Raw genomic sequence first — 55,354 nt, forward strand, 5'->3', positions numbered from 1 at the left:
GTGGTGTACGCGTCGGTCGGCGTGTCGCCGCTCGGCACGCGGCTCTGGCGTGCGTTCCAGTTCACGTCCATGCGCGCGCCCCACGGGCCGGCGCCGTAGACCAGCGCGCCGCCCAGCCGTAGCGGGGACAGGCGCGGCAGGGCTTCGCCGGTGTTGCGGTTCTCGCCGTGGACGTAGTCGGCGCGGGCCTCGAAGTCCAGCGTGTCGCTGGTTGTCAGCATCTTCTGCAGCAGCCGCGTCTTGCCCTCGGCCTCGAAGCCGTACAGCGTGGCCGGCACGCCGAGGTATTGCAACTCCGGCAGCGCGCCGTCGCTGCCGGCGGCCACCACGTTGCCTTCCGCGTCGCGGAAGCTGCCCGAATTCACCAGCGCCAGGTAGTTCTGGAAGCGGCTGTAGTAGCCCGAGAGCGAGCCGCTATGGGCGCCCTGCTTGAAGCGCACGCCCAGGTCCAGCGAGGTGGCGCGTTCCTTGTTCGCGTTGGGGTCGCCCACCTCGTACGAGCCGGTGGCCAGGTGGGGGCCGTTGGCGTACAGCTCATAGAACGTGGGCGCGCGTTCGGTATAGGACAGGTTCGTGGTCACCGACCACACCGGGTCCAGCTTCCACAGCAGCCCGGCCGAGGCGCTGCCCGCGTTGAAGCTGCGGTTCGCATCGCTGAAGCGGTCGTTGCCGTTGGCGCTGGCCTTGACGCTGCTGTGATCCAGCCGGCCGCCGAGGTTCAGCTTCAGGTCGCCCGAGGCCACCAGCGGCATTTCCTCGAACACGAAGATGGCGGCGTTGTCCGTGGCGGTGCTCGGCACGAACGCCTCCTCGCCCAGCGCGGAGAAGTTGGTGTGGCCGAACTGCGTGCCGATCACCCCGGTCATGTTGCCGATCTTGCCGTGCGTGGCTTCCAGGCGGGCGTCCCAGCCGTGGTTCTTGAAGATCGTGCCGGTCTCGCCGTCCTCGATCTCGCGGTGCTCGTAGTCGGTGTAGCTGAACTTGCCCTTCACCGCCTCGATAAAGCCGCCGGTGTTGTTCGACAGGTTGCGCGCCTCGCCCTCCACCGCGTAGCGGTCCTGGCGCATCTTGATGCGCGCATCGGCTTCGGCCGGGGTGCCGTAGTCGTTGCGATAGGTCGAGAAGTTGGCGCCGACGAAGCCATCGGTCCAGGTGTAGGCGCCGCCCATCGCGCCGCCTTCCTGGTGCGCGTTGGTGTTCGGAATCTTGCCGTAGGCCTCGCTCTCGCCCTCGGGCAGCGGCTGGGTGGCGCGCAGGTTGCCGCTGCGCGCGAAGCCGGGGATCTTCAGGTCGCTGGTCTGGCGCACGAAGGCATCGGCGTGCACGGCGAACTGGCCGTTGCCGGCCTCGATCAGGCCGCTGGCGTTGCGGCCCTTGTCGCCGCCGATGGTGCCGCTCACGTCCGCCGCGCCGCTCACGCCGGTAATCGGGTCGCGCGGGATGCGGTTATCGATCACATTCACCACGCCGCCGATGGCGCTGCCGCCGTACATCAGCGCCGCCGGGCCGCGTACCACCTCGATCTTCTCGGCCACCAGCGGGTCGATGGGCACCGCGTGGTCATAGGACAGCGTGGAGGCGTCCAGCGTGGAGCCGCCGTTCTGGAGCACCTTGATGCGGTCGCCATCGAGCCCGCGGATGATCGGCCGGCTCGCGTTCGGGCCGAAATAGGTCGATGTCACGCCGGGCAGGCTGTTCAGTGTCTCGCCGAGTGTGCTGGCCTGGCGCACGGCCAGTGCGTCGCCGCCGAGCGTGGAGACCGGCGCGACCATGTCGTTGAGGTCGCTGCCGAGCGGATTGGCGGTGACCACCACTTCCTTGAGGGTTTGCGGGGCGGCCTGAGGGGCAACCGGAGTCGCGGCTTCCTGAGCCGAGGCGCCAGCGGTGAAGCCGGCGGTGACGAGAAAGGCGGCAACGGCCGCCAGCGGGGTGCGGCGCACCGCCGAGGAGAAATGAATGGGGGAGGACATGGCTCGCGATTCGAATTCGATGACGAAGCGCGGGTGGCGGTGGTCACACCGCAGCCGCGCGATCAGGCGAAGACGGGCGAGGCAGGTGGGGCGCGGGAGTGGAAGGGCCGGGCGGCGGGCAGGTCGGGCCAGCGCCAGGCCAGGCTGGCCGGCTTGACCGGCTTGCCGAAAGCCAGCACCGGCAGGTCGAAGCTGCCGTGGTGGCTGTCAGCCAGCGTCGCGCCATCGAACAGCACGCACGAGTGCAGGCCGAGCTTGAGCGCGAAGGAATCGGTATGGGTGTCGGTACTATCGGCGGCGGCTTCGACCGTCACAGGCACCGTCGCGCCCGGCAGGCCGCCGTGCACCACACGGTGGACCAGACCGGCGTGCTGGGCCAGCAGCAGGCACAGCACGAGGCACAGCGCGGTCCAGAGGCCGGGGCCGCGCGCGCGCCAGCGGGCCATGTGGCCGCTGATACGGTCGGCGAGAAAGGTGGCGTCAGTGCGCATGGCCGCAATCGCACGCGTCATCGCCATGATCGTGGTCATGGTCGTGCGCGTGGTCATGATCGTGATCGTGATCGTCGGCGAATGCATCGCCCCAGTCGGGGAACGGGTCGGGGTAGGCCGCCCACGCTTCGGGGCCCGCCGCGAGTTCGGCGTCGGTCAGCAGGCAGGCGTCCAGCCGGGCTTCGAGCCCCGGGGCGTCGAGGTTCTCGCCGATCAGCACGAGTTCCTGGCGGCGGTCGCCGTATTCGGCGGGCAGGCCGTCATCGACCATGTCGGCCTCGATGCCGGCACGCGAGGCGGCGTCAGCCGGCCATTCCTCGGCGTCGATCGCGGCCCACCAGGCGCCGGCGGCACCGGGACGGCACACGCCGCCCGCCTGATGCCAGTCGCCGGCAATGTCCATGCGGCTGGCCAGCCAGAAGATGCCCCGGGAGCGCAGCACGTCGCCATGCTCGCGCATCCATTCGGTATGAATCAGGTCCGCGAAACGCTGTGGATGGAACGGGCGGCGCCGGCGGTACAGCAGGGCCCCCATGCCAGCGGCGGCCGGCACCGGTTCGCCCTGCAGTGCCACCTGCCAGCCGGCGGCGTTCGGCGTGGCATCCGGGTCGAAGCGGCCCGTGCCGAGCACGCGCCCGGCCGGCACCTTGCCGTGGCTCGCATCGACCAGGTCGGCGCGCGGGTTCAGCGCGTGCAGCACCGCGTGCAGGCGGCCCAGCTGGCCGGCATCGACCAGGTCGATCTTGTTGATGACGATGACGTCCGCCACTTCGATCTGGTCGATCAGCACGTCCACGACGGTACGGTCGTCGCCGTCATGGGCGGCGAGGCCCCGCTCGGACAGGAAATGGGCGTCGTGATAGTCGCGCAGGAAGCGCTCGGCATCGACTACCGTCACCAGCGTGTCCAGGTGCGCCACGCCTGCCGGCGCGTCGCCGTGGGCGTCTTCGAAGGCGAAGCCCTCGGCAATGCCGAGCGGCTCTTCGGTGGCCTGGGCCTCCACCACCACGTAGTCGTGCTGGCCGGCCTGCGCCAGACGGTCCACCTCGGCCAGCAGGTCGCCCTGGCTCGCGGCCACGGCCACGCGCGCGCCGCCCTGCGCGAGCAGGTGTTGCAGCACGGTGGTCTTGCCGGCGCCGGAGAAGCCGGACAGCACGGTGACGGGCAGACGAGGAGCCATGGAACGGGTGATTTTGGCGATGGGCGCCAAAGCGGCGCGCAAGGTGTTATTGCAACAAGGTTGCGACTGTAGCAGAAAGCCGCCCCGGACGACAGCCCGGCCATGGCACCACAACGGGCGGGCGTCCTGCCATGGTAGTGCCGTGGCCGGCGTGAGACAAACCTCGTCGCCAAACTCGCCCGAAACGGGTCAGCAAACGGGTCGCAAACGGGTCACCAAACGCGTCACCCAAACAAAACGGCCCGGATGACCGGGCCGTGTTTGTCGGAGCGGAGCGGGAGATCAGTCCCCGAACAGCTTCTGGCGCAGTTCGCGGCGCTGCTGCGCTTCCAGCGACAGCGTGGCCGTCGGGCGGGCCAGCAGGCGCGGTACGCCGATCGGCTCGCCGGTTTCCTCGCACCAGCCGTAGTCGCCGGACTCGATGCGCTGCAGCGACTGCTCTACCTTCTTCAGCAGCTTGCGCTCGCGGTCGCGGGTGCGCAGTTCGAGCGCGTGTTCTTCCTCGATGGTGGCGCGGTCGGCCGGGTCCGGCACGATCACCGTCTCGCGCAGGTGTTCCGTGGTCTGGTCCGCATTCTTGAGGATTTCGTCGCGAAGCTGCTCAAGGCGATTCTTGAAGAAGGCCAGTTGCGCCTCGTTCATGTAATCCTTGTCGCTCATCTTCAGGATTTCAGCTTCAGTCAGAAGTTTGTTGCTGCTCATGGTTGCTGCTGATTCTCTTGTTGATGCGACCGGCGGCGTCTTGGTCCGCTCGGGTGCAGTGGCCGCCCGCTTGCGCGGTGCGGTCGGTTCACTCTGGCTGGCTGCAGTCTTGCTGCTTCGCGTGCCTCCCTTGGCCTCGCCCGCATCGGCGTGCGCCGTACTGCCGCGGGGAGCTGGCGCTGCCTTCACTGCTGGCTGCGCGTCTGGCGTCTCCGCCGCAGCGGTGCCTGTCTTGCTGCGGCTTTCTTTGGTCTTGGTTGCGGCTGTCATGGGGACACCTCTCTCTACGCGTCGACGAGTGACGGCGCTGTTGCCAAGGTACCCCAAGCGGAGGGCGGTCTCCGCATGAAGCACTGCGACCGCGCCTGCCGGCGGCCCGCCTCATGCTGACGACGACCGCCGCCCTGCCAATACCGGCGCCGCCAAAACGTGCGCCGCCCGTATCAAATCCGGCCTATTGTACTTGAACAAATTTTTCGTAGATATGGGAGAAAGCCGGACAAGAGACAGGAGTTTTCCCGGTACCCCGCCGAAAGGAGGGGCAGGGCGGGTGGAAAGCCGGTCCGGCGGCAACCGCCACAGAATGCGGCGGTTGCTTCACATCAGAGCCAGGGGCTCAGGCCAGGCAGGCGGCCAGTCCCTTGAGGATGGCATCTCGCGGCAGGTCCACGCCGATAAAGACCATCTTGGTGCCCGGGGTCTCGTCCTCCCACTTGGCGCCGATGTCGCTGCCCATCAGCTGGTGCACGCCCTGGAACACCACCTTGCGGTCCACGCCTTCCATATAGAGCACGCCCTTGTAGCGCAGCAGCTTCTCGCCATAGACCGACAGGATGCCCGACAGGAATTCCTCGAGCTTGCCGTAGTGGAACGGCTTGTCGCTGCGGAAGACGAACGAGGCGATGTGGTCAGTATGGTGGTGATGGTGGTGGTGATCGTGCACGCCATGCCCGTGACCGTGGTCGTGGTCATCGTGGTCGTGGCCGCAGTGCTCGTCGTGCACGTGGCCATGATCGTGGTCATGGTCGTGCTCATCGTGCTCATCGTGCTCGTGGGCCTCGGCGCGCAGGAAATCGGGGTCGATCTCCAGCTTCTCGTTCAGGTTGAAACCGCGCAGGTCGAAAATCGTGTCGATCGGGGTCTCGCCGAAGTTGGCGGTGCGGATCGGCGCGCGCGGGTTCATGTGCAGCAGGCGGTGGCGCAGGTCGGCCACTTCGGCCTCGGGAACCAGGTCGGACTTGGTGATGAAGATGGCGTCGGCAAAGCCCACCTGGCGCTGCGCTTCCTCCTGCTTGTCCAGCTGGAGATTGCCGTGCTTGGCGTCCACCAGCGTGATCACGGCGTCCAGCAGGTAGCGCGCGGCGATTTCCTCGTCCATGAAGAAGGTCTGCGCCACCGGGCCCGGGTTGGCCACGCCGGTGGTCTCGATCACCACGCGGTCGAAATCGAACTTGCCTTCGTCGCGCTGGGTGATCAGGTCGGACAGCGCCTGCACCAGGTCGCCCCGGATGGTGCAGCAGATGCAGCCGTTGCTCATCTGCACGATCTGCTCGCGGCCGTCCTGCACCAGGATCTCGTTGTCGATGTTCTCCTCGCCGAACTCGTTCTCGATGACGGCGATCTTCATGCCGTGCTGCTCGGTGAGGATGCGCTTGAGCAGCGTGGTCTTGCCGCTGCCGAGGAAGCCCGTCAGGATCGTGACCGGGATCAGTTTGGACATGTCTTGGAACTCCGGGAAAGGTTTGCGGCGCCTAGTGCGCGCCGCCGGCGCCGCGCGTGCGGCCGCATTCAGCGCACACACCGTTGACGGTCAGCTCCACGTGCTCGACGGCAAAGCCGCGCGGCACCTTGGGCGCCACCGACGGTGCGGGCACGCCGGCCGCCTCGAGGCAGAACGTGCGGTCGCAGCGGGTGCAATGGAAATGGCTGTGCTGGCGATGGACCTCGGCGCGCGCGGCCTCGTGCTCCACCAGCGTGAAGCGGAACACGCGGTCATGGCCCGCGCGCTTCTGCGCCAGCCCCTGCTCGACCAGCCAGTCGAGCACGCGGTAGACCGTGACGCGGTCCACGTCGCCATCGGCCGGCAGGCGGTCGATCACGGCCTGGTGCGTGAGCGGGTCTTCGGCGTCGATCAGACAGGCGAGGATGGCCACGCGCGGCTGCGTCACGCGCGCGCCCAACTGGCGCAGGCGCGCCTGCGCGGCTTCCAGCGTGGCGTCGGGGAGCGGTCCGGCTGCCTGGGCGGCCAGATGCGGGGTGGTGCGTGTCATGCGGGCCATTTAACCATAGCGCCCGGGTCGATGCAATTCAGTTGCGTAAGCGGCCGCGCGGCGCAAGCGTGGCACAAGCGTGGCAAATCCGCCGAAAACGCCGCTTTCTCGCGGGTTAGCCCCTATACCTCGCTAATCTTTCAGGTTGCTAACATCCACCTCCGGCTCCGCCTGTCAGCGGGGTCAGTTGCTGTTCGCTTCCCATACATTGAGCCGATGGTCACCGCGTGTTTTCCGATATGGACCGCGACCGGCGGCGCCGCCTCCCAGGCGGCCCGGCCGGCGGCAAGCGTGAAGAGAGGAGGAGGCAAGGCGGACGGTGAGAACGGGAAAAGCAGGGTATCCAGGAGAGACAGTAATGAAACGAGTTGCAATGCATTTCGCGGCCGCGCTGGCAGTTGCCGGCGTGGGCGTTTTCACGGGGGCCCAGGCTCAGGAATATCCGGGCAACAAGCCCGTCCAGGCCGTGGTGCCGTTCGCGGCCGGCGGCCCGACCGACAAGGTGGCGCGCGAGCTGACCATGGTCATGTCCAAGCACCTGGGCACCACCATCGTGATCGAGAACCTGGGCGGCGCCGGCGGCACCATCGGCGCCAAGAAGGTGGCCCAGGCCAAGAATGACGGCTACACCATCCTGATCCATCACATCGGCATGTCTACGGCCCCGGCGCTGTACCGGAACCTGGGCTTCGACCCGCTCAAGGACTTCGAGATGGTCGGTGAAGTGGCCGACGTGCCGATGGTGCTGGTGGGCAACAAGCAGCTGCCGCCGGCCACCTTCAAGGACCTGGTGCCGTACATCAAGGCCAATGCCAGCAAGCTGTCGCTGGCCAACGCCGGTATCGGCTCGGCCTCGCACCTGTGCGGCCTGCTGTTCCAGAGCGCAATCCAGACCGAGCTGACCACCGTGCCGTACAAGGGCACGGCGCCGGCGCTGACGGACATCCTGGGCGGCCAGGTCAACCTGATGTGCGACCAGACCACCAACATCGCCGGCCAGCTGAAGGCGGGCGCACTGAAGCCGTACGCGGCCATGCAGTCGCGCCGCGTGGAGGCCTTCAAGGACATCCCGACCGCGGCCGAGCAGGGCCTGCCGGGCGTGGAAGTGAAGATCTGGCACGCCATGTACGCCCCGAAGGGCACGCCGAAGCCGGTGATCGACAAGCTCTCCGCCGCGCTGCAGAAGGCGGTGACCGACCCGACCTTCCGCGCCAAGATGGCCGAGCTGGGTGCCGAGGCCGTGCCGGCCCAGCGCGCCACGCCGGATTCGCTGCGCACGTTCCTGACGTCGGAAATCAACAAGTGGACGCCGGTGATCAAGAAGGCCGGGGTGTACGCAGACTAAGCGCGGACTAAGTCCCAGAGTCAGTCCGCAAGCAGAAGGCCACGCAGCGATGCGTGGCCTTTTTGCTTTGGCCCCCGGCCGGGCGCTTCTACCTTCTATATTGTGTGGATTGCCCGTGTCGGGCGCTTGTGATGCGTGCGGCTCTTGAAAGCGCGCCGCGTGTCGCCACCTACCCCCCTGACACATTCCACAGATCACAGAAGGACCACGAAGGCACCATGGAACAGTATCACGGCACTACCATCGTCAGCGTCCGGCGCGGCAACCAGGTTGCGCTCGGCGGTGACGGCCAGGTCACTCTCGGCAATATCGTGATGAAGGGTACGGCACGCAAGGTGCGCCGCATCTACAACGGCAAGGTGCTGGTCGGGTTTGCCGGCAGCACGGCCGACGCCTTCTCGCTGCTCGACCGCTTCGAGGCCAAGCTCGAGAAGTACCAGGGCAACCTGACCCGCGCCGCGGTGGACCTGGCCAAGGACTGGCGCTCGGACCGCGCGCTGCGCCGGCTCGAGGCCATGCTGATCACGGCCGACCGCGACACCACGCTGGTCATTACCGGCAACGGCGACGTGCTGGACCCCGAGGGCGGCATCGCGGCCATCGGCTCGGGCGGCGCGTACGCGCAGTCGGCGGCCAAGGCGCTGGTCGAGAACACCGAGCTGGCCCCCCAGGATGTGGTCGAGAAGGCGCTGACCATCGCCGGCGAGCTCTGCATCTACACGAACACGAACTTCGTCATCGAGACGCTGGAATAAGCGTCGCCGCGTGGCGCTGCACCGCCCTGCACTGAACCCCCGGATACCATGTCGCAAACCATGACCCCTTCGGAAATCGTTTCCGAACTCGACAAGCACATCATCGGCCAGAACAAGGCCAAGAAGGCCGTGGCCGTGGCGCTGCGCAACCGCTGGCGCCGCCAGCAGGTGGAAGACCCGCTGCGCCAGGAAATCACCCCGAAGAACATCCTGATGATCGGGCCCACCGGCGTGGGCAAGACCGAGATCGCGCGCCGGCTGGCCAAGCTGGCCGATGCGCCGTTCATCAAGATCGAGGCCACCAAGTTCACCGAAGTGGGCTACGTCGGCCGCGACGTGGACACCATCGTGCGTGACCTGGCCGAGATGGCCATCAAGCAGACGCGCGAATCGGAAATGAAGAAGGTGCGCACCAAGGCCGAGGACGCCGCCGAGGACCGCATGCTGGACGTGCTGCTGCCGCCGCCGCGCGACATCGGCTTCGCCCAGACCGAGGACAAGGACTCGAACACGCGCCAGGCCTTCCGCAAGAAGCTGCGCGAGGGCCAGCTCGATGACAAGGATATCGAGCTGGAAGTGGCCGCCGGCCTGCCGAGCATGGACATCATGGGCCCGCCGGGCATGGAAGACATGACCGAGCAGATCCGCACGATGTTCGCCGGGCTGGGCCAGGGCAAGAAGCATCGCCGCAAGATGAAGGTCAAGGAAGCGTTCAAGCTGCTGATCGACGAGGAGGCCGCCAAGCTCGTCAACGAGGAGGAGCTGAAGCACAAGGCCATCGCCAACGTCGAGCAGAACGGCATCGTGTTCCTGGACGAGATCGACAAGATTGCCAGCCGCAGCGACGTGGGCGGCGGCGAGGTGTCGCGCCAGGGCGTGCAGCGCGACCTGCTGCCGCTGGTGGAAGGCACCACGGTGAACACCAAGTACGGGATGATCAAGACCGACCACATCCTGTTCATCGCCTCGGGCGCGTTCCACCTGAGCAAGCCGAGCGACCTGATTCCCGAACTGCAGGGCCGTTTCCCGATCCGCGTGGAGCTGGAGTCGCTGTCCGTGCAGGACTTCGAGGCCATCCTCACCCAGACCGACGCCAGCCTGACCAAGCAGTACCAGGCGCTGCTGAAGACGGAAGAGGTGGACCTGCAGTTCGCGCAGGACGGCATCCGCCGGCTGGCCGAGATCGCGTTCTCGGTGAACGAGAAGGTCGAGAACATCGGCGCGCGCCGGCTGTACACGGTCATGGAGCGGCTGCTGGAAGACCTGTCGTTCCACGCCACCCGCTCCTCGGGCGAGACGGTGACCATCGACGGCAAGTATGTCGATGAGCGCCTGGCCGACCTGGCCGGCAACGAGGACCTGTCGCGCTACGTGCTGTAAGCCGCCCCGGCGGATTTGAAGGAACAACGAGCCAGACCGATGTCTGGCTCGTTTTGTTTTGGGGTCTTGACCGGCATGTGTCAGCGGCCCGCGCGGATGCCTCCCGCCAGTAACGACCGTAAGCATTGGTAAGCATGCTGGCGCCGGACCTCGTCGAAATGCGACCCTTGCGCACCTTGCTGGTCGATGGACCGGAGCGGGAGCCACCGCACTTCACTTCAAACACCTGCCGGGAGTCTGCCTATGTCGCGCCAACCTTCGCGCACGCTTTTTTTCAAACGCAACCAGGTGCGCAAGCGCCGCGTTGCCATCGCCACCGCGAGCGTGGTGGCGAGCATCACCGCCGCCACCGTCTTCCTGTGCGTCCGGCCCGCCGTGACCCCGGCCGCCGCCGCCGCGCTGCCGATCCCGGCTTCGGCCTCGGTCCACGCGGACCAGCCCGAGCGGCAGGCCGCGCACGAGGGGCAGGCTGCCGCCACGGCGCTGGCCATCGCCTCGGGCGAGCTGGTCACGCTGGCCGACCGCCACGCCAGTGACGCCGTGCGCATGGCCGGCGTGGCGCATGAGTCGTCCGCCGACGACCTGGGCTGGGACTACGTCCAGCTGCGCCTGTAAGTCGTTTCTCTTCGCCCTGGCGTGCCTAGCGCGACACCGGCCGCTTGCCGAGCTTGCGCTGCAAGGTGCGCCGATGCATGTTCAGCGCCCGCGCCGTGGCCGAGATATTGCCGCCGTGCTCGGTGAGCACGCGCTGGATGTGCTCCCATTCGAGCCGCGCCACCGATAGCGGCGTGGGCTCCTCCAGCGCCGCCTCGGCCACCTCTTCCGATATTCCCGCCATCAGCGCCGTCAGGATCGAATCGACATTGGCCGGCTTGGCCAGGTATTCGTCCGCCCCCTGCTTGACCGCCGCCACGGCTGTGGCAATGCTCGCGTAGCCGGTCAGCACGAGGATGCGCGCGTCCGGCAGCGCGGCGCGCAGCGGCGCCACCAGATGCAGGCCCGATTCCGCCTGCGCCGTGCCGCTGGCTTCGGCGGGTGGTCCCAGATGCAAGTCCAGCGTGACGTAGGCAAACGGCGTGCGCGCGGCCAGCGCCAGCGCCGCGCTGCCGTGGTGGGCCACCTGCACCGCATAGCCGCGCCGCGTCAGCGCCCGCGCGAGCGTGCCGGAGAAGACCTCGTCGTCATCGATCACCAGGAAGGGCGTTGCGTCGGTGGGCGCGGGGGTGTCTGTCATCACGGTTGGAAGTCGGGGGAAGTCAGGTTGAGCGGGGCGGCGCCGGCCAGCGGCAGGCGCAGCAGGGCCACGGTGCCGCCGGCGCGGTGGTCCTGCCAGGAGAGGCTGCCGCCAAGCTGGCGCGCGGCGCTCTGTGCGAGGTAGAGGCCGATGCCCTGGCCACCATGCGTGCTGGCCACGGGGGCCTCGCCCAGTTGCGCGCGCAGCGCCGGGGGGATGCCGCCGCCGTGGTCAGTGACGGCGAAGCGCAGCGCGTGGCCATCGCCGGTGATATCCAGCCGTAGCGGCGGCGCCTGGCGCATCGCGTGGCCCATGGCCTGCTGGCTGCGCGCGGCGTTGTCCAGCAGGATGGTCAGGATCTGGCTCACGCGGGCGGCGTCCACGGGCTGCGTGGCGGCGTCCGGTGCCAGCGTCGATTGCAGGCTGGCCTGCGGATGGCGCAACTGCCACCGCTCGACGAACGGCGCGAGCCAGGTGTCGAGCGGCTGCGGCGCCAGCGGTTCGCGGTCCGCGCGCAGCCGGGCCAGGATCGAGCGGCACAGGTCCAGCTGCTGCTCCATCGTGCGGAAATCCGGGAGGTAGTCGGCGACTGGCGTGGTCCCGCGCGCGGCGTCTGAGGCATCGCCCCGCAACTCGCCGGCGATGACCGCCAGCGTGGCCAGCGGCGTGCCGATCTCATGCGCGACAGCCGCCGCCTGGTCGTTCAGCGCCTCGGCGCGCGACTCCCGCAGCAGTTGCTCCCGGGCGAGGTTGAGTTGGGCATCGCGCTGGCGCAGCACGCCCGAGAGCCGCGCCACGAAGAAGGCGATCATCACCGCGCTGGCCACGAAGTTCAGCCACATGCCGGCCAGGTGGTAGTTCACCGCGTTGTCCGGGTTGTGCAGGTGCAGCGGCACGTAGTCGAGCAGCAGCAGCGAATAGCACGCCAGCGCGTAGAGGGCGAGCGCTGAGACAAACCGCCACGGCAGGATGGCCGACGCGATGGCAAGCCCCGGCAGGTAGAACGAGACGAAGGGATTGGTGGCGCCGCCGGTGTAGAACAGGATGGCCGACAGCGCGGTCAGGTCCACGATCATCTGGGCCATCAGTTCGGCGTCCGACGGCACGGTGTTGTGCTGCCCGTGCCAGTGCAGCCGCGCCACCGTAGTCACATTGAAGATGGCCTGCGCGGCGAACAGGTAGAGCAGCGGCTTGTAGGGCAGGTGGATGCCGGCCACCGATTCGCACGACACCAGCAGCAGCGCCTGTCCCGCCAGCAGCGCCCAGCGCAGCCAGCACAGGCGGCGCAGGCTCACCAGGCCGTGGCGCTGGGGCGCCACGCCCGGCATGGCTGGGGCGGGGGCCGGCGCGACGGCGGCAGCGGGGGGCGGCGGTGCGGTGAGGGGCGGGGTAGACGTGGAGGGCGGCATGCCGGCAGTGTAGCAATGCCGCCATGCCACGCGGCGGCGGCGACCCGGCGTGCGACACCGTGCCGCATTCAGGCCGGCCCCCGGCGCTGCCAGACTACGCGGTTGCCATGCCCGGCAGGTTCGGGAGCGCCATGGTCTAATAGCCGCCTTTCGCTGAATTCCGTTGATTTCGTGGAGATGTTACCGATGCAAGCCCGTTTTCGCGCGCCGCGCGCCGCCTCGATCGTCACCCTGGCCCTGGCCGGCCTGCTGGGCAGCGCACATGCGCTGGCACAGGTGGACGTGAGCAATGCCTGGGTGCGCGGCACGGTGCCGGCGCAGTCGGCGTCCGGCGCGTTCATGACGCTGCACGCGCATGAGTCGGCCAGGCTGGTGGGCGTGTCGTCGCCCGTGGCCGCCGCCGAGCTGCATGAGATGAAGATGGAGAACAACGTGATGCGCATGCGCCAGCTGCCGTCGCTGGACCTGCCGCAGATGCAGGATGTGGAACTCAAGCCGGGCGGCTATCACATCATGCTGATGGGGTTGAAGTCCCAGCTCAAGGCCGGGGATACCGTGCCGCTGACGCTCAAGATCGAGCAGAACGGCAAGATCGTCGAGCAGCAGGTCAAGGCGCAAGTGCGCGACCTGACCGCCGGTGCGCCGCCGGCAGGCGCCGGCGGCCATGGCGACCACAAGCATTAAGGCTTGGATCGCCCGATCCCTCCGGACGGTCAGCCGCGCAGGCTGATCGCCGCCTCCGCTTCCGATGCCGGCGTTGCCGCCGCCTGCAGCACCCGCTCGCGCAGCCAGGTGTGGCCCGGATCGGCCTCGGCCCGCTCGGGCCAGATCATGCTGTAGCTGAAGCCGGGAATCGAGAACGGCGCCTCGAAGATGGTCAGGCGCGGATCTTCCAGCGCTGCCAGCGTGCGCCGGGCCGCCGTCAGGACCATGTTGGTGCCGGCTATCAGCGCCGGCGCCACGCTCCAGTGCGGTACCGTGCACGCGATCTTGCGGCGGCCGCCCAGGCGCGCCACGGTGGCGTCGATCAACTCCCCGCGCTCGCTCGCCGCGCTCACCAGCACGTGGGAGCGCGCCAGGTAGGCCACGTGATCGAGCCGGCCGGTGTCACGCACCGTGGCGGCATCCACCGCACACGCAAAATCATCGTCGAACAGCACCGCCGTGCGCACGCCTTCCGGCTGGTAGGTGAAGGCGCCCAGCGCCATGTCGAGTTCGCCGTCGGCCACTTGCGCCGTCATCGTCTCGCGGCTGGCCTGCGTGACCACCAGGTCGATGTTCGGCGCGGCCTTGCGCACCGCGCGCAGCAGCCGGGGCAGCACCACCAGCGCGCCGTAGTCCGACATCGCCAGCCGGAAGGTGCGGCGCGCCATGGACGGCTGGAAGCCGCCGGGGCCGAGCAGGATGCGCACTTGCGCCAGCGCCTCGGCCAGCGGGGCGGTCAGTTCATGCGCGCGGGGCGTCAGCACGAGCCCGCCCTGACCGCGCACGAGCAAGGGGTCGTCGAGCAGTTGCCGCAGCCGCGCCAGCGAATGGCTGACCGCCGGCTGGCTCAGTTGCAGCCGCAGTGCGGCGCGCGAGATATGGCGCTCGGCAAACAGTGCCTCGAGCACCACGAGCAGATTGAGGTCGATTCCGCGTAGGCTATTCATGTGGTGAATATTAAACCGGAAGTCTCCGGTTATGCCATTCGTCGAGCGGAATTTTTAGAGCTTTAGGTGTCTTGCGAGGCGTCCCGCCGGGCCGTCAGGCAATCCGGACACAGGCAATGCTGGCCCGCGACGATCTGCCGTGCCGGCAGCAGCGGCTGGTTGGCGCACCAGCATTCGGGCAGGCCGGCCACGTAGCCGCACACGAAGGCCGCGCCGCAGCCGCTGCACCGCTCCACGGGGCGCAACTGGCCGGTCTGGATGGTCGATGGATCGGTCATGGCCTGGGGTCCCCATCGTCCTGCCCGAGCCGGCGCATGGCCTCCCGCATCGTCCGCATCTGTCCGCTGAAGTGAGTGCAGGCCGCGCAGATGGCCAGATGGCCGCGCACGCGCAGCCGCTCGCCCAACGTCAGGGGCTGGTCCATGCCCTTCATGGTCAGGTGATGGATTTCCTCGCAGTTCGGCAGCAGGCGGCGGCGGGGTTCGGGCATGAGACGGATTCGGCGTTTTCCTACGTTGTGCTGCCCATATGGCTGTTGATGTCCCGCTGCCTCGACGTTGCATGCGCAGCTCGAACAATTAAAGAAAGTGCGATTTTTTCAAGGAGGCCGCTGACGCAGAATAGTCCTGCGCTCTGAGACGAGCAGACAGCCCGCTCCGGTCGCTTCCTTCTCTTTCACCACAAATTTCGAGCAAATTATGACACGCAAAATTATTTCCGCCGCCCTCCTGATCGTTGCAGCCTCCGCTTCGCAGATCGCTGCCGCTTCGGACGGCACCATCACTTTCACGGGAAATGTTACGGCGCAAACCTGCACCATCAACGGCGGTGCCGCTGGCAAGAACTTCTCCGTGGCGTTGCCGAAGGTTTCGACCTCGTCGCTGGCCGCCGCCGGTGCAACCGCTGGCCGCACGCCCTTTTCCATCGCCTTGACGGGTTGCAACCCGGTCGCCGGCACGGTGCGTACCTTCTTCGAGGCCGGCCCGACGACGGACCTGACCAACGGCCGCCTGAATCTGACCGGTAGCGCTGCCGGTAACGTGCAGATTGAACTGCTGAACCCGGATCTGACGCAGGTGAAGGCCGGCTTTGCCGACGCCTCGCAGAATTCGAAGCCGGTGACGCTGGCCTCGGGTGCTGGCACGCTGAATTACTACGCCCAGTACTACGCGAAAGGCGCTTCGACGGCTGGCGCAGCCAACTCGAGCGTCACCTACACGATCGCCTATCAGTAATGCCTCCACTCCGGGGGGCCGCCTGGCAATGGCCGCTCCCCGCAGTACGGCAAGCCTTGTGGGGCCGGCCGGAGTCTGCTGACTCCGACAAGGCCTGACCCCTTCAGGGCAACTCCGGCAACCCCTCCCTCCCGGGTCGACTTTCAAAGCGTGCCTCTGGCACGCAAGGGACCCCTTTTGCCTGACAACCGGCCATCCAAAATGCGTAGAAGTCAAAGGAAGTTTGTATTAAGGCCGGTGAGCCTCGTGGTCCTGGCAATGTTCGGCTGGGGCAGCGCCTTCGCACAATCCGCGGAGGAAACGGCCGGCAGCCAGAACGCCGGGGTGCTTGCCGAAGTTGAGTTCAACGACGAATTTCTGCATCACGACAAACATCGACGCATCGATGTCAGTCGTTTCAACAAGGGCGGCACGGCGCTGCCGGGCAGCTATCGGGTCGATCTTTTCGTGAATCAGCATTCCGTGGGCAAGGCGGAGATTACGCTGCGCCAGATCGGCGCGGACGTGCGGAACGTGCAGCCGTGCATGACCAAAGCCATGCTCGAGCGCCTTGGCGTGGCGATGACCAAGTTGTCGCCCGAATCGCTCGCCCTGTTACAGGACGCCAACACTTGCGCGCTGATGCCGGATCTTATCGAAGGGGCGCGTGCCACCTTCGACCAGGCCGATCTGCGCCTGGACGTGAGCGTGCCCCAGGTGGCGATGCTCCGGTCTGCGCGCGGCTATGTGGATCCCCAATACTGGGACGACGGTGTCACGGCAGCCACCCTCCAATACAACGCCAATGCCTATCGCAGCGAGCAATTCGGCACCGCCTTCAACCAGGCCTATGTTGGACTGAACGCTGGCTTCAATGTCGGCGCCTGGCGGTTCCGCCACAACGGCAGCCTGAACCACAACGACAACGGCACGCAGTACCAGAGCGTGCAGACCAATGCGCAACGTTCGCTGGCTTCCATCAATAGCCAGATCGTGCTCGGCGACAGCTTCACCGACGGCGCACTGTTCGACAGCGTGGGCGTGCGGGGTGTGACGCTGTCCACCGATGACCGGATGTTCCCGGAATCTCAGCGCGGTTACGCGCCGGCGATCCACGGGATGGCCAACACCAACGCCCGCGTGCAGGTGCGTCAGGGCGGCAACGTCATTTATGAAACCACCGTGGCGCCCGGGCCGTTCGAGGTCAATGATCTTTATCCCACCGGCTACGGCGGCGACCTGGAAGTGGTGGTGACGGAGGCAGATGGCACCACCCGTGTGTCCCGCGTGCCGTATGCGGCCGCCGTCAACGCGCTTCGGCCGGGCCGGCTGCGCTACACGGCGACCGCGGGCAAGTATCGCGATGCCAACGTGGATCGGCATCCGATGATGACGCAGGCCACGATCCAGTACGGCTTCAGCAATATGGTGACCGGCTATGGCGGCATCATCGCGGCGGAAAACTACCTCGCAGCCATGGGTGGCGCGGCGCTGAATACCAGTTACGGTGCGTTCGGCGCGGATGTGACGCAGTCCTACTCGCGGCAACAGAATCTGCCGGATCTGAATGGGCAAAGTTTCCGGCTCTCATTCAGTAAGATGGTAGCCCCAACCAATACCAATATCGCGGTGGCCGCTTATCGCTACTCGACCCGTCATTACCTCAGCCTGGCTGACGCCGTGCGTTTGCAGGACCTGCACAGCGAATTCGAGCTGAACGGCACGCCGCGCGGCAGACTGCAGCTCACGCTGAACCAGAGCCTGCCGGCGGGGTATGGATCGTTCTACCTGTCTGGCTCGACGCAGAATTACTGGAGTCGCACAGGGTCCAGCACGCAGTTTCAGCTTGGCTACAACAACAGCTACCGGCGCCTGACTTATGGCGTCGCCGCATCGCGCCAGCTCAATCTGACGACTGGCAAATGGGATTCTAGCGTGATGCTGAATCTGGGTATTCCTCTGGGCAAGAGTGCGCATGCGCCGTATGCCAGTTCGCGCCTGCAGTACGACTCCAATGGCGCGGTCACCGCCCAGCAGGCGGTGACCGGCACACTGGGCAAGGACAACGCTTTCGCCTACGGTATGAATGTCGATGTCAACAGCGGCACCGGCAGTTCGACGCGGTTTGGCGCCAACGCATCGTACGCGTCGCCCGTGGCGGGCTTCAACGGCAGTGCCAGCGTGAGCAGCCAGTATCGGCAGGCCAGCGTGGGCATGACGGGTGGCGTAGTGGCCTACGGCGGCGGTGTCGTGCTGACCCCGACCATTGGCGAAACCATGGCGATTGTCGAGGCGGATGGCGCCAGTGGCGCCAGCGTGACCAGCGGCAGCGGCCTGCGGGTGGATCCGTGGGGCCATGCGGTGGTATCCAGCCTGGCGCCGTTCTCCTTGAACCAGGTCGAGATCGACCCGAAGGGGTTGCCGATGTCCGTGGAACTGCGATCCACCACACAGCCGACCGTACCGACGGCGGGCGCGGTGGTGCGCGTGAAGTTCGAGACGGACCATGCCGGACGCGCGGCGGTCCTGCGGGTGCGCACGGCGGACGGCAAGCCCCTGCCGTTTGGCGCACAGGTACTCGATACGGAAGGGCAGCACGTGGGCGTCGTGGCGCAGGGCGGGCGCATTGTCGTGCGTGGGCTGAAGTCCGACAGCGGGGTGCTCCACGTGGCGCCGCATGGCACCTCGGAACCGGCCTGCCAGATTCCTTACGTGCTGCCGGCGGTGGAAAGCGGCAAGCCCGGCAAGTTCGCAGTGGTCGATATCACGTGCGAGTGACGGCGCTCCCCATTCTCTTTGTCTCTATTCGGGTTCAAGCATGAAGAAAATACTAAGGCTGGTCGTCATATGGCTGATCTCCCAAATGGCCGCCACGGCCTACGCGGTGGAATGTGCTTCCGACTCCATGACGTTCGTGGATGTCCTGTCCTCGCAGTTCAACGTGCCGGCCAATTCGCAGGAAGGTACCGTGCTTTGGCAGGAACAGTGGCCTTCCGTGCGGTTCACTTGCACTAATGCCAAGATCTCGGAGGAAATCTCGTTCTGGGTCAATCCGGACCGCCTGGTGCTTGGTGCGGGTGTGGAGCCGGCGATTATCTTTAACGGCAGGACGTATACGGCGATCAGCGGCAATGTGGGCACCGGTGTTTTCATCAAACCCGGAGAAACCCGAACTTTCACGCTTAGCTATACCGTCGCCATCATCCGCAAAGGCGTCGTGCCGCCCTCCGGCGTCACAGCTGTCTCCAGCTACCCCATGTTTCAAATGGACGGGGCGGGCGGGCTGAACTATCAGCGCGGGCTGAACTTCAGGCATGTCGTGACCGGCGGCACGTTCCACTATGCCGTGGGCGGATGCAAGCTGCAAACGGGAAGTGCGACAAAGGCGGTGAGCCTGCCTGCTACGCCGATGATCAACACGGTGGGCGGAACGGCTGGCGCCACCGATTTTTCCATTCGGGCAACCTGCGACAACCTTGCCAACAAGGTCAGTTTCCAATTCTCCGGCCCCACCGATCCCGCGGATGCGCGCCAGTTCCGCAACACGGCACCGCAGGGCGCGCAGAACATCGCCATCAACCTTGTGGCGCCCTATAACGGGATCACCATCCCGGCCCAGGGGGGGGCCGCGGCCATCCGCGAAGCATCTGTTTCCGCAGGTACTGCAACGCTAAACCTGCGTGCGTCTTATATTCGTACTGCATCGCCTGCCACGGCGGGTCCGGTTTCGGCGCAAGCCGAAGTCACGGTGACGTACAACTGAACGGCCTTCACTTTCCTTATCGTGCAATGACTCAACTACTCAAAGCGATGTTGGCTGCGGGCGCGTGCGCGCTGGCCTTGGCGAGCGCGATGCCGGCGCAGGCGGCAGTTGTCCTGGCGGCCACGCGCGTGGTCTACAACGCCTCCGATGCCGAGGCGACACTCCGGCTCAGCAACGAGGGCGACAGTCCGATGCTGACGCAGTCCTGGTTGGACAAGGGCGACGCCACCGCGTCGCCGTCTACCATCGACGTGCCGTTCACGGTGATGCCGCCGGTGTCGCGCATCGATCCCGGCAAGGCGCAGACCCTGCGCATTCTCTATACCGGCGAGCCGCTGCCGCGTGACCGGGAATCTGTGTTCTGGCTCAACGTGCTGGAGGTTCCGCCCAAGCCGGACGCCAGCGGCACCGATACCAATTTCCTGCAGATGGCGTTTCGCTCGCGTATCAAGCTGTTCTTCCGCCCCGAGGGGCTGAAGGGCCAGGCCGCGGATGCCCCCTCCCAGCTCGTCTGGCGCCTGGTGCCGCAAGGCAGTGCGGGCAAGGGTCCGGCGCTCGAGGCGCGCAATCCCACCGCTTACCACGTGTCGTTGGGAACCGTGGAGCTGGTGGGCGGCGGCAAGTCGGCAAAGTTCGATGACGGCGTCATGGTGGCGCCCGGTGAAGCCCAGACGATTGCACTGACCGGTGAACTGCCCTCGACGGCACAGGCCACGGTGAAATACCAGGCCATCAACGACCACGGCGGCGTCCTGGAGGGCGAATCGTCGTTGGCCCCGGCGATGTCGGCCTCAGGCACGCCGTAAACGGCCACGGCCAGGAGTCCGCCGCGCCTGGGGCTTCCCTTACGGCGCGGCGGGGGCGATTGTTGTATTCGCACCACGGTTGCCGAACCATTTCACTTCCAGGCATTCGCGCAGCCGCATGCGGGCGCGGTACAGCATCACCCATGCGTTGGTCGCGCTGATCTGCAATGCCTGACAGATTTCTTCGGTCTCCAGTTCAAGCCATTCCCGCATCATGAAAATCCGCGCAGCCTTGGCGGGCAGGCGGTCGACGCAGGTTTGCAGCACTTCGAAGAACTCGCGCCGCTCGAAAGTGCGGTCCGGGTCGCCCCAGTCGGAGGGGGGATGCTGGTAATGGCCGTTGCGCGTGAACAGCGCGTCGAAGGCATCCTGCTCGGATTGCGGCTCGCCATCGTCGCCCGTGGCCAGCGCCAGACGCACTTCGCGCCTGCCGCTGCGCAGGAGATCGACGATCTTGTGCTTGAGAATGCCGACCAGCCACGTGCGCAGCGCCGACTGGCCCGCAAAGCGCTCCGGGTGCTCCAGCGCGGCCAGCAGGGTCTCGGAAACGGCGTCTTCGGCGAGCGCCTCGTCGCGCAACTGCAACCGGGCAAAGCGCAGCAGATAGGGCCGCACGGCCTGGAGTTCGGCGGGATCGAGGCTCATTGCGGGGGCGGCATCGGGCGTGCCGGGGCTGAGGTTCTTGTCGTCTTCGCGCGTGCCGCGCGGTTTCTTGTAAAATCGGCGCCTGCCCGTCAAAGCCAGTCCGGCGGACGGATTCGCCATGATACCTGCTGATTCCAACGGATGTCCCTTGCCATGAACGCCGACAATCCTGGGCCGGCCACCACCACGGTTGCCGCCATCGCCCCCTCCCTCAAGGCCGAGATCCTCGCTGAGGCGCTCCCCTATATCCGCAAGTTCCACGGCAAGACCATCGTGGTCAAGTACGGCGGCAATGCGATGACGGAGGAGAAGCTCAAGCACGGCTTCGCGCGCGACGTGATCCTGCTGAAGCTGGTGGGCATGAACCCGGTGGTGGTGCACGGCGGCGGGCCGCAGATCGACGAAGCCCTGAAGAAGGTGGGCAAGGTCGGCACGTTCATCCAGGGCATGCGCGTCACCGACGAGGAAACCATGGAAGTGGTGGAGTGGGTGCTGGGCGGCGAGGTGCAGCAGGACATCGTCATGCTGATCAACCAGTACGGCGGCCAGGCCGTGGGCCTGACCGGCAAGGACGGCGGCCTGATCCGCGCCAAGCGCCTGCAGATGCCGGACCGCGAAAAGCCCGGCACCTTCATCGACATCGGCTACGTGGGCGATATCGAGGCGATCAACCCGGCCGTGGTCAAGGCGCTGCAGGATGACGCGTTCATCCCGGTGATCTCCCCGATCGGCTTCTCCGACGACGGCCAGGCGTACAACATCAACGCCGATGTGGTCGCCGGCAAGATGGCCGAGATCCTCAAGGCCGAGAAGCTGGTGATGATGACCAACATCCCGGGCGTGATGGACAAGAAGGGCAACCTGCTGACCGACCTGTCCGCGCGCGAGATCGAGGAGCTGTTCGCCGATGGCACGATCTCGGGCGGCATGCTGCCGAAGATCTCGTCGGCGCTGGACGCCGCCAAGAGCGGCGTGCACTCGGTCCACATCATCGACGGCCGTATCGAGCACTCGCTGCTGCTGGAAATCCTGACCGAGCAGGCGTTCGGCACGATGATCCGCTCGCACTGAGCCGGATTTGCGGGCGATGCGGGGCGGATTGCCGCCGCGCCGCCCGCACCCCTCCCACAAGTCATCCCCCTGCAGCCCGGCGTGTTCCTCAGACAACCTCACCAGCGCCGCGGCGTGGCGCACGCGCGCCCGTCGGAGGCATCGACCCCCGCCGCGCGGCGGCGTCCCCGGCATCCGCGGGTGCGCCGGCCAGCGGGCGACCAGTCGGGCGATATCGTCTGGCTGTTCGATCTCGACAACACGCTGCACGACGCCTCCCACGCGATCTTCCCGGCCATCAACCGGCGCATGACCGCCTATGTGGCGCGCGTGCTCGGCGCCGATGAGGCCACCGCCAGCCGCGTGCGGGTGGAGTACTGGCAGCGCTACGGCGCCACCCTGCTCGGCATGATCCGCCACCATGGCGTGGATGCGGCCGATTTCCTGCACGAAGCCCACGACTTCCCGGCGCTGGCCGAGATGGTGCGCGTGCGGCGCGGGCTGGCCGCCGCGCTGCGCCGGCTGCCCGGGCGCAAGATCCTGGTCACCAACGCCCCGCGCGACTACGCCCGGGCGGTCATGGCGATTGCCGGCATCGAACGCTGCTTCGAGCGCGTGGTGGCCATCGAGGACATGTGGGTGCACGGCCATCTGCGGCCCAAGCCTGACCGCCGCATGCTGCGCCGGCTGCTGGCGCGCACCGGCGTGGCGCCCCATCGCGCGGTGCTGGTGGAAGACACGCTGTCGCATCTGAAACACTATGCGGGCACGGGTATCCGCACCGCCTGGGTAACCGGCTACCTGCGCACGCTGGCGCCATCGCGGCCCCATCCGGTGCCGGAGACCGTTCCGGTCCCGGTCGATGCCGCCGTGCCGGGCGCCGTGGCCGACGCCGCCACGCGCACCGCGCTGGCCGCCGAAGACCGCCAGCACGTGGGCCACGGCGCCCAGGAGCGCTCGGTGACGATGATGGCCGCCGAAGCGCAGCTTCCGCCACCTGGCGCGGATGGCGCACAATACGGCACGGCGCCGCAGCAGTTGCCCGACCATGCCCCGCGCGTACGGGCGCGCGTGGTGAATCGGCCCGGCTATGTGGACATAAAAGTACAATCGATGCATCAACTCCTACGACGAATACGGAGAACCGGGTCATGACGCAAACCATCGAAAGCCAGCCGGAGGCGCCGCCGCTCGTGGCCGCCACCGCCATCCAGACCGCCGAAGGGCCCGCGCGCAAGCGCCCGCGCCCCGGCGAGCGGCGCATCCAGATCCTCCAGACCCTGGCCGGCATGCTTGAGCATCCGCGCGGGGAAAAGATCACCACGGCGGCGCTGGCCGCCAGGCTGTCGGTCTCGGAAGCCGCGCTGTACCGCCATTTCGCCAGCAAGGCGCAGATGTTCGAGGGCCTGATCGGCTTTATCGAGCAGACCGTGTTCGGGCTGATCAACCAGATCACCGCGCAGGAGGAGCATGGCCTGCGCCAGGTGCAGGCCATCGTGCGGATGCTGCTGTCGTTTGCCGAGAAGAACCCCGGCATGACGCGCGTGCTGACCGGCGAGGCGCTGGTGGGCGAGCACGAACGGCTGCAGGAGCGCATCAACCAGATGGTGGACCGGATCGAGGCGTCGCTGCGCCAGTGCCTGAAGGTGGCCGTCACGCAGGCCGCCTTCCCGGCCGACGCCGACATTCCGGTGCGCGTGGCGCTGATCACGGCGGCCGTGCAGGGCCAGTGGCACCGCTACGTGAAGAGCGGCTTCCGCAAGGCGCCGGGCGAGAACATCGACGCCCAGCTGCGGATCCTGCTGGGCTGAAACCAGCGGGAGGACCGGGGGCGCGTCACACGCGGCCAGCAGCGCACCCGGGAACTGCACTATAATGGCCGCGTCGCGCCGATTTGATGACTGGCTTGCGGGCGCGCGGCAGCCAACGGGGATCTCAGGATGACCGCCGGCTGCCACTATAAATGCGGCTAAAGAGGTTGGGTCGGTGCCTCGCGGGAGCAATCCACGATATGGCGCCGACGCGCGGGACACCGCGACATGCCCGACTTGGCTGCGACACACGCAACTGCCAGTCGGGTTTTTTTATGCCCGCTCGCCGCGGGCCCCCTCCATGACAGATGTTGCTATTCCTGCCGCCGTACCGGCTGCCGACCTGCCAGCCGGCTCCGTCGGCGTCGTCACGCCCCGGCGCATGCACTTCGCCGAGCCGCTGCCGCTGCGCAACGGCAGCCAGCTGGCCGGCTATGACCTGATGGTGGAAACCTACGGCACGCTCAATGCGGCGGCATCGAACGCCGTGCTGGTGTGCCATGCGCTCAACGCCTCGCACCATGTGGCCGGCATCGCGGCGGACAATCCGCGCGACATCGGCTGGTGGGACAACATGGTTGGCCCCGGCAAGCCGCTCGATACCGACCGCTTCTTCGTCATCGGCGTGAACAACCTCGGTTCCTGCTTCGGCTCGACCGGGCCGATGAGCACCAACCCGGCCACCGGCCAGCCCTATGGCGCGCTGTTCCCGGTGGTGACGGTGGAGGATTGGGTCAACGCCCAGGCGCGCGTGGCCGACGCGTTCGGTATCACGCAGTTCGCCGCGGTGATGGGCGGCAGCCTGGGCGGCATGCAGGCGCTGGCCTGGAGCCTGATGTACCCGGACCGGCTGCGCCACTGCATCGTGGTGGCGTCCACGCCCAAGCTGTCGGCGCAGAACATCGCCTTCAACGAGGTGGCGCGCAGCGCCATCCTGTCGGACCCGGACTTCCACGGCGGCAACTACTACGCGCACAACGTCAAGCCGAAGCGCGGCCTGCGCGTGGCGCGCATGATCGGCCATATCACCTACCTGTCCGACGAAGACATGGCCGAGAAATTCGGCCGCTCGCTGAAGTCCGAGGACATCCGCTTCTCGTTCGATGTCGAGTTCCAGGTGGAAAGCTACCTGCGCTACCAGGGCGACAAGTTCGCCGAGTACTTCGACGCCAACACCTACCTGCTGATCACCCGCGCGCTCGACTACTTCGACCCGGCGCTGGCCTATGGCGGCGACCTGAAGCGCGCGATCTCCCACACCCAGGCCAGCTTCCTGGTGGCGAGCTTCACCACCGACTGGCGCTTCGCGCCGAACCGCAGCCGCGAACTGGTCAAGGCGCTGCTGGACAACAAGCGGCCGGTCTCGTACGCCGAGATCGACGCCCCGCACGGCCACGACGCCTTCCTGCTCGACGACCCGCGCTACCACAACCTGATGCGCGCCTATTACGAACGCATTGCCGAGGAGATCGGCGCATGAACGCCTCCGCCAATCCCAATATCCTCGCGCTGCGGCCGGACTTCCGCGCGATTGCGCGCTGGATCGAGCCCAATTCCACGGTGCTGGACGCCGGCTGCGGCGACGGCAGCCTGCTGCGCGTGCTCCAGGACGAACTGGATGTGCAGGCGTATGGCATCGAGATCCGCGACGAAGGCGTGCTGGCCTGCGCCCAGAAGGGCGTGCACGTGATCCAGCAGGACCTGGAGGGCGGGCTGGCGCTGTTCGAGGACCGGAGCTTCGACACGGTGATCCTGTCCCAGACGCTCCAGACCATCCACAACACGGCCCAGGTGCTGCGCGACACCCTGCGCGTGGGGCGCGAGTGCATCGTCTCGTTCCCGAACTTCGGCTACTGGCCGCACCGGCTGTCGGTGTTCCGGGGGCGCATGCCGGTGTCGGAATCGCTGCCGTACCAGTGGTACAACACGCCGAACGTGCGCGTGCTGACCATCAGCGACTTCGAGGCGCTGGCGCCCAAGGTGGGCCTGCGCGTGCTGGACCGCGTGGTGATGCACGAGGGCGTGACCGTGAACTGGGGCGAGAACTGGCGCGGCAGCCTGGCGGTGTACCGGGTTTGCGCGGTGTGAACCTGGCTTGACGCCGGGGCCGGGTCGGCATACCGTACGACGATTACCGAACGATCGTACTATTTTTTTGCCATGACCCAAGCGCCCCACACCGACTCGCAACATCCGTTCGACCTCGCCCTGGCGCTGGAGCCAGCCGGCGCGCACCGCTTCCTGGGGCACACCAGCCAGGCCTACTGGAACATGATCGGCCCGTTCGGCGGGATGACGGCGGCCACGCTGCTCCAGGCGGCGCTGCGCCACCCGGAGCGGCTGGGCGATCCGATTGCGCTCACGGTGAATTTTGCCGGGCCGATTGCGGAAGGGCCGTTCGAGATCGAGGCGCGTCCGTCGCGGACCAACCGCTCCACCCAGCACTGGCATCTGGAGCTGCGCCAGAACGGCGAGGTGACGACCACCGGCAGCGCGGTCTTCGCCGTGCGGCGCGAGACCTGGGGCAGCGGCGAGGCCGTCATGCCCGACGTGCCGCCCGCCGACACCCTGCCCGGCATGGGCGGCTTCGCGCCGGTGCGCTGGATCGGCAGCTACGACATGCGCGCGGTGCGCGGCGCCAAGCCGTCAGCGGCCGTCGGTACCGAGCATCCGGACAGCCTGACCCAGTTCTGGCTCCGTGACGAACCGGCCCGCACGCCCGACTATGCCGCCGTGGCGGCGTGGTGCGATGCCTTCTATCCGCGCATTTTCCTCAAGCGCGCCGGCTTCGTGCCGGCCGGCACGGTGTCGATCACGACCTATTTCCATGCCGATGCGGCCACGCTGGCCGAGTTGGGCGACAGCCACGTGCTCGGCAGCGCGCGGGCGCAGGTGTTCCGCCAGGGCTTCTTCGACCAGAGCGCGCAGATCTGGAGCGCCAGCGGCGTGCTGCTGGCCTCGTCGCACCAGATCGTTTACTACAAGGAATAAGGCCGATCAGGCCGGACGCGGCACGCCCGGCTCCTTGGCCGGCTCGCGCGCCTGGGCTTCGTAGCGGTGGACCGTGCCGCGCATCGCCCAGAGCAGGGCCACGCCGGGCACGGCCGCCACCACGGTGCCGAGGTAGAAGGGCGCCCAGCCCCAGGCTTCGACCATATAGCCCGAGGTGGGCCCCACGTAGACCCGGCCAATCGACGCCAGCGCGGACAGCAGCGCGTACTGCGTGGCCGAGAACGAGCGGTTGCACAGCGTCATCAGCAGCGCCACGAAGGCCGCCGTGCCCATGCCGCCGCAGATGTTCTCGATGGCGATGGTCGCGCCCATGCTCCAGATATGGGGCGGCGTGACCGAGAGCACCCAGTAGCCGAGGTTCGACACGGCCTGCAGGATGCCGAACAGCATCAGCGACCGGTACAGCCCCAACCGGACCATCAGCGACCCGCCGAACAGCGCACCGATGATCGTTGCCGCGAGGCCCAGCGTCTTGTTGACGATGCCCACCTCGCCCGGATCGAAGCCCAGGCCCCGGATCAGGAACGTGGTGGAGAGGCTGCCGGCAAAGGCGTCGCCCAGCTTGTAGAGCACGATCAGCAGCAGCAGCCACCATGCGCCCTGGCGCCCGAAAAAGTCGCGCAGCGGGCCGACCACGGCTTCCTCCAGCGTGCGTGGCTGGCGCGCCGGCACGTCCGGCTCGGGCGCCCAGAACAGCGTCAGCAGCCCCACCGACATCAGCGCCGCCATCAGCAGGTACATGCTGGACCAGCCCAGCACGCGGTCCGCCAGGTACAGCGCCAGCCCGCCGGAGACCAGCATCGCCAGCCGGTAGCCGAGCACCTTGACCGCCGCGCCGGCGCCCCGTTCGGCCGGGCGCAGCACGTCGGTGCTGTAGGCATCGAACACAATGTCCTGCGACGCCGACAGGAACGCCACCAGCGTGGCCAGCGCCGCCAGCGCCCAGAGCGCCTCGCGCGGGGGGCAGAACGCCATGGCGGCGATGCTGGCCACCAGCCCGAGTTGCGTCACCAGCAGCCAGCCGCGCCGCCGGCCCAGCAGGGGCGGGGTGTAGCGGTCCATCAGCGGCGCCCACAGAAACTTGAAGATGTACGCCTGCCCGACCAGCGAGAAGAAGCCGATGGTCTTGATGTCGAGCCCCTCCACGGTCATCCAGGCCTGGAGCGTGCCCGAGGTCAGCGCGAGCGGCAGCCCGGACGCAAAGCCCAGCGTCAGCATGGCGCCGATGCGTCGGTTGCGGAAAATGTCGAGGTAGTCTTGGAACGTCATGGATGTATTATTGCATCACCGTTTGCGTCCCCAATTACCGATTCGACGCCGTTTGTCGACCCTTATCGCGCCGAGCCCTGCCGTGACCCTGATCGCGTCGAACGAATCGCCGTTGCCACGGCGCCGCATGCCCGGGCGCCCGGGCTGGCTGGCATGGCTGGCATGGTCCTGCGCCGCGTGCGCGTGCCTGCCGGCCATCGCGCAGGAAGTGGCCGTGGTGGCCGCGCCCGACGACGGCGTGCGCGTGGAGCGCCGCTACTCCCGTGTGCGCACGATCGTGCCGATGGAAGTCATCGACCAGCAGGCCGCCCGCGAGTACGAGCAGATCAAGCAGGAAGCCATCGCCAAGCACACGCTGGCCGGCGACGACAACCCGCAGGTGAAGCGCCTGCGCGAGATCGGCATCCGGCTGCTGCCCGAGACCGTGCTGTGGAACCCGCGCGCGGGCCGCTGGGCGTGGGAGATCAACCTGATCGAATCGAAGCTGGTCAATGCGTTCTGCATGCCCGGCGGCAAGATGGCGGTCTACTCCGGCCTGCTCGACCAACTCAAGCTCACCGACGACGAAGTGGCCATGGTGATGGGCCACGAGATCGCCCACGCGCTGGAGGAGCACGCCCGGCAGCGCGCGGCGCAGTCCGAGATCTCGAATCTTGGCGCCAACGTGGTGTCCCAGCTGACCGGCTTCGGCAATCTCGGCAATTTCGATATCGGCAACAATGCCCGGCTCGTGTCGCTGCGGTTTTCGCGGCTGGAGGAAACCGAGGCGGACCTGATCGGCATGGATATCGCCGCCCGCGCCGGCTACGACCCGCGCGCTGCCGTCACGCTGTGGCGCAAGATGGGCACGGTGCTGGAGATGGGCGACGAGTTCAAGTCCACCCACCCGTCCGGCCGCAGCCGCATCGCGGTGCTGGAGGCGCACATGGCCGAGGTGATGCCGCTCTACGCCAAAGCCATGAACATGCCGATGGAGAAGCTGCCCGCCCACACCCCCAATATGGCCAACCTTGGCGGCGCCCCGGTCGATGCCGGCGATGAGGACAGCCAGCGTCCACTAAAAAAGTAACGACGGCCGACGAATCAGGTTATCGACCATTCCTGTACGATGGAAAAGTGGCGCCAGCGCCCCTGAACCCGGCGTGGGCGAGCGAGGATCTCAACCTTGATCAGGGAGAAAGACATGAGGACAGGATTGCGCTGCGGCCTGGTAGCGGCCGCGCTGGTGGCTGCGGGCGCGTCGGGCATGGCCAGCGCCGCCGACAAGTTGCTGACGATGCCGATCGACAAGGCGCTGGCCAGCGAGGCCGCCAAGGAACGCATCGACCCGAACACCAAGCTGCTGTTCGGCTTCAACAAGCTCGAAGGCGCTACGGCGCCTACCTCGTACAAGACAGTGAAGCGCGTGCGGCGCCCGGTGAGCCAGGTGCCGGATGCCCCCAGGCCGACCGATGAGCAACTGTGCCAGACGGTCTTCGTGCAGGCCGTGCAGGACCTCCAGCAACGCGCGGCCCAGGCCGGCAGCAATGCCGTGGTGGAGATCCGCAGCAACTGGAAGGACGACGAGACCGCCAGCGAGACCACCTACGTCTGCGCCAAGGGCGCGGCCTATATCGGCGTGGCGCTGAAGGCCACGCTGGTCAAGACCGGCGGCTAGGCCGGCTGGCCCCCGGAAAAACGAAAAGCCGGCGCGAAGCCGGCTTTTCTTATTGTCGCGGCGCGTCCCTGACGCGTTCGTGCCGCGTTCGTGACGCGTCAGGCGGTCAGTCCGGTCGCCTCGTCGGCGCCCACATGCACGTTCATGCACTGCACGGCCGCGCCGGCGGCGCCCTTGCCGAGGTTGTCCAGGCGCGCCACCAGGTTCAGGCGCTCGGCGTTGCCGAACACAAACAGGTCCACGCGATTGGTGTCGTTGCTGGCCTGGACGTCGAAGAAGCCGCCGTCGAGGTTGGCATCGCTATTGAACGGGTGCACGCGCACGAACTGCTCGCCCTCGTAATGCTTGCGGTAGATGTCGAGGATGGCCTCGGCATCGGCCTTGCGCGAGAGCAGCGCCGGGAACACCGGCACGGTCACGGCCAGCCCCTTCAGGAAGTTGCCGACGATGGGGTTGAAGATCGGCGCCTGGGCCAGGCCAGCCTGCACGCGCATTTCGGGCAGGTGCTTGTGCTCGAGGCCCAGCGCGTACGGGCGCGGGCTATCGAGACGCGGATTCCCGCCTGCCTCGAACTCGGCAATCATCTTCTTGCCGCCGCCGCTGTAGCCGGTCAGCGAGAACGCCGAAACCGGGTAGTCGGCCGGCATCAGGCCCGCTTCCACCAGCGGACGCACGGCCAGCACGAAGGCGCTGGCGTGGCAGCCCGGCACCGCGATGCGCTTGCTGGCGCGCACCTTTTCGCGCTGGCCACGGGTCAGCTCGGGCAGGCCATAGGCCCACGAGTCGGTGGTGCGGAACGCCGTGCTGGCGTCGATCACGCACGTATCGGGATTGGTCACCAGCGAAACCGCCTCGCGCGAGGCCACGTCCGGCAGGCACAGAAACGAGACATCCGAGGCATTCAGAAAGCGTGCTCGCTCCTGCGGGTCCTTGCGCTTGTCATCGGCAATGCGCAGCAGCTCCACATCGGAGCGACCCGAGAGGTAGTCCAGCAGCCGGAGACCGGTGGTGCCTTCCTGACCATCGACGAACACTTTGAAAACCATGGCTGACTCACTCTGAAAATGCGAAAAGTCGCCTGCCCAACGGGGCAGCGAACCTGCATTGTAGCGAGGTTGGGGGTTGGGCGCAGGGTTTACGCGAGAGGAGCGGTTGCGATCCGACACATCCCGGGGCTTTGCAGGTAATAACCAAGTAGGTTAATTTTGCATGGAGAAATCGTCAGCGCATTACAAGCTGTCTTTGGTGAGGGCGTTGGTGGCAGAGGGGAGGGTGTGATCGAGCAACTGGTGATTGTGTCATTCAAGGTGCTGTAAAGAGCACCACCTCGAAAAAGGAGTCGGGATATGAGATGCCCGGAATGCGGAGGATCCGAACTGGTCAGGGAGCGGCGAGACATGCCCTACGACTATCGCGGCGAAACCACGGTGATCGAAGCAGTGCTGGCGGACTGGTGTCCCGCCTGCGGTGAAGGAGTTCTCGATCTCGATGAAGACGAGCGGATCGGACACTTGATGGTTGCCTTCAACAAGCAGGTCAACGCCGCCATCGTCGATCCGGCGTTCATCGTATCCGTGCGCCGCAAGCTGGAACTCGACCAGCGGGAGGCCGGCGAGATCTTCGGCGGCGGCGTCAATGCGTTCTCGCGCTATGAGACCGGCCGGACCAAGCCACCGCTGGCGCTGGTGAAGCTGCTCAAGTTGCTGGATCGCCACCCGAACCTGCTGGAGGAAATCCGCGCCATCTGAGCGCGACGGCCCCGGCATCCCGCCGGGGCGCCTGCCTCACAGCGGAAAATCGTAGTCGATCGACAGCGGGGCGTGGTCGCTGAACTTCTCGTCCTTGTAGATGGCGCAGGCGCGGGCCGTGGCGGCGATCTTGTCGGTGGTCAGGTGGTAGTCGATGCGCCAGCCGACGTTCTTCGCGTAAGCCTGGCCGCGGTTGCTCCACCAGGTGTACTGGTCCGGGCGCGGGTCGAGCTGGCGGAAGACATCCACATAGCCGTGGTTGTCGAACAGTTCGCCAATCCAGGCGCGCTCCTCGGGCAGGAAACCGGAGTTCTTGAGGTTGCCCTTCCAGTTCTTGATGTCGATTTCCTTGTGGGCGATGTTGACGTCACCGCACAAAACGATCTCGCGTCCGCTGGCCTTGAGTTGCAGCAGGTGCGGCAGGAACGCTTCCATGAAGCGGAACTTGGCCTGCTGGCGTTCTTCGCTGCTGGAGCCGGACGGCACGTAGACGGAGATCACCGCAAGATGCGGATACTGCACTTCCACGTAGCGGCCCTCGGCGTCGAACTCGGGCACGCCGAAGCCGGTGACCACCCGCTCGGGCTTGTGGCGCGTGTACAGGCCCACGCCGCTGTAGCCCTTCTTCTCGGCGTAGTGGAAAAAGCCGTGGTAGCCATGTGGCGCCAGGAACGCCTCGGTCATGTCGGCTTCCTGGGCCTTCAGTTCCTGCACGCAGATCATGTCCGCGTCCTGCTTGCCCATCCACTCGAAAAAGCCCTTCTTGGCCGCGGAGCGGATGCCGTTGAGGTTGGCGCTGATAATCCGTAACATCTCGGGAAATTTTGAAATTCAGAGAGAAAAGATGACGCAGCAGACCACGCCGGACGACCTCAGCCAGACCTTTATCCGCTTCGCGCTCGATGCGGGCGTGCTGTCCTTTGGCGAGTTCGTGACCAAGGCGGGCCGCAAGTCGCCCTACTTCTTCAACGCCGGCCTGTTCAACCAGGGCGCGATGCTGGGTCAGGTGGCGCAATTCTATGCGAAAACCCTGCTCAACTCGGGCCTCGAGTTCGACGTGCTGTTCGGGCCGGCCTACAAGGGCATCACGCTGGCCTCGGCCACGGCCGTGGCGCTCGCCGGCATGGGCCGGGACGTGGGGTTTGCCTACAACCGCAAGGAAGCCAAGGACCATGGCGAAGGCGGCACGCTGGTCGGCGCCAAGCTGCAGGGCAAGGTGGTGATCATCGATGACGTGATCTCGGCCGGCACCTCCGTGCGCGAGTCGATGCAGATGATTCGCGCCGCCGGCGCGGAGCCGGCCGCCGTGCTGATCGCGCTGGACCGCATGGAAAAGAGCGGCACCGCCGACAACATCGGCACGCATTCGGCTGTGCAGGACGTGCAGCGCGAATACGGCGTGCCGGTGATCTCGATCGCCAGCCTCAAGGACCTGCTGGCCTATCTCGATGCGTCGAACGACCCCGCGCTTGGGAACTCCCGGGCGGCCGTGGCGGCCTATCGTCAGAAGTACGGCGTCTGACGCGCCGGAGGGGGCGCCATGGGGCGCCCCGGCTCAACTTCCGAGGGAGCATGGCGTGGCGGACAAGCGGCAACAGCAGGTAAAACAGGCGACCAAGCAGGCAGTCAGGCGCGAACTGGGCGATCAGGGCGCGCCCCCGCAGGATTCCGCCTCAACGGCTACAGCGGCCCGGGCGAAGCGCACACGGGCGCCCAAGCGCGCCGCAGTGAGCGATCACTGCGCCCCTGACGCGCTGCCGGGCGACGGCCCCGCCCACGAAGCCTATGCGATCCGCGCGCTGGTGCTGCAAGGCGGCGGCGCGCTCGGCGCCTACCAGGCCGGCGTCTACCAGGGTCTGGCCGAAGGCGGCATTCATCCGAACTGGATCGCGGGTATCTCGATCGGCGCGCTCAATGCGGCGGTCATCGCCGGCAACCCGCCCGAAACCCGTGTGACGCAGCTGCGCGCGTTCTGGGAATACATCTGCGCCCAGCCGTGGCTGCCCGGCCTGCCGCTGGAACTGCTGACCGAGACCGCGCCCACCTGGCCGGAGCCGATGCGGATCTGGTTCGACAGCCTCAACGCGGCCCGCGCGATGATCGAAGGCCAGCGCGGCTTCTTCACGCCGCGCGCCATCGCCGATTTCTGGGGCCGTGGCGAAGACCCGGGCCGCGCCAGCTACTACGACACCGCGCCGCTCAAGGCCACGCTGGAGCGCTTTGCCGATTTCGACCGCATCAACCATCCGAAGGAGATGCGCGTCTCGGTGGGCGCCGTGAACGTGCGCACGGGCAATTTCGCGTATTTCGACAACACGCGCGAACGGCTGCGCGCCGAGCACTTCATGGCGTCTGGCGCCCTGCCGCCGGGTTTCCCGGCCGTGGAGATCGATGGCGAGTATTACTGGGATGGCGGGCTGGTCTCGAACACGCCGCTCCAGGAAGTGCTGACTGCCCAGCCGCGCCGGGACGCCCTGATCTTCCAGGTGGACCTCTGGAGCGCGCGCGGCAAGCTGCCGCACAACCTGCTCGACGTGGCCGAGCGCCAGAAGGACATCCAGTATTCCAGCCGCACACGCGCCATCACGGACGTCATGCGCGAGCAGCAGAACTATCGCCGCATGCTGAGCGAGCTGATGGCGCTGGTGCCGGTGTCGAAGCGCAACGACCCGTGGTACCAGCGCGCCGCCGACCATGCCTGCGACGCGCGCCGCAACGTCATCCAGCTCATCTACCGCGACAAGTCGTTCGAGGGCAGCGCCAAGGACTACCAGTTCGGTGCGCTGACGATGCACGAGCACTGGGCGAGCGGGCTCGAGGATATCCGCGACACCCTCAAGCACCCGAAATGGCTGGCGATGCCCGGCCCGGAGCGGCCGTTCGTCACCCACGACGTGCATCGCGGCAACGGCGACGACTGACCCCTGGGCGTCACTCCACCCGCAGTTTCGCCAGTTCCGGCTTCGGCGGCGGGTATGCCGGCTTGAGCTGCCGGAACACGGCCGTGATGATCTCGGCCACCATCAGGTTGCGGTGGGTCTTGGAGTCGGACGGCACGATGTACCACGGGCAGTCCGGCGTGGCCGTGGCCGCGATGGCGGCTTCGTAGGCTTTCTCGTATTCCTTCCAGAACTTGCGCTCGGCCAGGTCCTGCGTGTCGAACTTCCAGTGTTTCTGTGGATCGGCGATGCGCGCCTCGAGCCGCGCCTTCTGCTCGTCCTTCGAAATATGGAGGAAGCACTTCACGATGGTCGTGCCGGTATCGGTCAGCAGGGACTCGAACGCGCGGATCTGCTTGTAGCGGCGCTCCCACTCGGCTTCGGCGATCCAGCCATGCACGCGCGTGATCAGCACGTCCTCGTAATGGCTGCGGTTGAACAGCACGATCTCGCCGACGCGCGGCACCTGTGCATGCACGCGCCACAGGTAGTCGCGCGCCAGTTCCTCGGCGGTGGGCGCCTTGAAGCTGACCACGCGGATGCCAAGCGGATCGACGCTGCGGAAGACCGAGCGCACCGTGCCGTCCTTGCCGCTGGTATCCATGCCTTGCAGGACGACCAGCACCTTGCGGCGGTGCTCGGCGTAGAAGATGTCCTGGAGCGCGTCGAGTTCTGCCGAGAGTGTCTCCAGCCGCGCCTCGTCGGCGGCCTTGTCGCCCTGCGACAGCGGTTTGCCGCCCGGGTCGAAATCGGTCAGATTGAATTTTTTACTACTGGTGATGCGGAAATCGTCCAGCGTCATGGGGTCTCCGGTGGCGTGGCCTGCGGAGCCCCCATAGTCACGCGTTCAGTGCGGCAAGGTCAATAGTGCCTTCGAACACGGTGGTCGCCGGGCCGGTCATCCGCACCGGCTGGCCCGCGCCGTCCCAGGCGATGGTCAGGTCGCCGCCATGGGTGTGGACCTTGACCGGCGAGTCCAGCAGGCCGCGCCGGATGCCGGCCACCACGGCCGCGCAGGCGCCCGTGCCGCAGGCCAGCGTCTCGCCGGCGCCGCGCTCGAACACGCGCAGCCGCACGGTGCCCCGGTCCACGATCTGCATGAAGCCGGCGTTCACCCGCTTCGGAAACGTCTGATGATGTTCGATCACCGGGCCGTCCTGGAGCACCGGGAACTGCTCGGTATCGTCCACGATCTGCACCGCGTGCGGGTTGCCCATCGACACCGGCGTGATCCACGCCGTGCGGCCGTTCACCTCGAGGCCGTAGAGTGTGTCGTCGCCCTCGCGGCGCGTCGGCAGGCCCTCGGGCAGGAACGGCACGCGTGCCGGCGTCAGCTCGGGCGCGCCCATGTCCACCGTGACCTGGCCGTCGTCCTGCAGGGTCAGCGTAATCACGCCGTTCATGACCTCCACGCGCACCGAGCGCTTGTCGGTCATGCCCTTGTCCGTGACAAAGCGCACGAAGCAGCGCGCGCCGTTGCCGCAATGCTCCACCTCGCCGCCATCGGCATTGAAGATCCGGTAGCGGAAGTCCACGTCCGGGCGCGTCGATTTCTCGACGATCAGGATCTGGTCCGCGCCCACGCCAAAGTGCCGGCTGGCGAGCGCGCGCCACTGGGCCTCGGTCAGGTCGAGCGTCTGGTGGATGCCGTCCAGCACGACGAAGTCGTTGCCGGCGCCGTGCATCTTGGTGAACTGGAGTTTCATGGCTCGGATTGTAGCTAGTAAATCTCCGCCTCGCCGGGCGGGCGATGCTTGAAGCGCTTGTGCACCCAGTAGTACTCGGTCACGCGCGGGCGGATGGCGTCCTCGAAGAAGGCGTTCATGCGGCGCGTGTCGTCGGTCACGCTATCGCCGGGGTAGTCCTCCCAGGCGGGCAGGATGTGCAGCACATAGCCCTTGTAGTCGGGCAGCATCTCGGTATAGATCGGCACGACCTTGGCGCCGGTCAGCCGCGCCAGCCGCGACACGGAGGTCAGCGTGAGCGCCTCCACGCCGAAAAACGGCACGAATTCCGAGTCGCGCTCGCCGAAGTCCATGTCGGCGATCAGTTGCAGCGCCTCGCCCTTCTTCAGGCAGCGCAGGATGTCGCGCGCGCTGTCGTTGCGCGAGATCATGTTGGCGCCAAAGCGGCCACGCGCGTGCTTCAGGAAATCGTCGAACAGCGCGTTCTTCTGCTTGGTATACAGCGAGGCCCCCGAGCGGCCCACGTGGTCGCGCAGGTGGATGGTCAGCCGGATCGCGCCGGCCTCCACGCCCGAGAGGTGCATGGTGACGAGGATATGGGGCTTGCCGTCCAGCGCCACCAGGTTGGCCTGGTCGTCGATCTGCACCCAGCGGCGCATCTGGGCCTCGCTGCCGGTCCAGAAGATGCCGCGCTCGGCAAAGCTGCGGAAGATGTGGCGGAAGGTCTCGCGCGACATCTCGTCGATCTCGGCCTCGGATTTCTCCGGGAAACAGAGCCGCAGGTTGGCGCGCACCACCTCGCGGCGACCGCTCGGAATCCGGTAGAGCAGGCCGCCCAGCCCTTCGCCGAAGCGCGCGACGAACGGATACGGCAACTTGCCCAGCACGGTCAGCAGGCCGATGCCGAGCCAGGTAAAGATTCGGCTCATTGGATGGATTCTTGGGTGGCCGCCTGCGGCTGGCTGGTCAGGTCGGGCGGCGGCGGGGCGCCGGTGGGCTGCTTGTAGCGGTTGTAGCCCCAGAGGTACTGGGTGGGCGCCATCGCAATCGACTCCTCGACCGCGCGGTTGATCTGGGCGGCGGCCGCGTCCACCTCGGCGGCCAGTACGCCGCCACAGCCCACCAGACGCATGTGGCCGACATAGCCGGCGCCCTTGGGCAGGCGCTCGGCGAACATCATGACCACCGGCGCGTTGGTCAGCCGGTGCAGGCGGTGCACCAGCGTCATCGAATAGGCCGGCTTGCCGAAGAACGGCGCCCAGGTGCCGTCTCCGGCACTTGGTACCTGGTCGGGGAGGATGCCGACGGCCTCGCCGCGCTTGAGCGCCTTGACCAGCATGCGCACCCCGCGCGGCGTGGCCGGCGCCATCGAGATGCCCGGCCGGCTGCGCATCCGTTCGATGAACTCGCGCAGCCACTGCTGGTGCGGCGGCTTGTACAGCACGGTCACGGGGCGGTGCACCGCATGGGACTGCGGCAGCACTTCAAAGCAGCCCAGGTGCGGGGTCAGGATGATGATGCCGTTGGCCTGCATCTGGAGCCGGTTCAGCGTGGGCCAGAGCGATTCGTCGAAGTTATAGAGCGTGGCGTCCAGCGTCTTGCGGCTCCAGAAGTACGGCATCTCGATGATCAGCCGGCCCGTGGCGCGCGCGGCCTCGGCCAGCATGGCGTCGGTGGCGTCCGGGTAGGCGTGGCGGAAGTTCTCGGTCAGGCGCTGGCCATAGCGGCCCGGCAGCCGCGCCACGAGCAGGCCCAGTGCGCCGCCGATGGCGTGCAGCACGCGCAGGGGCAGGAGGGAGATGAGCCAGAAGATAAAGGTCATGGGGCCAAACGTGGAAATACGGGCAAAAAAGGCTTGTCGACGGGGAATCGCGGGCGAGGCAGGCACGGTATCGTACCGGCTATACGTCCTGGCGCATCCGTGCGCGCGGTGTACTGTGCGGCGCGCCATTCCCGCGCATCGCGGCGTGCTGCAGCGCACGCGGCAGGCGCGTATAATAGCCTGTATCGCCGAGTTAACTGACAACTTGCGGGGCGATGCCGCTCTCTCCAGAGCGGTCTGAAAATACCGCTAAAGCGTCGCCGCATCGTTTCCCGAGGGTGGCACGCAATAGCCGACTCACAGCCAATATTGGCAAACCTTGGAGAAACAAGCTCGTGGCAAACGACTTCCTGTTCACTTCGGAATCTGTCTCCGAAGGCCATCCCGATAAAGTTGCCGACCAGATCTCGGACGCTGTCCTGGACGCCATCCTGGCCCAGGACAAGTACGCCCGCGTGGCGGCCGAGACGCTCTGCAACACCGGTCTGGTGGTGCTGGCCGGTGAAATCACCACCACGGCCAACGTGGACTACATCCAGGTCGCCCGCGACACCATCAAGCGCATCGGCTACGACAACACCGAGTACGGCATCGACTACAAGGGTTGTGCCGTGCTGGTGGCGTACGACAAGCAGTCGCCGGACATCGCCCAGGGCGTGGACCGCGCCTCGGACGACTACCTGAACCAGGGCGCTGGCGACCAGGGCCTGATGTTCGGCTACGCCTGCGACGAGACGCCCGAACTGATGCCGTTCCCGATCTACTACGCCCACCGCCTGGTGGAGCGCCAGTCGCAGCTGCGCCGTGACGGCCGCCTGTCCTGGCTGCGCCCGGACGCCAAGTCGCAGGTCACCGTGCGCTACGTCGACGGCCGCCCGCACAGCGTGGATACCGTGGTGCTGTCGACCCAGCACGCCCCGGACATCACCCAGGCCCAGATCCGCGAAGCCGTGATCGAGGAAATCATCAAACCGGTGCTGCCGGCCGCGATGCTCAAGGACACCAAGTACCTGGTCAACCCGACCGGCCGCTTCGTGATTGGCGGCCCGCAGGGCGACTGCGGCCTGACCGGCCGCAAGATCATCGTCGATACCTACGGCGGCGCTTCGCCGCACGGTGGCGGCGCGTTTTCGGGCAAGGATCCGTCGAAGGTGGACCGCTCGGCCGCCTACGCCGCCCGCTACGTGGCCAAGAACGTGGTCGCCGCCGGCCTGGCGCGCCAGTGCCAGGTGCAGGTCAGCTACGCCATCGGCGTGGCCCGCCCGATCAACGTGACCGTGTACACGGAAGGTACCGGCAAGATCTCGGACGAGAAGATTGCCGAGCTGGTGCAGGAGCACTTCGACCTGCGCCCGAAGGGCATCGTCCAGATGCTGGACCTGCTGCGCCCGATCTACGAGAAGAGCGCCGCCTACGGCCACTTTGGCCGCGAGGAGCCGGAGTTCTCGTGGGAAGCCACCGACAAGGCCGCTGTGCTGCGCGCCGCCGCCGGCCTGTAATCGGTCGCCCGGCAGTCAGGAACCCCGCCGGTCCTTCGGGACCCGCGGGGTTTTTTGTTATCTGGGCGCCACGTGGCACCACGCTGGCCGCGGAGTAGAATCCGGGGCAACCGGACCTCCACGCCAACGCCATGACGACCCCGCTGAACCTGATCCGCACGCAGCCCTATACCGAATGGGCGCCCGACGTCACCCCCGAGGTGCGCGCCGACCTGCGCCGCCAGCTCGAGCAGGGCGCTGTGCTGTACTTCCCGAACCTGAATTTCCGCTTCCAGCCCGGCGAGGAGCGCTTCCTCGATGCCCGCTGGTCCGACGGCAAGTCGAAGAACATCAACCTGCGCGCCGATGACCGCGCCGTGCGCGGCGCCGTGGGCAGCGAGCAGGACCTGGCCGATCTCTACGCGCTGATCCGCCGCTATGCGGACGCCAGCGAGACGCTGATCCACACGCTCTTCCCGGAATATGTGACGCATATGACACGTGCGGGCACCTCGCTGCGGCCCAGCGAGATCGCCGGCCGTCCGGTGAGCTGGCGCAAGGACGACACCCGCCTGCACGTGGATTCGTTCCCGTCCAATCCGATGCTGGGCAAGCGCCTGCTGCGCGTGTTCCACAACATCGACCCCGCCGCGCCGCGCGTGTGGCGCGTGGGCGAGCCGTTCGCGGACTTCGCTGCCCGCTTCGTGCCGAAGACGCACGCCATGTGGCCGGGGCAGGCGTGGCTGATGAAGCAGCTTCACATCACCAAGCGCGCGCGGTCCGAGTACGACCACCGCATGCTCCAGCTGCACGACCTGGCCAAGGCAGACCTGGACTACCAGAAGACCGTGCCGCAGCAGGAGTTCCACTTCCCGCCCGGCGCCACCTGGATCGTGTTCAGCGACCAACTGCTCCACGCCGCCATGCGCGGCCGGGCGATGATGGAGCAGACCATCTACCTCGACCCGGCAGCCATCAGCGACCACACCCACTCGCCCGAGGCGGTGCTGGCGCGCATGCTCGGCAAGCCGATGCTGGCGGCCTGAGCGTCCCCGAGCGTCCCCGAGCGGACCCGATTCAGCGCAGCAACAGCTTCAGCATCGACGCGAAACGCTTGCCGTAAGGCGGCCGCAGCAGGCCGGCGCCGTTCAGCCCGGCCTGATGGAACACCGGCTTGAGCTTGGAGAAGGTCTCGAAGCCGGCCCGGCCGTGGTACACGCCCATGCCGCTCGGGCCCACGCCGCCGAACGGCAGGTCGTCCTGGGCGATGTGGAACAGCGTGTCGTTGATGGTGACGCCGCCGGCCACGGTCTGGCGCATCACGTGGTCCACCACGTCGCGGCGCCGGTCGAACAGATAGAGCGCCAGCGGCCGGGGCCGCGCATTGACGAAGCCGATGGCCTCGTCCACGGTGCGATAGGTCACCACGGGCAGCACCGGCCCGAAAATCTCCTCCTGCATCGCCATCACATCGCCGGGCACGTCCGTCAGCAGCACGGGCGGCAGGCGGCGCGCGTCGGCGTCCGGCATGGCATCGGTCAGCGGCACCACGCCGGCGCCGGCCGCGCGCGCGGCGTCGATCATCGACACCAGCCGGCCAAAATGGCGCGGGCTGATGATGCTGGTGTAGTCGGGGTTGCGGGCGAGATCCGGATAGAGGCGGTTCACGCAGCGGCGCGCGGCCTCGGCAAAGCGGTCGCGCTGGTCCTCGGGCAGCAGCACGTAGTCCGGGGCGATGCAGGTCTGGCCGGCGTTGAGCAGCTTGCCCACCACGATGCGCTCCACGGCGTGGTCGAAATCGGCATGCGGGCCGATGATGGCCGGCGACTTCCCGCCCAGCTCCAGCGTCACCGGCGTGAGGTTGGCGGCGGCGGCGCGCATCACGTGATGGCCGACGTTGGTCGAGCCGGTGAACAGCAGGTGGTCGAAGGGCAGGGCGCTGAAGGTGGCGGCGACCTCGGCATCGCCATTGATGACCGACACCTCGTCCGGCGCGAAGCTGGCCTGTACCAGCTGGGCGAACAGCGCCGAGAAGCGCGGCGTGTATTCGGACAGCTTGACCATGGCCCGGTTGCCGGCCACCAGCGCGCCGGTGAGCGGGCCCACGGTGAGGTAGAGCGGATAGTTCCACGGCACCACCACGCCCACCACGCCGAGCGGCTGCGGCATCAGGCGCGAGCGGCCCGGCAGGAACCACAGGCCGGTGCGGGCGCGGCGCACGCGCATCCAGCGCCGGCCGTGCCGCAGTGCGTCATCGATGCCGGCCAGGCTCGGGAATACCTCCAGCAGCGCGGTTTCCTGCGGTGGCCGGTTGGTGAAGTCGGCGCTGATGGCGGCGGCGATGGCGTCGTGGTGGGTCTTCACGAGCTGCCGCAGCCGGCGCAGGCGGTCCGCGCGGACGTCCCACGGCGGGGTCTGGTCGTGCCGCGACGCCGCGCGCATGGCGCCGAACACCGATGACATGGCGGGAACTTCTCTCATCTGGCGGTCTCCTGGCTGTCCTGGCGGGGCTGCTTTGGGGATGGCGCATGACCCTCGCGCACCATCGCGCACCATAAGCCAGCCGCCCCGTTCCCGCAATGGAGGACGGCCCCCAAACGCTGCGTGCCGGCGCGGGTCGTTCCCGGCTTCATTCCGCCGGCCCCAGCGCCTACACTGGATTTTCGCGGTGGCCCGGGAACACAGGCAGGCGGGGAGACAGATGGAAGCGATCTTTGACTATCTCGTCGTGGGGGCCGGCTCGGCCGGCTGCGCGCTCGCCGGCCGGCTGGCCGACAGCGGCACCGACTCCATCGGCCTGCTCGAAACCGGCGGCCACGATCACCATGTGCTGGTGCGCACACCCGCCGGATGTGGCGCGATGCTGCCGCGCGCTGGCCGCCGCAACTACGGCTACGAGACCGTGCCGCAGGCCGGGCTGGATGGCCGGCGCGGCTACCAGCCGCGCGGCCGGGGCCTGGGCGGGTCATCGTCGATCAACGCCATGATCTATATGCGGGGCCGCCCGGCCGACTACGACGGCTGGGCCGCCGCCGGCTGCGACGGCTGGTCGTGGGACGATGTCCTGCCCGTCTTCCGCCGCGCCGAATGCAACGCCCGCGTGGCCGGCCACGACGACGATCCGCTGCACGGCGGCACCGGCCCCCTCCACGTCAGCGATCTCTGCTCGCCCAACCCGTTCGGCCAGCATTTCATCGATGCCGCCGAACTGGCCGGCCTGCCCCGCAACGACGATTTCAATGGCGACGAGCAGGAGGGCGCCGGCTGGTACCAGGTGACCCAGCACAACGGCGAGCGCTGGAACGCCGCGCGCGCCTACCTGCACGGCGGCAACGTGCGCGACCGCGCCTGCAACGGCGGGCGCTCGCACCTGCATGTGCTGACCGGCACGCAGGTGCTGCGGATCCTGTTCGAAGGGCGCCGCGCGGTGGGCGTGCTGGCCCGGCGCGATGGGGCCGAGGTGGTGCTGCGCGCGCGCCGCGAGGTCATCGTCAGCGCCGGCGCGTTCGGCTCGCCGCAGTTGCTGATGGCGTCCGGCATCGGCCCGGCGGCGCACCTGCGCGGGCACGGCGTGGCCGTGGTGCATGACCTGCCCGGCGTGGGCGAGAACCTCCAGGACCATCTCGACGTGATCCTGCACAAGCGCGTGGCGGCCACGGCGCTGTTCGGCGTCTCGCTGGCCGGGGCCTGGCGGCTGCTGGCCGAGATGCGGCGCTACCGTCGCGAGAACGCCGGCATGATGACGTCGAATTTCGCCGAGGCGGGCGCCTTCGTGCGCAGCCGCCCGGACCTCGACGAGCCGGACCTGCAACTGCATTTCGTGGTGGGGATGGCGGACAACCACATGCGCCGCGTCAATCGCGGGCATGGCTATTCCTGCCATGTCTGCCTGCTGCGGCCGCGCAGCCGGGGCGTGGTGCGGCTGGTGTCGGCGGACATGCGCGAGGCGCCGGCCATCGATCCGCGCTATTTGTCCGATCCAGAAGACATGGAGGGGATGGTCAACGGGCTGCGCATCGTGCGCGCCATTTTCGACCAGCCCCCGCTGGCCGCGTTTGGCGGCCGGGAGCTGTATTCGGCGGACCTGCGGCTCGATGGCAGCGACGATGACGCCGTGCGCGCGCTGATCCGCCGCCAGGCGGACACGATCTACCACCCCGTGGGCACCTGCCGCATGGGCATGGACCCGCTGGCGGTGGTGGACCCGCAGCTACGGGTGCGCGGCGTGGAGGGGCTGCGCGTGGTCGATGCGTCGATCATGCCGACGCTGGTCGGCGGCAATACCAACGCGCCCGCCATCATGATCGGCGAGCGCGCCCACGACCTGATCCGCTATGCGCCGCGCGTGACGCTGCGCATCCGCGAGTCGGTCGCCGGGGTGGCGGCGGACTGAAGCCAGTCGACTTCAGCCGGCCATCCGGAACTGCCCCACGCAGTCGCGCAGCTTGCCGGCCTGCTCGTCCAGGGACTGGGCGGCGGCGGCGGCTTCCTCGACCAGCGCGGCGTTCTGCTGCGTGACCTGATCCATCTGGCCCACCGCGTGGCCCACCTGCTCGATGCCGGCGCTCTGCTCCTGCGAGGCCGCGGCGATCTCGGCGATGATGTCCGACACGCGCTTCACGGCCTGGCGGATCTCGGTCATCGTGCCGCCCACGCCTTCGGCCTGGGTGGAGCCGGTGCGCACGGTGGTCACCGAGGCCTCGATCAACTCCTTGATTTCCTTGGCGGCGCTGGACGAGCGCTGCGCCAGGCTGCGCACCTCGCCGGCCACGACCGCGAAGCCACGGCCCTGCTCGCCGGCGCGGGCCGCTTCCACGGCGGCGTTCAGCGCCAGGATGTTGGTCTGGAAGGCGATGCCCTCGATCAGGTTGGTGATCTCGGCGATGCGCTCGGAGCTGCCGCTGATGGCGCCCATCGTATCCACCATCTGCTGCACGGCCTGGTTGCCGGCGTCGGCCACCTCGGCGGCGTTGGCCGCCAGCGAGCTGGCCTGGCGCGCGTTCTCGGCGTTCTGGCGCACGGTGGTGGTCAGCTCTTCCATGCTCGACGCGGTTTCCTCCAGTGACGCCGCCTGCTGCTCCGTGCGCGACGACAGGTCCACATTGCCGGCCGCGATCTGCCCGGCGGCCACGCTGACGGAATCGGTGGACTGGCGCACCTCGCGCAGGGTCTGCGCCACGCGCTCGATCAGCGTGTTGAACGATTGCGCGGTCTGGCCGATCTCGTCCATCCGCGCCACCGACGCGCGATGATCCAGGTCCAGCGTCTGGCTCACGTGTTCCAGCGTGCCCTGGATATCGGCCAGGCTGTGCCTGATGCGGCGATACAGCGACACGGCCATGAAGACGGTGAACGCCACGACGGCGACGATGACGCTCACGAACGTCCACACGGTGCGGGTGTGCTGCGCCTTGTTCGCCACCACGGCGTCGTCGCCGAGCTTTGTGTTGTACGCGATGTGTTCGTCGATGGCATTGCGCAGGGCCGCCGATGCCTGGAACAGCTCGCTGCCGGGCGTCAGCATTTGCTGGACCGCACTATGGTCGTTGTTGTTGGACCGATCGAGGAAAGCGGGGAACTGGTCGACGAACCGCTTGATGGCGGATTTGCCGGATTCCAGCAGCTTGCTGTCGGTCTCGTCCGAGATATCCTCGCGGGCGTACAGCGCCGCCATTTCGTCGAGGCGCTTCCTGGCCTTGGCGATGTCGGCTTCGGCCTCCTTCTTGGCCGCGGCGTCATCGGTGACCGCATGGCGGTACAGGCTCACGCGCAGACCGGCCACGGCGTCGCTGATGATATTCAGGTGCCGCACACTGGCCAGCGTGTTCGAGTTGAAGTACTCGAGTCGTTTCTCGGCTTGGTTGAGTTGCCAGATGCCGCCGATTCCGAGGAACAGCAGCGAGAGTACGGCGATGGAAAGCGTAAGAAGCAGGCGTTGGGTGATATTCATGGGGTGTGGACGGCACATGCTTTATCGCAGTGCTCGTTGGTGGCGACTGAAGTGCAGGCAGGCTCGTAGCCCGTCGCCTCAACGTTTACGACCGGTTTCTCACGGGTTGAAGGGATTTTCGATGCGCCGCAGCAACCGGCGTGCGATGTCCGGCCATGCCCCCACTGCGCTGAGATCCCCGGATATATCAAAAATCACATTTTTACGATTGTTTAATCGGATCTGAAAGAGCCTGATATGCCTCTTGCGCATGTGCGTATCGCAAAGGAGGGGTATTTCATGAGGCGGCATTCATCTTTTCTCGGATTTTTCTTACCACGGATGGCTCGTCCATCTGCGTTGCTGACGGGCCGAAGGGCGTCAGATTGTCAGGTTTTATATATCAGTGTGTCGAGACGGATTGTCCGATCGTCGGCAATGCTTGCCATGGCAGTCGCGATTAGCGGGTGCGCTGTTGCGCCAGAAAGTTCTATCGATGCCCGCGCAAAATCGGTTAACTACACGGAAGATTACATCCATCGCTATTCAATTATGAAGCTTAGCGGTGAGCCCTATGGTATTGGCGGTAGTCAAGTGAAGCCCTTCTCCTGGGGAAGTGCAGGCACCGGTGGCTGCTGCGTATGGCTACCCGGTGTAGGCCGATCTATCAAGGTTGAATGGCAGGTTGGGCAGTTTCACGATTTGCGTCCGCACTGGAAAACGTTTAGCAAAGACGTGGTTATTATCGGTGAGGCCCCAAGTAAGGCAAATGCAGAGGGGTATCTAATTATCCGATTCTTCGAAGGTCACGAGATTGAGGCGGAGTTTGTACAAAGGGAGAAATTTCATCCGGCCAATCCACGCACTGACGCTGCGTTCTCCGGAAAACGGCTCATGCGGCGTAAGGGGGAGTGATGCAGGATTGGAGGTTGAGATATATCAGTGTGTCGAGACGGGTTGTCCGATCGTCGGCAATACTTGCCATTGCAGTCGCGATTAGCGGGTGCGCTGTTGCGCCGGCGACTACGATCTCTATCGGTGCAAATTCTGTCAATTATACCGAAGACTACATTCATGAGTATTCAATCAGGAAGCTCGGCGGTGAACATTATGGGATTGGTGGCACGCAGGTGAAACCGTTCTCCTTGGGGGGCGCGAGCTCGGGCGACTGCTGCGCCAGACTGCCGGACATAGGTCAACGTATCAAGATCGTATGGAAAATTGGGGCTTTTCACGATCTGCGTCCGCAATGGAAAACATACAGCAAAGATGTCGTCATTATCGGTGAACCCTCTACTGAATCAAAACCGGAGGGATACTTGATTGTTAGATTTTTTGAGGATCACGAGGTTGAGGCGGAATTTGTAGAGGGAAAAAAATGGTATCCCGCCAATCCGCGCACTGATGCTGCGTTCTCAGGAAAACGAATCATGCGCCGTAAGGGGGAATGATGCAAGACAGCATTCACGACTCTGATGATACTTTTCACCGGGCCCTGAAAACCCATACTATTCTTTACCCTGACGATTTTGTGACCTGCTCGACCTGTGAACAGCGTCCCTGGTTCAGTTTCTTTTTCGATGGTACCGATAATAATAGAATTATTGATGCCCCGCTGGGAAAGCTTTCCAATATTGCGCGACTTTTCGCGGGGCATTGCGATGATGAACCATCAATCTTCCGTAGATATTATCCCGGCATCGGCACGCCGCTCGATCCGAGCAACGCGAGTTGGTTGGAGCAGGTCCGGGACAGCGAGACGCTTGGCGGCGGAATGGGTCTGGGTGCCGACGTCCGCCTGGCTAAAGCAGAGGGTGATTTATCCAGGCTCCTCAAATACACCCACCGCGTCACGCGCATCGACATCGCCGTTTTCGGATTTTCCCGAGGCGCCGCCCTCGCGCGGGCCTTCGTCAACCGCCTGATCCAAAAGTGCGAAATGCGCGATGGCATACTCCACTGGCCTTGCGAGACTGCCCTTGACGGCGAATCCGCACCGCTGCATATCCGGTTCCTGGGCCTTTTCGACACAGTCGAATCGGTCGGCCTGCCGGGAAAAAACCTGCATCCGGACATGTGGATGTCCATTCCCGAGCAGGTGGAACGCTGCGTCCATCACTACGCCACGCACGAACTGCGGTCCTTTTTCCCGCTGACGCCCGTCGATGCCGGTCTCAAGCACTGCGAGGAAATCGCCATGCCGGGCGTGCATTCCGACGTGGGCGGCGGATATCGGCCTGACGAGCAGGGGAGATCCGACATGCTGGCCCGCATTCCGCTGAATCGCATGCGGCTGGAGGCGGCCATTGCCGGCGTGCCATTTACGCCGCCCCTGCTCCTGACTCCGGATGTTCATGCGCTCTTCGAATACAGCGCGGACCTGAAAGCCCTGTACGACGAATATATGGCGGCCATCCCGACCCACGAATCACGCGAGGCGCAGATATTGGCCCATGTGCGGCTGTACTACGGGTGGTTGAAATCCCGCTACAAGACCAGCCCGTGCGATGTCTATAGTCGGTGCCAAGCCTCGAATATCGGCGGCGATGCGGAGATGGACCGGATCCGGAAGTCCTACGCCTATCTCGAACGCGATGCCGCTCAACTGGCGGATCGCGCCTGGGTCGCCGATATGCAGCGCCGGTATCCCGATACCTATCGCTGGCATCTGGCGATGCGCTACGAACACGAACATCGCGCGCCGCCGGTGCTGACCGAAAGGGAATCCGCCTACTTCGAGGCGTGGAGCAACCCGCCCGACCTGTCGCCCAATCTCATCCGCTTCTTCGACGAATATGTGCATGACTCGCGGGCGGGATTCATGATGGTCGGCAATGGCGGCTATTTGTCGCCGCGCGATATCGTGGCGATGTCGGTCGTGCCAGCGGCGACTCCTGCGCTTGCCGCTCTATAGGAATCAGACCGGCCACGTCCGCTTGGCCACGCGTTGCAATGTGACGGTATCGGCATCCAGCGTGCCGAACACGCGGCCGTGCTGCCGCCCGAGGCGGCTGGCGACGAACAGTTCGGCCGATTCCGAGTCCGCATGCGCGATCATCAGCGCGGCCTGCGCGGTCAGCACCAGGCCCTGCGCGAAGCGTCGGCCGCTCGCTTCGAGTTGCTCGGCCGGTTCGCGCAGCATGGCCTGCAGCGACGCCAGTTCCGCGCGCACGGCCGCGTTGCCGTTGGAAAGCCGCGCCAGTTCGTGCAGGATCCGCGCGCCATCGTCGGGGTTGCGTTGCAGGGCGCGCAGCACGTCCAGGCACATCACGTTGCCGGAGCCTTCCCAGATCGAATTGACCGGCGCCTCGCGGTAGAGCCGCGCCATCGGGCCTTCCTCGACATAGCCGTTGCCGCCCCAGACCTCCATGGCCTCACCAGTGGCTTCCAGCGCACGTTTGCAGATCCAGAACTTGGCGGCTGGGGTGACCACGCGCTTCCACGCGGCGGCGAGCGGGTCGTCCTCGGCATGCTCGAAGGCGTGAGCGAGGGCCATCATCATCTGCGTGGCGGCTTCGGACTCCAGGGCGAGGTCGGCCAGCACGTTGCGCATCAGCGGCTGGTCGGCCAGCAGCTTGCCGAACGCCATGCGGTGGCGCGCGTGATGGAGCGACTGCACCAGCGCCGCGCGCAGCAGCGCCGCGCTGCCGATCACGCAGTCGAGCCGGGTATTGGTGGCCATCTCGATGATGGTGGGGATACCGCGGCCTTCCTCGCCGATCAGGATGCCCGTGGCGCCCCGGAACTCGACCTCGCTGCTCGCGTTGGAGCGGTTGCCGAGCTTGTCCTTGAGGCGCTGGATCTCGATCGGGTTCTTGCCGCCGTCGTCGCGGAAGCGCGGCACGAAGAAGCACGAGAGCGGCCCCTCGGGGCCACCCATGCGCGCCACGACCAGATGGGCGTCGCACATCGGCGCGGAGAAGAACCACTTGTGGCCCGTCAGCGCGTACTCGGCGCCCCGGCCCTCGCCGCGCACCGGCAGGGCGACGGTGGTGTTGGCGCGCACGTCGGAGCCGCCCTGCTTCTCGGTCATGCCCATGCCGATCATCACGGCGGTCTTGTCGCGCCAGGGCAGGTCGCGGGCGTCGTGCTCGGTCGAATACAGCCGGGGTTCCAGGTCGCGGAACAGCGCGGGTTCCTTGCGCAGCACCGGAATGCTGGCCAGTGTCATGGTGGTGGGGCAGAGCGAGCCCGATTCCACCTGGGCCTGGAGGAAGTAGCCGGCGGTGCGCGCGGCCCACGCACCCGGGCGCGGCTGGGCGAAGGGCAGGGCCTGCAGCTGCTGGCCGCGCAGCAGGCCGAGCAGGGCGTGCCAGGACGGATGGAAGCTCACCGCATCGATGCGTTCGCCGGTGCGGCTGTGGGTGTGGAGTTCCGGCGTCAGGCGGTTGGCGTCGGCGGCCCACGCCTGCACCTCGGGGTCGCCGAGCCGGGCGCCGAAGGCCCCGAGCGCGCCGGCGTGCCAGCCGCCGCCCAGCCGTTCCAGCGCGGCTCGCAGGCCGGGGTCGGTCTCGAACAGGTTGTAGCCGGAGAGGTCCGGCACCTGATTGAACACGGCGTGGGTCGCGGCGGAGGAATCGGGCACGGCAGGCATGGCGGCTCCTTGGCAATCGGGCAGGCTGCGTCGATGGTACGGCCGATGGTACGGCAACTGCCGTGTTCGGGAAACGCGCGCATTCCCCGGGCAAATGCGCTGGAGTGGCCACATCGTCGGCTATCGTGCAGTGCAACATCGGCCAGTCGATACCTTGGCGCACGGCAGTCGCAACAAAATTCCGGGTGGCGCCGGGCGGGGGCTTGTGCTTAAATTCACCCCGTTGGATGAAACAGGGGTGCCGTACGGATGGGCCGTGCGGCTGAGAGAGTCCCTTCGAACCCGATCCGGCTAGTACCGGCGTGGGAAGTTTCACTGAATACCGAACAGCTTCTGTCCCGCAATGGGACCTCGCCGCCGGCTCTGCCGCGCAGCGGGCTCACAGGGCTCCTGGTTTCGTCCATCCCCCGCAAGAGAGAGGACGACACCCATGGCCCGCACTGCCCCCGCCGCATCGTTTGAATCGCTCGAGAGCGATCTCGACCAGAAATTCGCCTATCCGGCTTCCAGCAAGACCTACCTGACCGGCAGCCGTCCGGACCTGCGCGTGCCGCTGCGCACGATCCTGCAGACGTCCACGCGCACCGACAAGGGCGAGATGGCGAATCCGCCGATCCCCGTCTACGACACCTCGGGCCCGTACAGCGACCCGGACATCCATATCGACCTGAAGGCCGGCCTGCCCGGCGTGCGCACCCGCTGGATCGAGGAGCGCGGCGACACCGAGGTGCTGCCGGGCCTGTCGTCCGAATATGGCCGCGACCGCGCCAACGACCCGGCCACGGCGCACCTGCGCTTTGCCCAGCTGACCAACCCGCGCCGTGCCAAGGCGGGTGCCAATGTGTCGCAGATGCACTATGCGCGCCAGGGCATCATCACGCCGGAAATGGAATACGTGGCGCTGCGCGAGTCGCTGAACCTCCAGGCGCTCTACGACAAGCCCGAGTACAAGGCCCTGCTGCGCCAGCATCCGGGCAACGCGCTCGGCGCGAACCTGCCGCTGCGCCCCGAGGACATGACCCCGGAATTCGTGCGCAAGGAAATCGCCGCCGGCCGCGCCATCATCCCCGCCAACATCAACCACACGGAACTGGAGCCGATGGCCATCGGCCGCAACTTCCGCGTCAAGATCAACGGCAACCTCGGCAATTCGGCCGTGACGTCCTCGCTGGCCGAGGAAGTGGAAAAGATGGTCTGGTCGATCCGCTGGGGCGCCGACACCATCATGGATCTCTCCACCGGCAAGCACATCCACGAGACGCGCGAGTGGATCCTGCGCAACTCGCCGGTGCCCATCGGCACGGTGCCGATCTACCAGGCGCTGGACAAGACCGGCGGCATCGCCGAGGACCTGACCTGGGAGATGTTCCGCGACACGCTGATCGAGCAGGCCGAGCAGGGCGTGGACTACTTCACGATCCACGCCGGCGTGCTGCTGCGCTACGTGCCGATGACGGCCGACCGCGTGACGGGCATCGTCTCGCGCGGCGGCTCGATCATGGCCAAGTGGTGCCTGGCGCACCACAAGGAAAACTTCCTGTACACGCATTTCGACGAGATCTGCGAAATCATGAAGGCCTACGACGTGTCGTTCAGCCTCGGCGACGGCCTGCGTCCGGGTTGCATCGCGGACTCCAACGACGACGCCCAGTTCGGCGAGCTGCGCACCCTGGGCGAGCTGACCGCCAAGGCGTGGAAGCATGACGTGCAGGTGATGATCGAGGGCCCGGGCCACGTGCCGCTCCAGCGCATCCAGGCCAATATGGACGAGGAACTCAAGCACTGCTACGAGGCCCCGTTCTACACGCTCGGACCGCTCGTGACGGACATCGCCCCCGGCTACGACCACATCACCAGCGGCATCGGCGCGGCCAACATCGGCTGGATGGGCACGGCCATGCTGTGCTACGTCACGCCCAAAGAGCATCTGGGGCTGCCGGACAAGGAAGACGTGCGCGAGGGCATCATCACGTACAAGATTGCCGCCCACGCCGCCGACCTCGCCAAGGGCTGGCCGGGCGCACAGCTGCGCGATAATGCGCTGTCCAAGGCCCGCTTCGAGTTCCGCTGGGAAGACCAGTTCAACCTGGGCCTCGATCCGGAGCGCGCGCGCTCGTACCACGACGCCACGCTGCCGGCCGAGGGCGCCAAGATCGCGCATTTCTGCTCGATGTGCGGGCCGAAGTTCTGCTCGATGAAGATCACCCAGGAAGTGCGCGACTACGCGGCATCGCTGCCCGCAGCCGAGCGCGGCATGGAGGAGAAATCGATCGAGTTCGTGAAGTCCGGCTCCAAGATCTACTCGTAATTCAACTAAAGACCGCGCGGCGCCACCTCCACCCGGGCGCCCGCGGCGAAGATACCCATGACAGCAGTAAAGTCCTTCGATGTTGCCATTCTTGGCGCCGGCCTGGCCGGGCGTTTGTGCGCCTGGCTGCTGGTGCGCGCCGGTGCCCGTGTGGCGCTGGTCGAGCGTGGCGGCCCCGACGGCACCGGCGCGGCCGCCCACGTGGCTGCCGCCATGCTGGCCCCGCTGGCCGAGTCGGCCATCGCGGAGCGGCGCATCGTCGATCTCGGCATGGCCAGCGTCGACCTGTGGCGTGCCTGGATCCAGGAATTGCCCGAACCCGTGTTCTTCCAGGAAGACGGCACGCTGGTGGTCTGGCACGCGCGGGACCGCAGCGAGGTGTCGCTGTTCACGGGCCGCATGCGCGCCGTGGCGCCGCCGGAACTGGTGCGGGAGCGGCTGGCCGTGCTGGACGGCGCCGGCGTGGCTGCCGTGGAGCCGGAGCTGGCCGGGCGCTTCCCGCAGGGCCTGCTGCTCAAGGGCGAAGGCCAGCTGGACAACCGTGGCGCGCTGCGCGCGCTGCTCGACTGCGCGGTCAAGGAAGGCGTGCATTGCATCTGGGAGGCTGGCGATGTCGATATCGACCTGCTGCCCCAGTTCGACCTCCGCGCCAACGTGGTGCTGGACTGCCGCGGCCTGGGCGCGCGCGCGGCGTGGTGCGATCCCACGGCCGAGCCCGGCGTGGTCAAGCCCGGCCTGCGTGGCCTGCGCGGCGAGGTGGTGCGCGTGCACGCGCCCGACGTGAAGCTGCATCGGCCCATCCGCCTGCTGCATCCGCGCTACCCCATCTATATCGCGCCCAAGCCGAACGACCTGTACGTGATTGGCGCGACCGAAATCGAGAGCGAGGACGACTCGCCGATGAGCGTGCGCTCCGCGCTGGAGCTGCTCTCGGCGGCGCACTCGCTGCACCCCGCGTTCGGCGAGGCCCGCGTGCTGGAGCTGAACGTGCAGCGCCGGCCCACGCGGCCGGACCACCTGCCGGCGATCCGCGTGGATCAGCAGGCGCGCGTGGTGCGTGTGAATGGCTTGTACCGGCATGGCTGGCTGATTGCGCCGGCCGTGACCGAGGCCGCCTGCGCCGTGGTGCGCGCGTTGCTGGCCGGGGACCCGGCCGCGCACGCGGTGCCGGCGTCGCTGCGCTGGCCGGGCCTGATCCAGTCCGTCGAGGAGCCCGCCCACCTGCGCGGCACGGCGGTGCCCGGATTGGGCAGCCTGCTGCATTAGGAACACGCCCAGAACCCGCCCAGATCATGGAAATTATGCTCAACGGCAAGCTGCTGCACCTGCCCGAGGCCGCCACGCTGGCGGACGCGGTGACTGCGGCTGCCATCGCGCCCCCGTTCGCCGCGGCGGTCAACGGCCAGTTCGTGCCGCGCACCGCCCATGCCGCCACGCCGCTTGCGGCGGGCGATCACATCGACCTCGTGCAACCCGTGACGGGAGGCTGACCCATCATGACTTTCGAACCCGCTGAAACCCTGCGCGACCCGTTCGTGCTCTATGGCGAATCCTTCGCCTCGCGCCTGCTGCTCGGCACCGCGCGCTATCCGTCGCCGGCCACGCTGCAGGCGGCCGTGGAAGCCAGCCGTCCCGCCATGATCACCGTGGCGCTGCGCCGCCAGAGCGCGGTGGGCAAGGGCGACGGCAGCGATGGCCAGACGCTCGGCGGCCAGCCGTTCTGGCAGATGCTGCGCGCGCTGGGCGTGCCGGTGCTGCCGAACACCGCCGGCTGCTTTACGGCGCAGGAAGTCATCACCACGGCGATGATGGCGCGCGAGGTCTTCGAGACCGACTGGATCAAGCTGGAACTGATCGGCGACGACTACACGCTCCAGCCGGACACGCTGAACATGCCCGCCGTGGCCGAGACGCTGATCAAGGAAGGCTTCAAGGTGCTGCCGTACTGCACCGAGGACCTGGTGCTGTGCCGCCGCCTGCTGGACGTGGGCTGCCAGGCGCTGATGCCGTGGGCCGCGCCGATCGGCACGGGCCGGGGCGCCGCCAATCCGCTGGCCATGCGCACGCTGCGTGACCGACTGCCGGACACGCCGCTGATCGTCGATGCCGGGCTGGGCCTGCCGTCGCACGCGGCGCAGGTGCTGGAATGGGGCTATGACGGCGTGCTGCTGAACACCGCCGTGGCGCAGTCTGCCTACCCGGTGAATATGGCCCGCGCGTTCGCGCTGGCCGTGGAGGCTGGCCGCACCGCCTATCTGGCCGGGCCGATGCCCGAGCGCGACGTGGCGCAGGCCAGCACGCCGGTGGTCGGCATGCCGTTCTGGCACGCCGAAGGCGCGGAGGACCGCGCATGACGCGCCCCGGTGTGGCCGCGGCCATCGACTCCGCGCTGTTCGACTCCCTGATCACCCGCTTTGGTGCCACCTTCGGCCATGACGACGCCCCGTGGCGTGCATGGCCGCTGGCCAACGCCCCGGCCGCGCCGGGGCGCCACGACGTGGTGCTGGCCGATGGGGAAGCCACGGCGGACACCATCGCCCAACTGACGGCAGGCGGCGCGGTGCTGATCGAGACCGACCGCGAGGGCGGCCGCTGGATCGACACCGTGCGCTCGCCGATGGGCACCTGGGTGCTGGACGTCCAAGCCGACGACGGTACCGACGACGATACCGACGACGATGCCGACGACGATAGGCCGCACCCACCGGCTTTCGTGGCCGTGCTGCTGGCCGCGCTGGCGCTGCACTTCCCGGCCCACGACGCGCTGTGCATCGCCCGCGCGTGGCAGCCGGGCCGCCAGGACTGGCCGACCGACTTCGCCCGCTTCCCGCGCGTGCGCCACGCGGCGCTGGCCTCGCCCGACAATCCACCCCAGCCATTCGCGCCGTGCCCGCCGGACCTCGGCCTGTACGCCGTGGTGCCAAGCGCGGACTGGATCGAGCGGCTGGTGCCGCTGGCCGTGCCGACCGTGCAACTGCGCTTCAAATCGGACGACGCGGCGGCGGTCAAGGCCGAGGTCGCCCGCGCGGCCCAGGCCGCCAAGGGCCAGCCGTCGCGCCTGTTCATCAACGATCACTGGCGCGTGGCGCTCGACCACCATGCGGCGATGGGTGGCGACAGCGGCATCTACGGCATCCATCTGGGCCAGGAAGATCTCGACGAGGCCGACCTCGAGGCGATTCGCGCCTCCGGGCTGCGCCTGGGCGTGTCCACGCACGGCTACGCCGAGATGCTGC

Annotated in this window: 53 protein-coding genes and 1 riboswitch (2 of these 54 only partly in view); of the genes, 31 read left to right on the top strand and 22 right to left on the bottom strand. The window is 67.0% G+C overall.

What is annotated here, in order from left to right; genetic code table 11:
• The 6 genes from SB751_RS15415 to SB751_RS15440 all read right to left on the bottom strand — a co-directional run.
• Positions 1-1,970 carry the 5' portion of a TonB-dependent receptor gene (locus tag SB751_RS15415; protein WP_410748210.1) on the bottom strand. 172 nt of this gene lie to the left of the window's left edge, so 1,970 of the gene's 2,142 nt are visible here — the first part of the coding sequence; its start codon is at positions 1,968-1,970; its stop codon lies off the left edge, out of view.
• A gap of 62 nt (positions 1,971-2,032) precedes the next feature.
• Positions 2,033-2,518 (bottom strand): hypothetical protein, encoded by a 486-nt coding sequence (locus tag SB751_RS15420; RefSeq protein WP_410748211.1) that lies wholly within the window; start codon positions 2,516-2,518, stop codon positions 2,033-2,035.
• Positions 2,451-3,641 (bottom strand): GTP-binding protein, encoded by a 1,191-nt coding sequence (locus tag SB751_RS15425; RefSeq protein WP_144199217.1) that lies wholly within the window; start codon positions 3,639-3,641, stop codon positions 2,451-2,453. Before SB751_RS15425 ends, SB751_RS15420 begins: the two co-directional genes overlap by 68 nt.
• A gap of 282 nt (positions 3,642-3,923) precedes the next feature.
• Entirely contained in the window at positions 3,924-4,613 is a 690-nt protein-coding gene (dksA, locus tag SB751_RS15430; RefSeq protein WP_250024998.1) for an RNA polymerase-binding protein DksA, read from the bottom strand.
• A gap of 346 nt (positions 4,614-4,959) precedes the next feature.
• Complete coding sequence (locus SB751_RS15435; protein WP_410748212.1) at positions 4,960-6,063, bottom strand: CobW family GTP-binding protein; 1,104 nt, start codon at positions 6,061-6,063, stop codon at positions 4,960-4,962.
• A gap of 31 nt (positions 6,064-6,094) precedes the next feature.
• Entirely contained in the window at positions 6,095-6,613 is a 519-nt protein-coding gene (locus tag SB751_RS15440; RefSeq protein WP_144199213.1) for a Fur family transcriptional regulator, read from the bottom strand.
• Between the two features lie 358 nt (positions 6,614-6,971).
• Here SB751_RS15440 and SB751_RS15445 point away from each other — a divergent pair, with 358 nt between their 5' ends.
• From SB751_RS15445 to SB751_RS15460, 4 genes are all read left to right on the top strand, one after another.
• A complete protein-coding gene (locus tag SB751_RS15445; protein WP_144199211.1) occupies positions 6,972-7,958 on the top strand; it encodes a tripartite tricarboxylate transporter substrate-binding protein in 987 nt (328 codons plus the stop codon).
• Positions 7,959-8,176: 218 nt separating this feature from the next.
• Complete coding sequence (gene hslV, locus SB751_RS15450; protein ID WP_144199209.1) at positions 8,177-8,713, top strand: ATP-dependent protease subunit HslV; 537 nt, start codon at positions 8,177-8,179, stop codon at positions 8,711-8,713.
• A 48-nt stretch (positions 8,714-8,761) separates the two neighbouring features.
• Positions 8,762-10,093, top strand: a complete 1,332-nt coding sequence (gene hslU / locus SB751_RS15455) for an ATP-dependent protease ATPase subunit HslU (RefSeq protein WP_211943025.1) — start codon at positions 8,762-8,764, stop codon at positions 10,091-10,093.
• Positions 10,094-10,336: 243 nt separating this feature from the next.
• Complete coding sequence (locus tag SB751_RS15460) at positions 10,337-10,708, top strand: hypothetical protein (protein ID WP_211943026.1); 372 nt, start codon at positions 10,337-10,339, stop codon at positions 10,706-10,708.
• A gap of 25 nt (positions 10,709-10,733) precedes the next feature.
• Here the strand turns inward: SB751_RS15460 and SB751_RS15465 are convergent, their stop codons facing one another.
• On the bottom strand, positions 10,734-11,327 hold the full coding sequence (locus SB751_RS15465; RefSeq protein WP_410748213.1) for a response regulator transcription factor: 594 nt from the start codon (positions 11,325-11,327) through the stop codon (positions 10,734-10,736).
• Positions 11,327-12,736 carry an ATP-binding protein gene (locus tag SB751_RS15470; RefSeq protein ID WP_186296881.1) on the bottom strand — a complete coding sequence of 470 codons (1,410 nt, stop codon included), beginning with the start codon at positions 12,734-12,736 and terminating at the stop codon, positions 11,327-11,329. The genes SB751_RS15465 and SB751_RS15470 overlap by 1 nt, the downstream gene beginning before the upstream one ends.
• Positions 12,737-12,922: 186 nt before the next feature.
• Between SB751_RS15470 and SB751_RS15475 the strand changes: the two genes are divergently transcribed.
• Positions 12,923-13,420, top strand: coding sequence for a copper chaperone PCu(A)C (locus SB751_RS15475; RefSeq protein WP_144199203.1), 498 nt, complete (start codon positions 12,923-12,925; stop codon positions 13,418-13,420).
• A gap of 29 nt (positions 13,421-13,449) precedes the next feature.
• Here the strand turns inward: SB751_RS15475 and SB751_RS15480 are convergent, their stop codons facing one another.
• The 3 genes from SB751_RS15480 to SB751_RS15490 form a co-directional block, all read right to left on the bottom strand.
• Positions 13,450-14,388, bottom strand: coding sequence for a LysR family transcriptional regulator (locus tag SB751_RS15480; protein WP_144199201.1), 939 nt, complete (start codon positions 14,386-14,388; stop codon positions 13,450-13,452).
• Between the two features lie 62 nt (positions 14,389-14,450).
• Complete coding sequence (locus SB751_RS15485; RefSeq protein ID WP_144199199.1) at positions 14,451-14,666, bottom strand: cysteine-rich CWC family protein; 216 nt, start codon at positions 14,664-14,666, stop codon at positions 14,451-14,453.
• Positions 14,663-14,878: a zf-HC2 domain-containing protein gene (locus SB751_RS15490; protein ID WP_410748214.1), complete on the bottom strand. Its 216-nt coding sequence runs from the start codon at positions 14,876-14,878 to the stop codon at positions 14,663-14,665. Before SB751_RS15490 ends, SB751_RS15485 begins: the two co-directional genes overlap by 4 nt.
• A gap of 208 nt (positions 14,879-15,086) precedes the next feature.
• On the opposite strand from SB751_RS15490, the gene SB751_RS15495 reads away from it, so the two are divergent.
• The 4 genes from SB751_RS15495 to SB751_RS15510 all read left to right on the top strand — a co-directional run bounded on the left by SB751_RS15495 (position 15,087) and on the right by SB751_RS15510 (position 20,171).
• Positions 15,087-15,623, top strand: a complete 537-nt coding sequence (locus SB751_RS15495; RefSeq protein WP_144199195.1) for a fimbrial protein — start codon at positions 15,087-15,089, stop codon at positions 15,621-15,623.
• Positions 15,624-15,800: 177 nt separating this feature from the next.
• On the top strand, positions 15,801-18,380 hold the full coding sequence (locus SB751_RS15500) for a fimbria/pilus outer membrane usher protein (protein ID WP_244844640.1): 2,580 nt from the start codon (positions 15,801-15,803) through the stop codon (positions 18,378-18,380).
• A gap of 40 nt (positions 18,381-18,420) precedes the next feature.
• Positions 18,421-19,365: a fimbrial protein gene (locus SB751_RS15505; protein WP_186296880.1), complete on the top strand. Its 945-nt coding sequence runs from the start codon at positions 18,421-18,423 to the stop codon at positions 19,363-19,365.
• Between the two features lie 26 nt (positions 19,366-19,391).
• Positions 19,392-20,171 carry a fimbria/pilus periplasmic chaperone gene (locus SB751_RS15510; RefSeq protein WP_144199189.1) on the top strand — a complete coding sequence of 260 codons (780 nt, stop codon included), beginning with the start codon at positions 19,392-19,394 and terminating at the stop codon, positions 20,169-20,171.
• A 39-nt stretch (positions 20,172-20,210) separates the two neighbouring features.
• Here SB751_RS15510 and SB751_RS15515 read toward each other — a convergent pair whose 3' ends face one another.
• Positions 20,211-20,816, bottom strand: coding sequence for a sigma-70 family RNA polymerase sigma factor (locus SB751_RS15515; protein ID WP_144199297.1), 606 nt, complete (start codon positions 20,814-20,816; stop codon positions 20,211-20,213).
• 153 nt (positions 20,817-20,969) lie between these two features.
• On the opposite strand from SB751_RS15515, the gene argB reads away from it, so the two are divergent.
• The 6 genes from argB (at position 20,970) to SB751_RS15545 (ending at position 26,668) form a co-directional block, all read left to right on the top strand.
• Complete coding sequence (argB, locus tag SB751_RS15520; protein ID WP_092291393.1) at positions 20,970-21,887, top strand: acetylglutamate kinase; 918 nt, start codon at positions 20,970-20,972, stop codon at positions 21,885-21,887.
• Positions 21,888-21,968: 81 nt separating this feature from the next.
• Complete coding sequence (locus tag SB751_RS15525; RefSeq protein WP_144199187.1) at positions 21,969-23,021, top strand: pyrimidine 5'-nucleotidase; 1,053 nt, start codon at positions 21,969-21,971, stop codon at positions 23,019-23,021.
• Positions 23,018-23,677: a nucleoid occlusion factor SlmA gene (gene slmA / locus SB751_RS15530; RefSeq protein WP_144199184.1), complete on the top strand. Its 660-nt coding sequence runs from the start codon at positions 23,018-23,020 to the stop codon at positions 23,675-23,677. The genes SB751_RS15525 and slmA overlap by 4 nt, the downstream gene beginning before the upstream one ends.
• Before the next feature lie 301 nt (positions 23,678-23,978).
• Positions 23,979-25,157: a homoserine O-succinyltransferase MetX gene (locus tag SB751_RS15535; protein ID WP_144199182.1), complete on the top strand. Its 1,179-nt coding sequence runs from the start codon at positions 23,979-23,981 to the stop codon at positions 25,155-25,157.
• Positions 25,154-25,765: a methionine biosynthesis protein MetW gene (metW, locus tag SB751_RS15540; RefSeq protein ID WP_144199180.1), complete on the top strand. Its 612-nt coding sequence runs from the start codon at positions 25,154-25,156 to the stop codon at positions 25,763-25,765. Before SB751_RS15535 ends, metW begins: the two co-directional genes overlap by 4 nt.
• A gap of 72 nt (positions 25,766-25,837) precedes the next feature.
• Entirely contained in the window at positions 25,838-26,668 is an 831-nt protein-coding gene (locus SB751_RS15545) for an acyl-CoA thioesterase (protein WP_144199178.1), read from the top strand.
• A 6-nt stretch (positions 26,669-26,674) separates the two neighbouring features.
• Here the strand turns inward: SB751_RS15545 and SB751_RS15550 are convergent, their stop codons facing one another.
• Complete coding sequence (locus SB751_RS15550) at positions 26,675-27,958, bottom strand: muropeptide transporter (RefSeq protein ID WP_144199174.1); 1,284 nt, start codon at positions 27,956-27,958, stop codon at positions 26,675-26,677.
• Positions 27,959-28,085: 127 nt separating this feature from the next.
• On the opposite strand from SB751_RS15550, the gene SB751_RS15555 reads away from it, so the two are divergent.
• The gene (locus SB751_RS15555; protein ID WP_144199295.1) at positions 28,086-29,027 is read left to right on the top strand and encodes a M48 family metallopeptidase; all 942 of its coding nucleotides are present in this window, start codon (positions 28,086-28,088) and stop codon (positions 29,025-29,027) included.
• A 114-nt stretch (positions 29,028-29,141) separates the two neighbouring features.
• On the top strand, positions 29,142-29,615 hold the full coding sequence (locus SB751_RS15560; protein WP_144199172.1) for a heavy metal-binding domain-containing protein: 474 nt from the start codon (positions 29,142-29,144) through the stop codon (positions 29,613-29,615).
• A gap of 98 nt (positions 29,616-29,713) precedes the next feature.
• Here the strand turns inward: SB751_RS15560 and argC are convergent, their stop codons facing one another.
• Positions 29,714-30,661 carry an N-acetyl-gamma-glutamyl-phosphate reductase gene (argC, locus tag SB751_RS15565; RefSeq protein WP_144199170.1) on the bottom strand — a complete coding sequence of 316 codons (948 nt, stop codon included), beginning with the start codon at positions 30,659-30,661 and terminating at the stop codon, positions 29,714-29,716.
• Between the two features lie 300 nt (positions 30,662-30,961).
• On the opposite strand from argC, the gene SB751_RS15570 reads away from it, so the two are divergent.
• Positions 30,962-31,363: a type II TA system antitoxin MqsA family protein gene (locus SB751_RS15570; protein ID WP_144199168.1), complete on the top strand. Its 402-nt coding sequence runs from the start codon at positions 30,962-30,964 to the stop codon at positions 31,361-31,363.
• 36 nt (positions 31,364-31,399) lie between these two features.
• Here the strand turns inward: SB751_RS15570 and SB751_RS15575 are convergent, their stop codons facing one another.
• Entirely contained in the window at positions 31,400-32,176 is a 777-nt protein-coding gene (locus SB751_RS15575) for an exodeoxyribonuclease III (protein ID WP_144199166.1), read from the bottom strand.
• Between the two features lie 31 nt (positions 32,177-32,207).
• Between SB751_RS15575 and pyrE the strand changes: the two genes are divergently transcribed.
• Both pyrE and SB751_RS15585 read left to right on the top strand, forming a co-directional pair.
• On the top strand, positions 32,208-32,885 hold the full coding sequence (gene pyrE / locus SB751_RS15580; RefSeq protein WP_144199164.1) for an orotate phosphoribosyltransferase: 678 nt from the start codon (positions 32,208-32,210) through the stop codon (positions 32,883-32,885).
• Positions 32,886-33,000: 115 nt separating this feature from the next.
• Positions 33,001-34,284: a DUF3734 domain-containing protein gene (locus SB751_RS15585; protein WP_186296884.1), complete on the top strand. Its 1,284-nt coding sequence runs from the start codon at positions 33,001-33,003 to the stop codon at positions 34,282-34,284.
• Positions 34,285-34,294: 10 nt separating this feature from the next.
• Here SB751_RS15585 and SB751_RS15590 read toward each other — a convergent pair whose 3' ends face one another.
• From SB751_RS15590 to SB751_RS15605, 4 genes are read right to left on the bottom strand one after another with little or no spacing between them, the layout of a single operon-like run.
• Positions 34,295-35,104 carry a polyphosphate kinase 2 family protein gene (locus SB751_RS15590; RefSeq protein ID WP_144199160.1) on the bottom strand — a complete coding sequence of 270 codons (810 nt, stop codon included), beginning with the start codon at positions 35,102-35,104 and terminating at the stop codon, positions 34,295-34,297.
• A 37-nt stretch (positions 35,105-35,141) separates the two neighbouring features.
• Positions 35,142-36,008 (bottom strand): diaminopimelate epimerase, encoded by an 867-nt coding sequence (dapF, locus tag SB751_RS15595; protein WP_144199158.1) that lies wholly within the window; start codon positions 36,006-36,008, stop codon positions 35,142-35,144.
• A gap of 14 nt (positions 36,009-36,022) precedes the next feature.
• Positions 36,023-36,916, bottom strand: coding sequence for a lipid A biosynthesis lauroyl acyltransferase (locus SB751_RS15600; RefSeq protein ID WP_144199156.1), 894 nt, complete (start codon positions 36,914-36,916; stop codon positions 36,023-36,025).
• A complete protein-coding gene (locus tag SB751_RS15605) occupies positions 36,913-37,809 on the bottom strand; it encodes a lysophospholipid acyltransferase family protein (RefSeq protein ID WP_144199154.1) in 897 nt (298 codons plus the stop codon). The genes SB751_RS15600 and SB751_RS15605 overlap by 4 nt, the downstream gene beginning before the upstream one ends.
• A 335-nt stretch (positions 37,810-38,144) precedes the next feature.
• On the opposite strand from SB751_RS15605, the gene metK reads away from it, so the two are divergent.
• Positions 38,145-39,308: a methionine adenosyltransferase gene (gene metK / locus SB751_RS15610; protein WP_211943031.1), complete on the top strand. Its 1,164-nt coding sequence runs from the start codon at positions 38,145-38,147 to the stop codon at positions 39,306-39,308.
• Between the two features lie 131 nt (positions 39,309-39,439).
• Positions 39,440-40,333 (top strand): Kdo hydroxylase family protein, encoded by an 894-nt coding sequence (locus tag SB751_RS15615; RefSeq protein WP_410748215.1) that lies wholly within the window; start codon positions 39,440-39,442, stop codon positions 40,331-40,333.
• 31 nt (positions 40,334-40,364) lie between these two features.
• Here SB751_RS15615 and SB751_RS15620 read toward each other — a convergent pair whose 3' ends face one another.
• Positions 40,365-41,768 carry a coniferyl aldehyde dehydrogenase gene (locus tag SB751_RS15620; protein ID WP_144199148.1) on the bottom strand — a complete coding sequence of 468 codons (1,404 nt, stop codon included), beginning with the start codon at positions 41,766-41,768 and terminating at the stop codon, positions 40,365-40,367.
• 220 nt (positions 41,769-41,988) lie between these two features.
• On the opposite strand from SB751_RS15620, the gene SB751_RS15625 reads away from it, so the two are divergent.
• Positions 41,989-43,680: a GMC family oxidoreductase gene (locus SB751_RS15625; protein ID WP_250025005.1), complete on the top strand. Its 1,692-nt coding sequence runs from the start codon at positions 41,989-41,991 to the stop codon at positions 43,678-43,680.
• Between the two features lie 12 nt (positions 43,681-43,692).
• Here SB751_RS15625 and SB751_RS15630 read toward each other — a convergent pair whose 3' ends face one another.
• The gene (locus SB751_RS15630; protein WP_211943033.1) at positions 43,693-45,237 is read right to left on the bottom strand and encodes a methyl-accepting chemotaxis protein; all 1,545 of its coding nucleotides are present in this window, start codon (positions 45,235-45,237) and stop codon (positions 43,693-43,695) included.
• Positions 45,238-45,663: 426 nt separating this feature from the next.
• Between SB751_RS15630 and SB751_RS15635 the strand changes: the two genes are divergently transcribed.
• The 3 genes from SB751_RS15635 to SB751_RS15645 are packed head-to-tail and all read left to right on the top strand — an operon-like array spanning position 45,664 to position 48,130.
• Positions 45,664-46,131, top strand: coding sequence for a DUF3304 domain-containing protein (locus tag SB751_RS15635; protein ID WP_186296879.1), 468 nt, complete (start codon positions 45,664-45,666; stop codon positions 46,129-46,131).
• Positions 46,132-46,145: 14 nt separating this feature from the next.
• Complete coding sequence (locus SB751_RS15640; RefSeq protein WP_410748216.1) at positions 46,146-46,667, top strand: DUF3304 domain-containing protein; 522 nt, start codon at positions 46,146-46,148, stop codon at positions 46,665-46,667.
• The gene (locus SB751_RS15645) at positions 46,664-48,130 is read left to right on the top strand and encodes a T6SS phospholipase effector Tle1-like catalytic domain-containing protein (protein WP_211943037.1); all 1,467 of its coding nucleotides are present in this window, start codon (positions 46,664-46,666) and stop codon (positions 48,128-48,130) included. Before SB751_RS15640 ends, SB751_RS15645 begins: the two co-directional genes overlap by 4 nt.
• 3 nt (positions 48,131-48,133) lie before the next feature.
• Here SB751_RS15645 and SB751_RS15650 read toward each other — a convergent pair whose 3' ends face one another.
• Complete coding sequence (locus SB751_RS15650; protein ID WP_144199137.1) at positions 48,134-49,810, bottom strand: acyl-CoA dehydrogenase family protein; 1,677 nt, start codon at positions 49,808-49,810, stop codon at positions 48,134-48,136.
• Positions 49,811-50,034: 224 nt separating this feature from the next.
• A riboswitch (TPP riboswitch) is annotated at positions 50,035-50,136 on the top strand.
• Positions 50,137-50,240: 104 nt separating this feature from the next.
• Between SB751_RS15650 and thiC the strand changes: the two genes are divergently transcribed.
• The 5 genes in view from thiC to SB751_RS15675 are tightly spaced (at most 57 nt apart) and all read left to right on the top strand, a layout consistent with a single transcriptional unit that may run on beyond the window.
• Positions 50,241-52,118 (top strand): phosphomethylpyrimidine synthase ThiC, encoded by a 1,878-nt coding sequence (thiC, locus tag SB751_RS15655; RefSeq protein WP_144199135.1) that lies wholly within the window; start codon positions 50,241-50,243, stop codon positions 52,116-52,118.
• 57 nt (positions 52,119-52,175) lie between these two features.
• Positions 52,176-53,384 carry an FAD-dependent oxidoreductase gene (locus SB751_RS15660; RefSeq protein WP_144199133.1) on the top strand — a complete coding sequence of 403 codons (1,209 nt, stop codon included), beginning with the start codon at positions 52,176-52,178 and terminating at the stop codon, positions 53,382-53,384.
• 26 nt (positions 53,385-53,410) lie between these two features.
• Positions 53,411-53,608, top strand: coding sequence for a sulfur carrier protein ThiS (thiS, locus tag SB751_RS15665; RefSeq protein WP_144199131.1), 198 nt, complete (start codon positions 53,411-53,413; stop codon positions 53,606-53,608).
• Positions 53,609-53,614: 6 nt separating this feature from the next.
• Positions 53,615-54,472: a thiazole synthase gene (locus SB751_RS15670; protein ID WP_144199129.1), complete on the top strand. Its 858-nt coding sequence runs from the start codon at positions 53,615-53,617 to the stop codon at positions 54,470-54,472.
• On the top strand, positions 54,469-55,354 hold the 5' portion of the coding sequence (locus SB751_RS15675; RefSeq protein ID WP_313818087.1) for a thiamine phosphate synthase. 284 nt of this gene lie beyond the right edge of the window; the window shows 886 of its 1,170 coding nt (coding positions 1-886); it begins with the start codon at positions 54,469-54,471; its stop codon lies off the right edge, out of view. The genes SB751_RS15670 and SB751_RS15675 overlap by 4 nt, the downstream gene beginning before the upstream one ends.

The organism is Cupriavidus sp. SIMBA_020 (assembly GCF_046535395.1).
GTDB classification, from domain to species: Bacteria; Pseudomonadota; Gammaproteobacteria; order Burkholderiales; family Burkholderiaceae; genus Cupriavidus; species Cupriavidus campinensis.

What these genes read in the sequence shown, in the direction of transcription:
- SB751_RS15420 (WP_410748211.1), bottom strand. Translation starts at nt 2,518, where the DNA reads ATGACCACGCGCACGACCATGACCACGATCATGGCGATGACGCGTGCG.
- SB751_RS15425 (WP_144199217.1), bottom strand. Translation starts at nt 3,641, where the DNA reads ATGGCTCCTCGTCTGCCCGTCACCGTGCTGTCCGGCTTCTCCGGCGCC.
- dksA (WP_250024998.1), bottom strand. Translation starts at nt 4,613, where the DNA reads ATGACAGCCGCAACCAAGACCAAAGAAAGCCGCAGCAAGACAGGCACC.
- SB751_RS15435 (WP_410748212.1), bottom strand. Translation starts at nt 6,063, where the DNA reads ATGTCCAAACTGATCCCGGTCACGATCCTGACGGGCTTCCTCGGCAGC.
- SB751_RS15440 (WP_144199213.1), bottom strand. Translation starts at nt 6,613, where the DNA reads ATGACACGCACCACCCCGCATCTGGCCGCCCAGGCAGCCGGACCGCTC.
- SB751_RS15445 (WP_144199211.1), top strand. Translation starts at nt 6,972, where the DNA reads ATGAAACGAGTTGCAATGCATTTCGCGGCCGCGCTGGCAGTTGCCGGC.
- hslV (WP_144199209.1), top strand. Translation starts at nt 8,177, where the DNA reads ATGGAACAGTATCACGGCACTACCATCGTCAGCGTCCGGCGCGGCAAC.
- hslU (WP_211943025.1), top strand. Translation starts at nt 8,762, where the DNA reads ATGTCGCAAACCATGACCCCTTCGGAAATCGTTTCCGAACTCGACAAG.
- SB751_RS15460 (WP_211943026.1), top strand. Translation starts at nt 10,337, where the DNA reads ATGTCGCGCCAACCTTCGCGCACGCTTTTTTTCAAACGCAACCAGGTG.
- SB751_RS15465 (WP_410748213.1), bottom strand. Translation starts at nt 11,327, where the DNA reads ATGACAGACACCCCCGCGCCCACCGACGCAACGCCCTTCCTGGTGATC.
- SB751_RS15470 (WP_186296881.1), bottom strand. Translation starts at nt 12,736, where the DNA reads ATGCCGCCCTCCACGTCTACCCCGCCCCTCACCGCACCGCCGCCCCCC.
- SB751_RS15475 (WP_144199203.1), top strand. Translation starts at nt 12,923, where the DNA reads ATGCAAGCCCGTTTTCGCGCGCCGCGCGCCGCCTCGATCGTCACCCTG.
- SB751_RS15480 (WP_144199201.1), bottom strand. Translation starts at nt 14,388, where the DNA reads ATGAATAGCCTACGCGGAATCGACCTCAATCTGCTCGTGGTGCTCGAG.
- SB751_RS15485 (WP_144199199.1), bottom strand. Translation starts at nt 14,666, where the DNA reads ATGACCGATCCATCGACCATCCAGACCGGCCAGTTGCGCCCCGTGGAG.
- SB751_RS15490 (WP_410748214.1), bottom strand. Translation starts at nt 14,878, where the DNA reads ATGCCCGAACCCCGCCGCCGCCTGCTGCCGAACTGCGAGGAAATCCAT.
- SB751_RS15495 (WP_144199195.1), top strand. Translation starts at nt 15,087, where the DNA reads ATGACACGCAAAATTATTTCCGCCGCCCTCCTGATCGTTGCAGCCTCC.
- SB751_RS15505 (WP_186296880.1), top strand. Translation starts at nt 18,421, where the DNA reads ATGAAGAAAATACTAAGGCTGGTCGTCATATGGCTGATCTCCCAAATG.
- SB751_RS15510 (WP_144199189.1), top strand. Translation starts at nt 19,392, where the DNA reads ATGACTCAACTACTCAAAGCGATGTTGGCTGCGGGCGCGTGCGCGCTG.
- SB751_RS15515 (WP_144199297.1), bottom strand. Translation starts at nt 20,816, where the DNA reads ATGAGCCTCGATCCCGCCGAACTCCAGGCCGTGCGGCCCTATCTGCTG.
- argB (WP_092291393.1), top strand. Translation starts at nt 20,970, where the DNA reads ATGAACGCCGACAATCCTGGGCCGGCCACCACCACGGTTGCCGCCATC.
- slmA (WP_144199184.1), top strand. Translation starts at nt 23,018, where the DNA reads ATGACGCAAACCATCGAAAGCCAGCCGGAGGCGCCGCCGCTCGTGGCC.
- SB751_RS15535 (WP_144199182.1), top strand. Translation starts at nt 23,979, where the DNA reads ATGACAGATGTTGCTATTCCTGCCGCCGTACCGGCTGCCGACCTGCCA.
- metW (WP_144199180.1), top strand. Translation starts at nt 25,154, where the DNA reads ATGAACGCCTCCGCCAATCCCAATATCCTCGCGCTGCGGCCGGACTTC.
- SB751_RS15545 (WP_144199178.1), top strand. Translation starts at nt 25,838, where the DNA reads ATGACCCAAGCGCCCCACACCGACTCGCAACATCCGTTCGACCTCGCC.
- SB751_RS15550 (WP_144199174.1), bottom strand. Translation starts at nt 27,958, where the DNA reads ATGACGTTCCAAGACTACCTCGACATTTTCCGCAACCGACGCATCGGC.
- SB751_RS15555 (WP_144199295.1), top strand. Translation starts at nt 28,086, where the DNA reads ATGCCCGGGCGCCCGGGCTGGCTGGCATGGCTGGCATGGTCCTGCGCC.
- SB751_RS15560 (WP_144199172.1), top strand. Translation starts at nt 29,142, where the DNA reads ATGAGGACAGGATTGCGCTGCGGCCTGGTAGCGGCCGCGCTGGTGGCT.
- argC (WP_144199170.1), bottom strand. Translation starts at nt 30,661, where the DNA reads ATGGTTTTCAAAGTGTTCGTCGATGGTCAGGAAGGCACCACCGGTCTC.
- SB751_RS15570 (WP_144199168.1), top strand. Translation starts at nt 30,962, where the DNA reads ATGAGATGCCCGGAATGCGGAGGATCCGAACTGGTCAGGGAGCGGCGA.
- SB751_RS15575 (WP_144199166.1), bottom strand. Translation starts at nt 32,176, where the DNA reads ATGTTACGGATTATCAGCGCCAACCTCAACGGCATCCGCTCCGCGGCC.
- pyrE (WP_144199164.1), top strand. Translation starts at nt 32,208, where the DNA reads ATGACGCAGCAGACCACGCCGGACGACCTCAGCCAGACCTTTATCCGC.
- SB751_RS15590 (WP_144199160.1), bottom strand. Translation starts at nt 35,104, where the DNA reads ATGACGCTGGACGATTTCCGCATCACCAGTAGTAAAAAATTCAATCTG.
- dapF (WP_144199158.1), bottom strand. Translation starts at nt 36,008, where the DNA reads ATGAAACTCCAGTTCACCAAGATGCACGGCGCCGGCAACGACTTCGTC.
- SB751_RS15600 (WP_144199156.1), bottom strand. Translation starts at nt 36,916, where the DNA reads ATGAGCCGAATCTTTACCTGGCTCGGCATCGGCCTGCTGACCGTGCTG.
- SB751_RS15605 (WP_144199154.1), bottom strand. Translation starts at nt 37,809, where the DNA reads ATGACCTTTATCTTCTGGCTCATCTCCCTCCTGCCCCTGCGCGTGCTG.
- SB751_RS15615 (WP_410748215.1), top strand. Translation starts at nt 39,440, where the DNA reads ATGACGACCCCGCTGAACCTGATCCGCACGCAGCCCTATACCGAATGG.
- SB751_RS15620 (WP_144199148.1), bottom strand. Translation starts at nt 41,768, where the DNA reads ATGAGAGAAGTTCCCGCCATGTCATCGGTGTTCGGCGCCATGCGCGCG.
- SB751_RS15625 (WP_250025005.1), top strand. Translation starts at nt 41,989, where the DNA reads ATGGAAGCGATCTTTGACTATCTCGTCGTGGGGGCCGGCTCGGCCGGC.
- SB751_RS15630 (WP_211943033.1), bottom strand. Translation starts at nt 45,237, where the DNA reads ATGAATATCACCCAACGCCTGCTTCTTACGCTTTCCATCGCCGTACTC.
- SB751_RS15635 (WP_186296879.1), top strand. Translation starts at nt 45,664, where the DNA reads ATGGCAGTCGCGATTAGCGGGTGCGCTGTTGCGCCAGAAAGTTCTATC.
- SB751_RS15645 (WP_211943037.1), top strand. Translation starts at nt 46,664, where the DNA reads ATGATGCAAGACAGCATTCACGACTCTGATGATACTTTTCACCGGGCC.
- SB751_RS15650 (WP_144199137.1), bottom strand. Translation starts at nt 49,810, where the DNA reads ATGCCTGCCGTGCCCGATTCCTCCGCCGCGACCCACGCCGTGTTCAAT.
- thiC (WP_144199135.1), top strand. Translation starts at nt 50,241, where the DNA reads ATGGCCCGCACTGCCCCCGCCGCATCGTTTGAATCGCTCGAGAGCGAT.
- SB751_RS15660 (WP_144199133.1), top strand. Translation starts at nt 52,176, where the DNA reads ATGACAGCAGTAAAGTCCTTCGATGTTGCCATTCTTGGCGCCGGCCTG.
- thiS (WP_144199131.1), top strand. Translation starts at nt 53,411, where the DNA reads ATGGAAATTATGCTCAACGGCAAGCTGCTGCACCTGCCCGAGGCCGCC.
- SB751_RS15670 (WP_144199129.1), top strand. Translation starts at nt 53,615, where the DNA reads ATGACTTTCGAACCCGCTGAAACCCTGCGCGACCCGTTCGTGCTCTAT.